Annotated in this window: 43 protein-coding genes, 1 pseudogene and 2 CRISPR repeat arrays (1 of these 46 running past the window's edge); of the genes and pseudogenes, 26 read left to right on the top strand and 18 right to left on the bottom strand. The window is 41.3% G+C overall.

Annotated elements, in window-relative coordinates:
* Positions 1–96: the end of a DevA family ABC transporter ATP-binding protein gene (locus tag HUN01_RS19990; protein WP_181927660.1), read on the top strand. The gene continues 597 nt to the left of window position 1, outside the view; the window shows 96 of its 693 coding nt (coding positions 598–693); the start codon falls outside the window, past its left edge; the stop codon is at positions 94–96.
* A gap of 450 nt (positions 97–546) precedes the next feature.
* On the opposite strand, the gene HUN01_RS19985 is transcribed toward HUN01_RS19990, so the two are convergent.
* Entirely contained in the window at positions 547–2,019 is a 1,473-nt protein-coding gene (locus HUN01_RS19985) for a sensor histidine kinase (protein ID WP_181927659.1), read from the bottom strand.
* Between the two features lie 535 nt (positions 2,020–2,554).
* Between HUN01_RS19985 and HUN01_RS19980 the strand changes: the two genes are divergently transcribed.
* The 3 genes from HUN01_RS19980 to HUN01_RS19970 all read left to right on the top strand — a co-directional run bounded on the left by HUN01_RS19980 (position 2,555) and on the right by HUN01_RS19970 (position 6,553).
* Positions 2,555–3,370, top strand: a complete 816-nt coding sequence (locus HUN01_RS19980; protein ID WP_181927658.1) for an SDR family oxidoreductase — start codon at positions 2,555–2,557, stop codon at positions 3,368–3,370.
* Between the two features lie 438 nt (positions 3,371–3,808).
* Entirely contained in the window at positions 3,809–5,713 is a 1,905-nt protein-coding gene (gene dnaK, locus HUN01_RS19975) for a molecular chaperone DnaK (RefSeq protein ID WP_069074449.1), read from the top strand.
* A 192-nt stretch (positions 5,714–5,905) separates the two neighbouring features.
* Positions 5,906–6,553, top strand: coding sequence for an acetoacetate decarboxylase family protein (locus HUN01_RS19970; RefSeq protein ID WP_181927657.1), 648 nt, complete (start codon positions 5,906–5,908; stop codon positions 6,551–6,553).
* A gap of 526 nt (positions 6,554–7,079) precedes the next feature.
* Here the strand turns inward: HUN01_RS19970 and HUN01_RS19965 are convergent.
* Positions 7,080–8,960 carry an ABC transporter ATP-binding protein gene (locus tag HUN01_RS19965; protein WP_181927656.1) on the bottom strand — a complete coding sequence of 627 codons (1,881 nt, stop codon included), beginning with the start codon at positions 8,958–8,960 and terminating at the stop codon, positions 7,080–7,082.
* Between the two features lie 84 nt (positions 8,961–9,044).
* Here HUN01_RS19965 and HUN01_RS36190 point away from each other — a divergent pair, with 84 nt between their 5' ends.
* The 4 genes from HUN01_RS36190 to HUN01_RS19945 all read left to right on the top strand — a co-directional run bounded on the left by HUN01_RS36190 (position 9,045) and on the right by HUN01_RS19945 (position 12,684).
* Positions 9,045–9,194: a GNAT family N-acetyltransferase gene (locus tag HUN01_RS36190; RefSeq protein ID WP_181932748.1), complete on the top strand. Its 150-nt coding sequence runs from the start codon at positions 9,045–9,047 to the stop codon at positions 9,192–9,194.
* Positions 9,195–9,442: 248 nt separating this feature from the next.
* The gene (locus HUN01_RS19955; RefSeq protein WP_181927655.1) at positions 9,443–10,465 is read left to right on the top strand and encodes a tetratricopeptide repeat protein; all 1,023 of its coding nucleotides are present in this window, start codon (positions 9,443–9,445) and stop codon (positions 10,463–10,465) included.
* Between the two features lie 133 nt (positions 10,466–10,598).
* Positions 10,599–11,540, top strand: coding sequence for a GNAT family N-acetyltransferase (locus tag HUN01_RS19950; RefSeq protein WP_181927654.1), 942 nt, complete (start codon positions 10,599–10,601; stop codon positions 11,538–11,540).
* Positions 11,541–11,664: 124 nt separating this feature from the next.
* Positions 11,665–12,684 (top strand): zinc-dependent alcohol dehydrogenase family protein, encoded by a 1,020-nt coding sequence (locus HUN01_RS19945; RefSeq protein ID WP_181927653.1) that lies wholly within the window; start codon positions 11,665–11,667, stop codon positions 12,682–12,684.
* A gap of 56 nt (positions 12,685–12,740) precedes the next feature.
* Here the strand turns inward: HUN01_RS19945 and HUN01_RS19940 are convergent, their stop codons facing one another.
* The gene (locus HUN01_RS19940) at positions 12,741–14,012 is read right to left on the bottom strand and encodes a type IV pilus twitching motility protein PilT (protein ID WP_181927652.1); all 1,272 of its coding nucleotides are present in this window, start codon (positions 14,010–14,012) and stop codon (positions 12,741–12,743) included.
* A 729-nt stretch (positions 14,013–14,741) separates the two neighbouring features.
* Between HUN01_RS19940 and HUN01_RS19935 the strand changes: the two genes are divergently transcribed.
* Together HUN01_RS19935 and wecB are read left to right on the top strand one after the other, a co-directional pair.
* A complete protein-coding gene (locus HUN01_RS19935; protein WP_181927651.1) occupies positions 14,742–15,113 on the top strand; it encodes a hypothetical protein in 372 nt (123 codons plus the stop codon).
* 275 nt (positions 15,114–15,388) lie between these two features.
* Positions 15,389–16,519, top strand: a complete 1,131-nt coding sequence (gene wecB, locus HUN01_RS19930; protein WP_069073786.1) for a non-hydrolyzing UDP-N-acetylglucosamine 2-epimerase — start codon at positions 15,389–15,391, stop codon at positions 16,517–16,519.
* Between the two features lie 192 nt (positions 16,520–16,711).
* Here wecB and HUN01_RS19925 read toward each other — a convergent pair whose 3' ends face one another.
* Positions 16,712–17,302, bottom strand: coding sequence for a peptidoglycan-binding domain-containing protein (locus HUN01_RS19925; protein WP_181927650.1), 591 nt, complete (start codon positions 17,300–17,302; stop codon positions 16,712–16,714).
* Positions 17,303–17,698: 396 nt separating this feature from the next.
* Here HUN01_RS19925 and HUN01_RS19920 point away from each other — a divergent pair, with 396 nt between their 5' ends.
* From HUN01_RS19920 to aroF, 4 genes are all read left to right on the top strand, one after another.
* Positions 17,699–18,466 (top strand): circadian clock KaiB family protein, encoded by a 768-nt coding sequence (locus HUN01_RS19920; protein WP_181927649.1) that lies wholly within the window; start codon positions 17,699–17,701, stop codon positions 18,464–18,466.
* A 252-nt stretch (positions 18,467–18,718) separates the two neighbouring features.
* A CRISPR array of direct repeats spans positions 18,719–21,048; the repeat unit is 37 nt; unit sequence ATCGCAATCAACTAAAATCCCTATTAGGGATTGAAAC.
* Positions 21,049–21,325: 277 nt separating this feature from the next.
* Complete coding sequence (rpsO, locus tag HUN01_RS19915; protein ID WP_041565894.1) at positions 21,326–21,595, top strand: 30S ribosomal protein S15; 270 nt, start codon at positions 21,326–21,328, stop codon at positions 21,593–21,595.
* Between the two features lie 11 nt (positions 21,596–21,606).
* The gene (locus tag HUN01_RS19910) at positions 21,607–22,077 is read left to right on the top strand and encodes a PAM68 family protein (protein WP_181927648.1); all 471 of its coding nucleotides are present in this window, start codon (positions 21,607–21,609) and stop codon (positions 22,075–22,077) included.
* A gap of 284 nt (positions 22,078–22,361) precedes the next feature.
* Positions 22,362–23,420, top strand: a complete 1,059-nt coding sequence (gene aroF, locus HUN01_RS19905) for a 3-deoxy-7-phosphoheptulonate synthase (RefSeq protein WP_181927647.1) — start codon at positions 22,362–22,364, stop codon at positions 23,418–23,420.
* A 539-nt stretch (positions 23,421–23,959) separates the two neighbouring features.
* Here aroF and HUN01_RS19900 read toward each other — a convergent pair.
* Complete coding sequence (locus HUN01_RS19900; protein ID WP_181927646.1) at positions 23,960–25,615, bottom strand: B12-binding domain-containing radical SAM protein; 1,656 nt, start codon at positions 25,613–25,615, stop codon at positions 23,960–23,962.
* A 375-nt stretch (positions 25,616–25,990) separates the two neighbouring features.
* Here HUN01_RS19900 and HUN01_RS19895 point away from each other — a divergent pair, with 375 nt between their 5' ends.
* The 3 genes from HUN01_RS19895 to HUN01_RS36385 all read left to right on the top strand — a co-directional run bounded on the left by HUN01_RS19895 (position 25,991) and on the right by HUN01_RS36385 (position 29,955).
* Entirely contained in the window at positions 25,991–27,610 is a 1,620-nt protein-coding gene (locus HUN01_RS19895; protein WP_181927645.1) for a cyclic peptide export ABC transporter, read from the top strand.
* A 59-nt stretch (positions 27,611–27,669) separates the two neighbouring features.
* Positions 27,670–27,900 carry a DUF6737 family protein gene (locus tag HUN01_RS19890; protein ID WP_181927644.1) on the top strand — a complete coding sequence of 77 codons (231 nt, stop codon included), beginning with the start codon at positions 27,670–27,672 and terminating at the stop codon, positions 27,898–27,900.
* Positions 27,901–28,764: 864 nt separating this feature from the next.
* The gene (locus HUN01_RS36385; protein WP_181927643.1) at positions 28,765–29,955 is read left to right on the top strand and encodes a sensor domain-containing diguanylate cyclase; all 1,191 of its coding nucleotides are present in this window, start codon (positions 28,765–28,767) and stop codon (positions 29,953–29,955) included.
* Positions 29,956–30,209: 254 nt separating this feature from the next.
* Here the strand turns inward: HUN01_RS36385 and HUN01_RS19880 are convergent, their stop codons facing one another.
* The 4 genes from HUN01_RS19880 to HUN01_RS19865 all read right to left on the bottom strand — a co-directional run bounded on the left by HUN01_RS19880 (position 30,210) and on the right by HUN01_RS19865 (position 32,258).
* Positions 30,210–30,800: a thioredoxin family protein gene (locus HUN01_RS19880; protein ID WP_181927642.1), complete on the bottom strand. Its 591-nt coding sequence runs from the start codon at positions 30,798–30,800 to the stop codon at positions 30,210–30,212.
* A 285-nt stretch (positions 30,801–31,085) separates the two neighbouring features.
* Entirely contained in the window at positions 31,086–31,283 is a 198-nt protein-coding gene (locus tag HUN01_RS19875; RefSeq protein ID WP_181927641.1) for a CopG family transcriptional regulator, read from the bottom strand.
* A gap of 56 nt (positions 31,284–31,339) precedes the next feature.
* The gene (locus HUN01_RS19870; RefSeq protein ID WP_069073362.1) at positions 31,340–32,014 is read right to left on the bottom strand and encodes a response regulator transcription factor; all 675 of its coding nucleotides are present in this window, start codon (positions 32,012–32,014) and stop codon (positions 31,340–31,342) included.
* Between the two features lie 91 nt (positions 32,015–32,105).
* Positions 32,106–32,258, bottom strand: coding sequence for a hypothetical protein (locus HUN01_RS19865; protein ID WP_181927640.1), 153 nt, complete (start codon positions 32,256–32,258; stop codon positions 32,106–32,108).
* Between the two features lie 306 nt (positions 32,259–32,564).
* On the opposite strand from HUN01_RS19865, the gene HUN01_RS19860 reads away from it, so the two are divergent.
* From HUN01_RS19860 to HUN01_RS19845, 4 genes are all read left to right on the top strand, one after another.
* A complete protein-coding gene (locus tag HUN01_RS19860) occupies positions 32,565–32,744 on the top strand; it encodes a chlorophyll a/b-binding protein (protein ID WP_012407782.1) in 180 nt (59 codons plus the stop codon).
* 517 nt (positions 32,745–33,261) lie between these two features.
* Positions 33,262–33,585: a hypothetical protein gene (locus HUN01_RS19855; RefSeq protein ID WP_069073361.1), complete on the top strand. Its 324-nt coding sequence runs from the start codon at positions 33,262–33,264 to the stop codon at positions 33,583–33,585.
* Between the two features lie 356 nt (positions 33,586–33,941).
* Positions 33,942–35,343: a CRISPR direct-repeat array (repeat unit 37 nt; unit sequence ATTGCAATTACTTAAAATCCCTATTAGGGATTGAAAT).
* Positions 35,344–35,825: 482 nt separating this feature from the next.
* A complete protein-coding gene (locus HUN01_RS36625) occupies positions 35,826–36,224 on the top strand; it encodes a DUF3011 domain-containing protein (RefSeq protein ID WP_203219490.1) in 399 nt (132 codons plus the stop codon).
* 425 nt (positions 36,225–36,649) lie between these two features.
* Positions 36,650–37,774 (top strand): LLM class flavin-dependent oxidoreductase, encoded by a 1,125-nt coding sequence (locus HUN01_RS19845; protein WP_181927639.1) that lies wholly within the window; start codon positions 36,650–36,652, stop codon positions 37,772–37,774.
* Between the two features lie 105 nt (positions 37,775–37,879).
* Here the strand turns inward: HUN01_RS19845 and HUN01_RS19840 are convergent, their stop codons facing one another.
* The gene (locus HUN01_RS19840) at positions 37,880–39,247 is read right to left on the bottom strand and encodes an amidase (RefSeq protein ID WP_181927638.1); all 1,368 of its coding nucleotides are present in this window, start codon (positions 39,245–39,247) and stop codon (positions 37,880–37,882) included.
* Between the two features lie 113 nt (positions 39,248–39,360).
* Here HUN01_RS19840 and HUN01_RS19835 point away from each other — a divergent pair, with 113 nt between their 5' ends.
* Both HUN01_RS19835 and HUN01_RS19830 read left to right on the top strand, forming a co-directional pair.
* Positions 39,361–41,115, top strand: a complete 1,755-nt coding sequence (locus HUN01_RS19835; protein WP_181927637.1) for an asparagine synthetase B family protein — start codon at positions 39,361–39,363, stop codon at positions 41,113–41,115.
* A gap of 828 nt (positions 41,116–41,943) precedes the next feature.
* Positions 41,944–42,600 (top strand): pentapeptide repeat-containing protein, encoded by a 657-nt coding sequence (locus HUN01_RS19830; protein ID WP_181927636.1) that lies wholly within the window; start codon positions 41,944–41,946, stop codon positions 42,598–42,600.
* A gap of 90 nt (positions 42,601–42,690) precedes the next feature.
* On the opposite strand, the gene HUN01_RS19825 is transcribed toward HUN01_RS19830, so the two are convergent.
* From HUN01_RS19825 to fraC, 3 genes are all read right to left on the bottom strand, one after another.
* The gene (locus HUN01_RS19825) at positions 42,691–43,470 is read right to left on the bottom strand and encodes an ABC transporter permease (protein WP_181927635.1); all 780 of its coding nucleotides are present in this window, start codon (positions 43,468–43,470) and stop codon (positions 42,691–42,693) included.
* A gap of 143 nt (positions 43,471–43,613) precedes the next feature.
* Entirely contained in the window at positions 43,614–44,621 is a 1,008-nt protein-coding gene (gene fraD, locus HUN01_RS19820; RefSeq protein WP_181927634.1) for a septal junction protein FraD, read from the bottom strand.
* Positions 44,622–44,684: 63 nt separating this feature from the next.
* Positions 44,685–45,227 carry a filament integrity protein FraC gene (gene fraC, locus HUN01_RS19815; protein ID WP_181927633.1) on the bottom strand — a complete coding sequence of 181 codons (543 nt, stop codon included), beginning with the start codon at positions 45,225–45,227 and terminating at the stop codon, positions 44,685–44,687.
* 236 nt (positions 45,228–45,463) lie between these two features.
* Between fraC and HUN01_RS19810 the strand changes: the two genes are divergently transcribed.
* Positions 45,464–46,600, top strand: coding sequence for a cob(I)yrinic acid a,c-diamide adenosyltransferase (locus HUN01_RS19810; RefSeq protein ID WP_069068662.1), 1,137 nt, complete (start codon positions 45,464–45,466; stop codon positions 46,598–46,600).
* A 41-nt stretch (positions 46,601–46,641) separates the two neighbouring features.
* On the opposite strand, the gene HUN01_RS19805 is transcribed toward HUN01_RS19810, so the two are convergent.
* The 3 genes from HUN01_RS19805 to HUN01_RS19790 all read right to left on the bottom strand — a co-directional run bounded on the left by HUN01_RS19805 (position 46,642) and on the right by HUN01_RS19790 (position 52,870).
* On the bottom strand, positions 46,642–47,610 hold the full coding sequence (locus tag HUN01_RS19805) for a GGDEF domain-containing protein (RefSeq protein ID WP_181927632.1): 969 nt from the start codon (positions 47,608–47,610) through the stop codon (positions 46,642–46,644).
* Positions 47,607–51,911 carry a PAS domain S-box protein gene (locus HUN01_RS19795; protein WP_238845488.1) on the bottom strand — a complete coding sequence of 1,435 codons (4,305 nt, stop codon included), beginning with the start codon at positions 51,909–51,911 and terminating at the stop codon, positions 47,607–47,609. Before HUN01_RS19795 ends, HUN01_RS19805 begins: the two co-directional genes overlap by 4 nt.
* A gap of 722 nt (positions 51,912–52,633) precedes the next feature.
* Entirely contained in the window at positions 52,634–52,870 is a 237-nt protein-coding gene (locus HUN01_RS19790) for a hypothetical protein (protein ID WP_181927631.1), read from the bottom strand.
* Positions 52,871–53,496: 626 nt separating this feature from the next.
* Here HUN01_RS19790 and HUN01_RS19785 point away from each other — a divergent pair.
* On the top strand, positions 53,497–54,498 hold the full coding sequence (locus HUN01_RS19785) for a cyanophycin synthetase (protein ID WP_181927630.1): 1,002 nt from the start codon (positions 53,497–53,499) through the stop codon (positions 54,496–54,498).
* Positions 54,499–54,768: 270 nt separating this feature from the next.
* On the opposite strand, the gene HUN01_RS19780 is transcribed toward HUN01_RS19785, so the two are convergent.
* Positions 54,769–55,119, bottom strand: a complete 351-nt coding sequence (locus HUN01_RS19780) for a hypothetical protein (RefSeq protein WP_181927629.1) — start codon at positions 55,117–55,119, stop codon at positions 54,769–54,771.
* 473 nt (positions 55,120–55,592) lie between these two features.
* On the opposite strand from HUN01_RS19780, the pseudogene HUN01_RS19775 reads away from it, so the two are divergent.
* Positions 55,593–56,628: pseudogene (locus HUN01_RS19775) on the top strand (IS630 family transposase); the annotation flags it as partial.
* 478 nt (positions 56,629–57,106) lie between these two features.
* Here the strand turns inward: HUN01_RS19775 and HUN01_RS19770 are convergent.
* Complete coding sequence (locus HUN01_RS19770; protein WP_181927628.1) at positions 57,107–57,586, bottom strand: YbjN domain-containing protein; 480 nt, start codon at positions 57,584–57,586, stop codon at positions 57,107–57,109.
* Positions 57,587–57,671 lie beyond the last annotated feature (85 nt).

Below are 57,671 nucleotides of genomic sequence, written 5' to 3'. Positions count from 1 at the left end.
GCTATCTTAATGGTCACTCACGACAATAGAATTTTAGATATTGCAGATCGGATAATTCATATGGAAGATGGTTATCTGGTCAAAGAAGTTTCGTGATTGTCCTTAAGGAAACGAAAATCTTAGAGCCTATTTATAAATCAAGACGGTTCAGTTAAGGGCTAATTGTACAAAATTGTGGGTTCTTGAGACGCGATAAATCGCCGACAGACGCGATAAATCGCCGTCTCTACAAGTGTTTTGGTCTTATCTGAACTGTATTGATCTATTAGAGTCACACAAATTAGGACGGTGTTGATTCCTCAAAGTCTTGAAATAACTGGGTTTTTACTTAGCACTGGCTCAACGCCCCGCTATCCATGTTATCCATGTACAGCACTCAGCACTTAGCTATATATTTAAGTATTTTGATGCAGATATGATATGCCTCCTAACTGTTGACCTTTTTTTTAATTGATTTCAGTGGGGGGTTCAAGCCCCGACTGATTGCAATTTTTAATTAATAATTTTTAATTTTTAATTGGAGCGAAGCGACTTTACTCCTGGTTTCTATTTATTGCTAACTTCTAAAGGCAAGAAAATCGTCAAAACTTCCCCATAGTGTGGACGCTGGCGTACAATCAATTTGCCACCGATCGCCTGGAATAAATGTTTGGTTGCGGCGATATTCAAACTAATCGTACCCGTTTCTGGTTGGAACATCAGCAGTTGACCAAGGGCTTTGCGAATTGGTGGTGTTGCAGGTGTGGCGGCTTTATTGGAATCTTTGCACCCAAATTGGGGCGATAATTGTAACTTCAGTTGATCTCCAGCCGGGATAACTTGTACTTGAATATGGCTACCAGAGGGTAAGCTGCGAGTGAAATTCTCTATTAGACCAGTGAGTACCTGATCTAGCATCATGGGATTGCTAACCACTGTTGGTAATTGCTGGGGTAAAACAACATTTAAAGTTAAGTTCCGCCGATGTGCTGCTTGTTCCCAACGGGGAATACTTTGCTGCAACACTTGATCTAAAGACATCGGCGTAAGTTGAGTTTTTGAGGATTTTGCTGAGGTAGTAGTTTCCAGTTCTGCTGCCTTAAACAGCAACTCCATGCGGTCAATTTGCTCGGTACACTCGTGATCGATAATTTTTAAGCGATTGATCACGCTAGCATCTAAGTCTCGCCGTTTCAGCAGCAGACGAGTCATAGTGCGAATCGTGGTTAAAGGTGTGCGGACTTCGTGAGCGAAGGCTTGGAGCAATTCTACATCAGGATTTGGGGATTGGGCAGTGGGGATTGGGCATTGGGGATTGGGGATTGGGCATGGGTTATTCTCCTTGTCTCCAGTTCCTAGTAAAGAGTCTCTAGTCTCTTCTGGTTCTGTTACTTCTTGAAGCAACAACTGGCTAAACTCAATCATCATGCGGTAGTCTGGTGCTACCGGGGAATACTGTTCTACCAATGCATCCAGGCGGGCAAAGAACTCTGGATTAGCTAGCATTACCCTTGCGCCTAGCGATCGCCAAGCTTGCTGTACTACATCTGGCTCAAAAGAAAATGAAAAGGTTTTTTTACCGTTTTTGTGGGTTGCTAAAACCAGCACTAATCTAAATTTATCCGTAAAAACTAAGCAAAACTGTTCAGCACCTAGTGGATCGGCAGGTAGTAAGGGAAGTACCGATTCATGAGGAGGAATTTCTTCATTTACAGATTCGTTGGCGTAGTCCAACCCAGGCATCGCACATGGCATCTGAAATGGCATCAGCGCCAAGGGGTTAAATGGTTTTGCCGTAAAAGTTACTGTTTCTAAGCTTTGAGTCAGTTTTGGCTGACTAAATAAGGGTGCAGGTGCAGCTAAAACTAATCCTTGGGTTGTGTTAACCGAGGCAGTTGCTAAAGTCTTTAATAGCAAATGTTCCGTCGCTGCTAGGCTGACACGCCACTGCCGCTCTGCTTTGGCAGGTGAACATTCAGCTATACTTGATTGATTTTCAGCCAAGATTTCGCTCAGGCTTGGCAATATCCATTTGTACACAGGCTTTTACCCCTTAATTCAAGAGCGACTAACAGCGTCTAGGGTAGACATTTCACTACTACCTAAGAGGTTATAGCCATTTGTGTACTGGTGACAGTGGTAGAACCGAACAATTCGGGCGCAATTTCCGCTATTTGGCGGATGTCTACGACGGGCTATTCGGCGTCGCAGCTATGGGCTGAAAAACGCTGAGGCTGATTTTGACCGATAAGAATTGCGATCGCAGCTATGGGAACTTCAAAAAATAAATTATCCAATAGACATCTCCAAAAATGATGTAGGGACAATTCATAAATTGTCCCTACCAAGGCTTTCGAGCAACGCAGAATTAATTTTCACCAGATGTCTAATTTCATTCGTTCAAAATGACTTTCCCTCCCCCTGCTCCCTGCTCCCTCCCCCTGCTCCCCTGCCCTCAAAGTAATTGGATATTTTTTTATTGGAAGTCCTATTTCGGCGATGTACGTAGGGGTAGCCGATCATCGACATTGCATTTTTTGAGTAGATTAACAATAGACTATCTTAAAAGCACTTTATGACTTCTTTTGATTCAGTTGAAGATTTGGTACTAGTTGCTGGTGCTACTGGTGGAGTAGGGCAACTGGTGGTAGGCAAGTTACTAGAAAAGGGCGTGAAAGTTCGTGTACTGACACGCAATGCCGCCAAAGCTGAAGAGATGTTTAACCAAAGAGTGGAAATTGCCGTTGGTGACATCCGCCAGCCAGCTACACTGCCAGCCGCAATGCCAGATGTCACCCACATCATAAATTGTACCGGAACCACTGCCTTTCCCTCTGAGCGATGGGAATTTGAGCAATCCCCGAACTTGCTTGAATGGGGCATCACTTTCCTTAACCCCAAATCTAGTCAAGCAAAAGCAAAGAATAGTCCAGAAAAGGTCGATGCTCAAGGTGTAAGCAACCTAGTAGCAGCAGCACCCCGAAATTTGCAGCGATTCGTTTTCGTCTCTTCTTGTGGAATTCTCCGTAAAAATCAGTTTCCTTTTAGTATTCTTAATGCTTTTGGTGTGTTAGATGCCAAACAAAAGGGTGAAGAGTCCATTATTAATTCAGGATTACCCTACACTATTATCCGCCCAGGACGCCTCATTGACGGCCCCTATACCTCATACGACCTCAACACCCTCCTCAAGGCAAAAACTGGGGGTAAATACGGAGTGGTCATAGGTACTGGGGATACACTTGCGGGTGATACCAGCCGGATTGATGTAGCAAATGCTTGTGTGGAATGCCTTTTTTACCCAACTAGTTCTAGGAAAATTTTTGAAATAGTCAACCAAGGACAAAGACCACCTGTAATTGATTGGGAAACTCTTTTTTCTTTACTCTGAGTAACTGCTAAGTGCTGAGTGTCATATTTTATTCAATGCCCCATGCCCCATGTTCCATGCCCAATCCTCAGTGTTTCTGTAGTTTGTTGCCTCTAAAGACGGCAAACACCACTCGGACGTTACGGTTCACCCTAATTGCTGAAAGTATTAATTCTCATACATTAGACAGAGTGAAGACAAATAAATCCATGAACCAACTAAAAACACAATTTAGTTAGTTTAACCGTCCTAAGCAAGGTTCGGGAAACCACCCTTCATGGACTGGCTACCACTAAGGTTCAGTATATATATCAGCATTAGTCTGGAGTTTTAACCCCAGGAAGGCCGAATCAAAGGTATTCATGCTGAACTGGCTGATTTCTTGACCCTGTTGGTTGAAAATTTAGTGCTTTATATTCTCATTCATTCATTTGTAGTTATACGGAGCCAGCACCTAAAATGGCAAAAGTAGTTGGAATTGACTTAGGAACAACGAACTCCTGCGTGGCAGTGATGGAAGGTGGTAAACCCACAGTAATTGCTAATGCTGAAGGTTTTCGGACAACACCCTCAGTAGTGGCATTTGCTAAAAATGGCGATAACTTGGTTGGTCAAATCGCCAAACGCCAAGCGGTGATGAACACAGAAAATACGTTTTACTCAGTCAAACGCTTCATCGGACGCCGCTACGACGAAGTGAGTAACGAAGCTACGGAAGTTTCTTACAAAGTCCTCAGCAATAACGGCAATGTCAAATTAGATTGTCCAATCGCTGGTAAAGCATTTGCTCCTGAAGAAATTTCTGCAAAAGTTCTTCGCAAACTAGTTGAAGATGCCAGCAAATACTTGGGCGAAACCGTAACCCAAGCTGTAATCACCGTTCCGGCATACTTCAACGACTCCCAACGGCAAGCGACAAAAGACGCTGGTAAAATTGCCGGGATTGAAGTTCTACGGATTATCAACGAGCCTACAGCTGCATCTTTGGCTTATGGGTTTGACAAGAAGAGTAACGAAACCATTCTCGTGTTTGACTTGGGTGGTGGTACCTTCGACGTATCCGTACTGGAAGTAGGAGATGGAGTTTTTGAAGTACTAGCCACATCTGGTGATACCCACCTTGGCGGTGATGACTTCGACAAGAAAATAGTTGACTTCTTAGCTGATAAGTTCAAGAAAGCCGAAGGTATTGACCTCCGGAAAGACAAACAAGCTTTACAACGTCTGACTGAAGCCGCAGAAAAAGCCAAAATTGAGCTTTCTAGCGTCACCCAAGCAGAAATTAACCTGCCATTTATCACCGCAACCCAGGATGGCCCCAAGCACCTGGATACAACCCTGACTCGCGCTCAGTTTGAAGAACTTTGCTCTGACTTAATCGACCGTTGTCGTGTTCCTGTGGAAAACGCCCTTCGGGATGCCAAGTTAAACAAAGGCGATATTGATGAAGTGGTATTAGTTGGTGGTTCTACCCGCATTCCTGCTGTACAGCAGATTGTGAAGCAGGTATTGGGTAAAGACCCCAACCAAAGCGTGAACCCTGATGAAGTCGTAGCAGTTGGTGCAGCTATTCAAGCCGGGGTACTGGCTGGTGATGTAACGGGCATCTTGCTGTTAGACGTGACACCGCTATCTTTGGGTGTGGAAACATTGGGCGGCGTGATGACCAAAATTATCCCTCGCAACACCACAATTCCCACCAAAAAATCCGAAGTTTTCTCCACCGCTGTAGATGGTCAAACCAACGTAGAAATTCACGTCCTTCAAGGTGAACGCGAATTCTCTAACGATAATAAGAGCTTGGGAACCTTCCGCCTTGATGGTATTCCTCCTGCACCACGTGGCGTCCCTCAAATTGAAGTGGTCTTCGATATTGACGCTAATGGTATCCTTAACGTCACTGCTAAGGACAAAGGCACTGGTAAAGAACAGTCCATCAGCATAACTGGCGCTTCCACCCTGGATAAAAATGACGTTGACCGGATGGTGAGAGAAGCTGAACAGAACGCTTCATCTGACAAAGAACGGCGTGAAAAGATTGAACGCAAGAACCAAGCCGATTCTTTGGCATACCAAGCTGAAAAGCAGTTACAAGAATTGGGCGATAAAGTTCCCGATGCTGACAAGACCAAAGTCGAAGGTTTAGTGAAAGAACTGCGGGAAGCAGTTGCGAAAGAAGACGATGAGCAAATCAAGAAGCTGACTCCAGAATTGCAACAAGCGCTATTCGCTGTTGGTAGCAACATCTATCAACAAGCTGGTGGCGGTGCTGCACCTGGTGCTGAACCTCAAGATAGCGGTTCTACATCTAGCTCTGGTAGCGGCGATGATGTGATTGACGCTGATTTTACAGAGAGCAAATAATTCCCTTACTTCTTTTGGGAAGATGATCTTGTTCCACCTCATATTACCCACTCAGGCAAATCCCTGAGTGGGGATTTTTTTTAAAGGATGTTAGGAGAGACGCGATAAATCGCGTCTGTACAAGAATGGAGAGACGCGATAAATCGCGTCTGTACAAGAATTAGGAGTTATATAAAGTCTGGTTAATCCCTTATGCCATATCCACAAGCACCTTGGACACTTCATGGTTATGCTATCCAAACTCTGCATTTGGTAAATATTGACCAAGTGCGCCCTTTGATTCCCTTAGAGTTAGAAATTATTTCTGTATGGCCTGGTAAAACCCTTGCTAGCGTGTATTTATCTAATTACGGGTCAGGCTCGGTACTGGAGTATAGTGAGTTAATTGTTGTCCCAGCTTTGGTTAATTACCAGAGAAAAATCGGCGCTTGGATTTCTCACATTTATGTAGATAATGCTGATTCGGTGGCTGGTGGTCGAGAAATTTGGGGACTACCAAAGGAACTAGCTGAGTTTACCTGGGAACAAGGAAAGTATGTTAATGTGCATCAGGAAAACCGGAAGCTGTGTAGTCTTAAGTACAATCAACAAAGCTTGGCATGGAGACAGAGGTTAAGTGTCTCTAGTTTCAGCGCCAAGGATGCTGATTTGCTGATATTCCCTGCTGAATTTGAGTCTGTGTTGGGCTTAATTGGTTCTAAGTTAGAAATCCCCGCCGAAAGTTCTTTTTCTGGAATGGGTTTAGGTCAGCCTTGGTTAACTGTGCGTTGTGAGCAGATGAGTTTGCAGGTTGATGCGCCAAAAGTGGTAGGTCAATCAATTTTGGATTTTAGATTTTAGATTTTAGATTAACCCATACCTAAAGGTAGTTGCTCTGTAACCAGCGTTAAATTTGACAGGAAGGCAATGTCTGATTTCAAGTTGCTTTTAATATATTCAGGGCATAATCCGGAATGCGGCACTTTTATTTTGTAGCTATATCTATACCTAAAAAAGCAAACATAAAGTGATCGCTTGAAACTATAAGAGATAGATTAGATGGTTTATCTCGTGCAATATTTAGTAATTTTTTAAATTTAAATGTTGACTTAATTAGCAAGCTTGAGAAAACGACACAATTAACAAATTTCCCCTACTGTTAATCAACAGTAGGGTTTTTTATTGGAAATAACAAGATTTCTGAATTTTCTAATAAATTGATAATCTCATCTCAAACTTGGGATGATTCTGAAAATGTAAGAATTCAGCACCCAGAAGTCAGAAGTCAGAATTTAAATGGAATGCAGCATGATCATTACATTTATGTATCAAATTTTCTCCTAATTATTTAACTATTCTGACTCCTAAATTCTTACCTGAAAATATACTAACTTCCCAACATCTGCAAGTTATGCAAAGTGGCATAAAGCCCTCCTTCTTGCAGTAATTGATCATGACTTCCCTGTTCGATTAATTCGCCACGCTTCAGAACAAAAATCCGGTCTACATTCCGAATCGTAGACAAGCGGTGAGCGATAATAATGGCGGTACGTCTAAGCAAAAGCTGGTTTAATGCCTCTTGAACTAAAGCTTCTGTGCCAACATCCAAGCTAGCGGTAGCCTCATCTAGTACCAAAATTTGGGGATTGCGAATGGCAGCCCGTGCGAAGGCTAAAAGTTGCTTTTGACCACTAGAAATATTTGTACCCCGTTCTCGAAGTTGAGTATCATAGCCTTGGGGTAGTTCTTCTATAAACTGGGCGATGTTGGTTTCTTCTGCTGCTTGTTGAATCTGTTCAATGGTATAGCCATCTCCTAAAGAAATGTTGCTTTTAACATCGCCGGCAAATAAAAAGCCTTCTTGTAAAATTACTGCCATGTAGCGCCGCAGTTCTGCTTGTGGCACTTCCCGAATATCGACGCCATCAATGAGAATGCGTCCTTGGGTGGGTTCGTAGAGGCGGCACAAAAGTCGGATAATAGAAGTTTTACCCGCACCTGTAGGGCCGACTAATGCCACTCTTTCACCAGGATTAATGGTGAAATCTAAGTCTTTAATTACGTAATCATCATTTTTGTAAGCAAACCAGACGTGATCGAAGCGAATTTCTCCCAGTTCTGGGGGGGAAGTGAGGTCTGGGGATTCGAGATTGGCAACGATTTCGTCTATGTAGCCAAATTTTGCATCAAATATTGAGAAGCGGACATTGGCGCGATCGCGGATTTCTATCGGTTCATCTAATATATCTCCTACGCGTTCAATGGCAGTAAAACCAGCTTGAATTACTGTAAATTTTTCCGCAAAATCCCTTAAAGGGTCAAATAATCGCTGGGCATACAAGATAAATGCAGATAAAATCCCAAAAGTCAACCTTTCTCCCAAGAGTAACCAACCACCCATCAACAAAACACCTGCGATCGCAATCAGTCCAATCCATTCCAAGGTTGCTGAAATAAATGAATCATAAAAGATGGTTTGATCCATTTGCTGAGTGTAGCGGCTGTTTGTGGCGCGAAACAATTCGGCATTAAATTTTTCCCTGCGAAACAGCTGCACTACGTTAATGCCAACCACATTTTCTTGTAACTGTGAGTTCAATATAGAAAGTTCTTCCCGCCCTTTGTAATTGGCTTTGCGGTACTGTTGCTGAATGTAAACAATCACCCAGGTAACTGGTAACAGCATCAATAGCAGCAAGCAGGTAAGTTGCCATTGGATGGAAAACATTAAACCCAAAATCACCAGCATGGAAAACAAATTGGATACAATGCCAATTGCCCCAGTAGAAAAGACATCGCCTAACACTTCCACGTCGCTGGTGATTCTGGTGATTAATTTACCTACGGGCGTGCGGTCAAAAAAGCGTACTGCTAGAGATGTGACGTGCTGGAATAAGTCTTGGCGAATTGCTGCGGTGATTTGTTGCCCTAGCTTCTGTACTATGTAACCCTGATAGCCTGTCAAAATCAATCGGATTGCGATCGCAATTACCAATAATCCCTCCAGGATATTTAGACCTTGAGATAAGGGGCGATTCCTGAGAAATTCGTAAGTGCTAGGTTCATTGCGAATCAGAGAGATTACTTGGCCAATCAACAGCGGTTGTATGGCATTAGCTAGCGCGATCGGTACGAGTAAGCACATCGACAGCGCCAATAGTCGTCCACTACGACGGGCATAGGGCACTAAACGCAAAAACAACCGCCAGTCATTCTCACGCCGTCGGTCTTGGGTATAAGATTTTTTGAGAGATTGGTAGATGCTCATAGTAAGAGCATTATATTTAATGTTTGGAAAAAAACACGCTTGTTTAAAGTAGTGTTTGTCTTCCTACCCTGATACCATGCTGAGATAAAAACCGCAAGACTGCTACTAAGACCCTATACTCCTCAAGATTTAGATGAACTAGCTTCCATTTTGAGTAACCCAGCAGTTATGAGGTATTCACTTAGAGGGCCTATACCTAAAGATCAGGTCAAAGAAGCCCTGTACAAGTATTAAACCGGAAAGCCTACCATTCACAATTAGAATCTAAATATTTTGTAGGAACGTATAGTTGCACGCTCTTACTAGATTATTTGTATTAATTGCTTCATATATATCTTTGTAAGTATGGAATAATACCATATTTCTCTGTTTACGTCTTATATCTAAAGGTAGAAGATAAAGGTTAAAATTTGGGAAACCTAAGAGAGGTTCATTCCTAAAAGATATCCTGCCTATTTATCGCAGAGTGCAACTGAGGTCAGATGACGCAACCTTTAAATCAAGTCAAAGAGTGGGAACAACGTCGTGATGAAGCAAACCGCTACTATCAGCGGGGGAAATTTCAAGAGTATCTCGACCTGGCAACCAAGAATTTACACTTGGCTAGAGCAATTCCAGACAGGGCCAGAGAAGGTTATACATTAAACGACCTTGGTTTAGCCCACCTCAGTTGCTGGCAACCTCAAAGAGCATTAGAGCGCTTTCATCAGGCGCTTTCGGTTGCTAATGAAATTGGCAACGCGCCAGCACAAGCAACTGCACTTAGCAATTTGGGTTCTACCTACAGCCGTCTTGGACGCTTTTCGCAAGCGTTGGAACATTTTGACAAATCACTACCAATCTTTAGGCGATTGCAAGATGCTCAAGGAGAAATTTCTACTCTCAATGATGTGGCGCTAATTTATACGCGGTTGGGAGAACCGAAAGGGGCACTGTTGCTACAACATCAAATTTTGAGGATGCGGCGATTGTTAGGTGACTTTTCTGGTGAGGCAACAACCCTAAATGGCATTGGGTTTGCTTACAATGTCTTAGGCAAGTTTGAGCAAGCACTAGAATTTTTTGAAGCAGCACTTCCAATTCAACGAGCTGTCAAGAATTTGCTTGGAGAAGCAACCACCTTAAACAACATTGCTTCTATTTATCATGATTTAGGAAAACCCAAACAAGCGCTGTTGCTTTATTATCAAGTTCTTTTGACACGTCAGGCAATTAGCGATCGCGCAGGCGAGGCAACAACCCTGCACAACATTGGTTTTACCTACAGTTCCCTGGCACAGCACCGGCAAGCCATGAAGTTCTACAAACAAGCCATGACAATTTATCAACAACTGGGTGATTCTCTTGGGGAAATTTCAACCTTGCTGAATATGGGAACCCTCTACGCCACAACCAAACGCAAAAAGTTGGCGCGATCGTGCTACCAAAATGCCCAGGAGTTAGCAGAGCAAATCGAACATCAGCCACTCCTGGAAAAAGTGCAGCAGTTCATAGATTCTCTTTAGCTTTACAAGGGCGGTTAAAAACCGCCCTTTTAACTTCAAATTAACCTGCGTGTCCCCGCGTCCTAAAAAGTTTGCAACTTGGCATAACTCTAAGTAATAGGATAGAACCTAGCGCTCTCAACACAACAAAGAGATGAACGTTTCTATCCGATTACTCCAAGAGAATGAGTTAGCTGCGGCTGACCATATTTTTCGGCTGGCCTTTGGCACTTTGTTAGGACTACCTGAACCAACCGAGTTTTATGGGGATGCTGCTTACATCCACCATCGCTGGAAAACTGATCCGAATAGGGCATTTGCTGCTGAGGTAGACGGAAAATTAATCGGGTCTAACTTGGTGGTGAATTGGGGGAGCTTTGGCTATTTTGGGCCGTTAAGCGTTCATCCTGACTTTTGGAACCAAGGAGTCGGTCAACGTCTGGTTGAAGCTGCCACAAATTGCTTTGACCAGTGGAATACTCCAATGACAGGACTGTTTACTTTTGCTCAAAGTCCTAAGCATCACGTACTATATCAAAAATTTGGCTTCCGTCTGCGTTTTCTCACTGCGATTTTGGCAAAGCAAGTACAGCAATTACAGCCAATACCTCAAGGAACTAGATACTCACAGATGAGTGAGGATGAACGTATCCAAAGTCTGAAAGCAATTGATCAACTCACTAATTCTATTTATGAAGGACTAGATTTATCACAGGAAGTTCTCACCGTTCAGGCTCAAGAACTGGGTGATACGGTGTTGTTATGGGATGATGCAAGCTTGGCAGGATTTGCAGTTTGTCACTATGGGGCGGGTACTGAGGCAGGTAGTAATACTTGCTTTGTCCGATTTGGGGCAGTATATTCTGGCAACGATGCAGGGCAACGTTTTGAGCAGTTATTAGATTTGTGTGAAGCATTGACTGCGGCTCAAAAAATGTCACGTTTAATAGCTGGGGTCAATACGAGTCGAGACGAAGCCTACCGCAGAATGCTTGCTCGTGGTTTTCGCAGTGAAATCATCGGAGTTGCAATGCATAGACCGAATGAAGCGGGATTCAATCGCCCAGATGTTTTTGCCTTGGATGATTGGCGATAGCTTAGGAGGCAGGAGGCAGGGGGCAGGGGGCAGAGGGGCAGAAGTGTAATTCCTCGCACTGCCAATGCGAATACAGATATGTTAGGGGACTCCTTACTGTTTGAGCTATTGACAAATAAATTCTATGAAAGCTTACGAAATTCAAAGCAACGCCGGGATTGATGCCCTTGCATTAGTCGATCGCCCTGAACTAAAACCCGCAGCGGGAAAAGTTTTCATTCAAGTCAAAGCAATATCCTTAAATTACCGCGATTTACTTGTCATTGAAGGAGCTTACGGTGCTGGACAGAAATATCCGTTAATTCCCGTATCTGACGGTGCAGGAGAAGTTGTGGCGGTAGGGGAAGGTGTGACACGGGTCAAAATAGGCGATCGCGTAGCGGGTACTTTCTTCCAAGACTGGATTTATGGCTCTTTAACCAAAGAGAAAATGAAATCTGATCTCGGAGGCGGTATTGATGGAATGCTGGCTGAGTATGTCGTATTACACCAAGATGGTTTGGTGATATTACCAGACTATTTATCCTACATTGAAGGTGCAACTTTGCCCTGTGCAGCAGTCACAGCTTGGCATGGAATGGTGACAAAAGGCAATATTCGCGCGGGTGATAGTATTTTATTACTCGGTACTGGAGGAGTTTCAATTTTTGCTCTCCAGTTTGCCAAGATACATGGTGCTAGAGCGATTATTACTTCCAGCAGTGATGAAAAATTGGCGCGAGCGAAACAGCTTGGTGCTGATGAGACAATCAACTATAAAACAACACCCGATTGGGAAAAGCAAGTTTACCAATTGACTAATCGCACGGGTGTAGATCATGTAGTTGAGGTAGGCGGTGCAGGTACTCTGCCAAAATCGCTACAAGCAGTCCGCATCGGAGGACGTATTAGCTTGATTGGCGTATTGTCAGACAGAGGAAGTGAGATTGACCCCATGCCAATACTTTTTAAGAGTTTAACCGTTCAGGGAATTTATGTTGGCAGCCGGGAAATGTTTGAGGCGATGAATCAGGTGATGCAACAGCATCAAATCAAACCGATTATTGATCGAGTTTTCCCCTTCACTGAAGCACGAGAGGCTTATCATTACCTCAAAAGTGCAGCTCACTTCGGTAAAGTGGTGATCAGCCTAATTCATAACTAACTCGTTCCCAGCTGATGACTGAGAACGAGACAATCCCTAATCTCCAATGCCCAATCTTAAACCCGACCTCGGAGAAACTGCGCCATTTCGTTAGGAGTTGGCGACATTTCTAAAGCAGTTTCTTCAGTAATGCGACCATCTTGATAGAGATTGAGCAACGACTGATTCATCGTAATCATGCCGTCAAAACTAGCTTGTTTCATCAACTCGCCAATTTCATCATATTTACCATCTTTGATCCATTCTTTAATCGCCTCAGTATTGATCAGCACATCGTGGAAAGCAGCCCGCTTACCGTCAGTTGTGCGACACAAGCCTTGAGCAATTACTGCCACTAAAGACTCCGAAACTGCCACCCGCATTGCATCCTGTTCGTCACCAGAGTAGAGATTGAGAATCCGCTCAATGGTTTTGACAGCGCTATTAGTGTGCAGAGTTCCCATGACTAAGTGACCTGTCTGAGCGGCTTTTAGGGCGGTGTTAACTGTTTCTTTATCCCGCATTTCCCCCACCAGAATCAAATCTGGGTCTTCCCGCAAAGCTGCTTTCAAAGCATTGTCAAATTTGCGGGTATGCATTCCCACTTCCCGCTGTTTGACTAAAGACTTGCGGCTTTGATGGACAAATTCTATCGGGTCTTCAATGGTGATAATATGCTTGGCCATCTCCTTATTGATGTAGTCAACCATCGCTGCCATTGTGGTGGATTTACCAGAACCAGTGGGCCCAGTCACCAAAATTAAACCTTTGTGGTGATGACAAATATCCCGAAAAACTGGCGGTAAATTCAACTGTTCCATAGTTAAAATTTTCAGTGGAATCAACCGCAACACCATTGCAGCCCCTTTGAGGGAGCCAAAAACATTAATCCGCACACGAGCAAAATCATATTGAGTTGCTCCGTCAAATTCTAAATGTTCTTCAAAGCGCTGAATTTCCCCTTCACTCATCACCTCCCGCAACCAATTCATAAAAGCTTCTTTATCTGTTTCTGGATAATCCGTTGATTGAATTTCTCCTCGGCTGCGGAAGCGGGGTACTTCACCTACACCCAAGTGCAAGTCAGAATATCCCTGATCGTAAGCTTCTCTGATTAACTTCGCTAAAGTGAGTTGTGGAACGCTATTTTGAGGACGGGCTGAAGTCGGTATTGGCGGTGGACTACCCGGACGATGACCTGCGACAGGAGGAATGGTTGACATATCCAATGTTTGTGTCATCTGCCGCTGTGTACTAAAGGTTGGCGTTGGGGGTGGTGGCGGCGGCATTGGTGGCACGTTACGTCCGGCAGCAGAGTTAGAATTTAATGGAGACTGTGATTCTGTCATATATCTTCACATTTGGCAGTTAAAAAGTTGAATTAATGAAAAGTCAAGTCACTTACTTCGATGACTTTTGGAGAATGCTTGTCTGTCAGCACTAGCTGCGATGGGAGGCGATTGAAAGTCTAGAACGACGATTAATGCATTTCATCCACCTCAACTGGTATCTTTTTTTTCTGAGATTTCACTATTCAGAAGATTTAGATAAATTATTTAACCTATCTAACCTGGTTTAACACACGTAGGGACTCAAAACACCCTGATAAATATACATAGATATTTAAGTATTCCTTGATACATGCAAAGACGAAGTAAATATTCTAAGTCCTTAGATGAGAAATTTATCCCAGGTATGGATAGGAATTACCAGCAAATAACAGCACAAATACTAGCAGATCATTTATTCAGCCCATCTATGAATTATGAGAACCACTACTAATTTTTATAAGAAATGTTAAGTTGAATAGGAGTAATGTCCTGGGGATCAAGGTTAAAAGCTCATACCTTTTAGGTTATATGCCTGAAGATAGATGCAGAAAAGAAGTTTTTTTAATAGATAGAAACTTGACTTTATATCCATAATTACAAAAAATTAACTGTAAACTTTAGTAAACAAATGCTCATTTTTCCGATTAGTTTTTATATACTGAATTTCACTGAAACAATTCAGTTTACTCGCAAAAAGTGAGATAAGACTGAAATTAAAATATGCTCTGTATTTTAGGAGGAAAAGTCATGGTTTCTGCTCAAAGCTCTAATCTAGGAAAGACCTACTCCTTGTTGATGATTAAAAGCTTTTTAATATGGACTTTTACATTAGCAGTATGCTTGTTGGTTGTGGGTTTTCCACTAGTTGTCTTGATGGCTACGGTCGGATGTCTGTTGTCGATTATCTTGCAATCTGTGATGCCTGTTAGTGCGGTTTTGCTTGTAGCAGGCGCTCTAATAATGTTTAATGTCATGGCAGTTGTATTGGCTGCGGGTGTGCTAACTGTTAAGGGAGTTCATCCTAGTGAAGTTAAATGGTTAAGCTGGCTGCATGGAGAGGCAGACCAAATGCAGACTACTGTTTACGCTGCTTGCCCTCTAACTTGTGAGATTAAGTAGTCATTACAGTTGAATTCGACAAACAGTGCGTCTGCCCGGTTAAGCCGGGTTTTTTCATGCTCTTTAGACATAATATTGAACTTGTGAGATTCAGTAGTCATTACAGTTGAATTTGACAAACAGTGCGTCTGCCCGGTTAAGCCGGGTTTTTTTATATTTTGTGTGATTTATCCATTTATATTTATGGTTTATGTGATGATTGACCGCCAACTATTGACTATTGATCACAGACCATTGACTATAACCATTGGCAAATTACAGATGATTAATGACTAATGACTAATCAAAAACGCGTTTGCATTATCTTAGGTACTCGCCCGGAAGCCATTAAACTAGCTCCAGTCATTCAAGTTTTCCAGAAATCTTCAGGTTTTGAGTTGCAAGTAATTCTAACTGGACAGCATCGGGAGATGGTTGAGCAAGTTATGCAACTCTTTAATATCAAGTCAGATTATAACTTGGAAATTATGCAGGTTCAGCAATCTTTAAATGATATTACCTGCCGTAGTTTACAAGGGTTAGAAGCGTTATTCAAGGTGGAAAAGCCAGATTTAGTAATCGTGCAGGGAGACACTACCACGGCTTTTGCCGCAGCTTTGGCAGCTTTTTATCAAAAAATTCCTGTTGGCCATGTAGAAGCAGGATTAAGAACTGATGATATATTCAATCCTTACCCAGAAGAAGCTAATCGGCGGTTGATTTCTCAAATTACTCAGTTGCATTTTGCGCCGACTCCTTGGGCTGTGGAAAATTTGCATCGTTCTGGTGTTTTGGGTGAAATTCACATGACGGGTAACACGGTAATTGATGCGTTGTTAAGTGTCGCTGCAACTCAAGTAGTTTGCAATGTCCCAGGCTTAGACTGGGAATCATATCGAGTTCTGTTAGCAACTGTTCATCGTCGGGAGAATTGGGGAGAACCCCTACAAGCGATCGCTCAGAGCTTTTTACAAATTCTAGACAAGTTTCCTGATACAGCTTTGCTGCTACCATTGCACCGCAATCCGACAGTGCGAGTCCCGTTGCAGGAACTTTTAGGGAATCATCCCCGGATTTTCTTGACAGAACCTCTAGATTATGGCGAATTGGTGGGAGCAATTGAGCGATCGCATCTTTTGCTTACGGACTCTGGTGGTTTGCAAGAAGAAGCCCCCAGTTTGGGAAAACCAGTACTGGTTTTGAGAGATACCACTGAAAGACCAGAAGCGGTTGCAGCCGGTACAGCCAAACTTGTAGGCACCAAAAGTGAGGACATTTTTGCAGCTACAGCGGAGTTACTCAGCAATCCAGATGCTTATGAAGCAATGGCAAATGCAATCAATCCTTTTGGAGATGGTCATGCAGCAGAGCGAATTTTGCAGATTGTGCAAAATTACTTGGGTATTTCATCAGAAACATCAACTTAGAAACTTAGGTTAAACAAAATGCAAAATTTCTGTTTTTCAAGGTGCATAAAATCGGCTTTTATCCCGGTTTTTAATTTTTACCAAGAAAGGCAGTTCTTGCAGAGGGCAGTTCTAGCGGAAAATCACCCTCTGCTTCCCCTAGGGCAGAAAAATACGCGCTTAGAACAAGAGTTTAAGACCTCTCACTTCTGGTTAAATACCCAGAGCAGCTCGAGTTTCGGGGCCCACAACACCATCTACAAGTAGACCTTTACTTTGCTGAAAGCTGCGGACTCGGCTAACAGTTTGTTGACCGTAAATTCCATCAACTCTAAGATTACCTAAAGCTGTTTGAAGGTCTCTAACAAGCTGACCTCTAGAACCAGGGGTAAGAATCACCGAACCACCAACGCCACCAGGTCTAGTCACAGGAGGATTGCTAGGTCTATCACCAACCCATCGGGAAAAAACGTATCTACCCGTAGAAAGCCTAGCAAAACCGTTTTCATATCTTTCAATAGCTGGAAGTGTAGTGCCATTTGGTACACAATCTACATAGGAATAGTTAGTGCTTGGGCCTGTACGGATACGTAAACAACTGCCGTTAGTTTTTACATAAGCAGCTGAACTCATTTGAATTTGGGTAACAGCCGCAAGTAACACACCAACACCTGCTAAAGCTAACCAAGCCGAAGATTTAAGTAGTTTTTTCCAATTGAATTGAGGTTTAGGGAGATGATATTTAGTGTTACCAGATGCCTCTTCTTGAGCAATAAACATGTGAGAATAAGCAAGATATTCCATAATGCTCCTTTATATGCAAAGATGAGTATTTGCAGAGAATCACTTAATTGCTCTCTGTATTTATTCTTAGTATATTTTATATCACCACCTTTCAAAAGGTTTTTACTGGTAGCGAAATTAAGAAAAAATAAAATTAGTCAGAAGATTTCTGAGAAAATTCGATGTTTACAACCGTCTACACCAACGCGCTGATTTAGTATAAAAATCACCAGGCATTGGCATAATCTGCGGTAGACAGAGTAATTTATTTCTTGGAAGTCCCTTAGAGACTGAAAACTAGATTTACACGATTTTTAATTTTTAATGGGTTTCCAATTTTCTAGCTGATCCTGGTTGCGGTTATAGCTAAGGTAAAGGTAAAAGAGAGAATTTTTTACCTTTAGCTCCTTAGCCTCTGTGAATAACTTGACGACAAATAAACTATCTACACCCCAGTTGTTTAAAGGCATTGCGCTATTTACACCTGGAGGAGATTTAATTTACTGCATCGACCCTAGCAAACAAGGTCGATGGCACTTGCATTTATGCTCGGCTTTGCAGGAAATCCTAGATTTACCAGAGCCGCCGCACTTTTTAGTGCCTTGTTATACTGCGACTATTGACAATTGGTTAGATCCGCGTACTCAACAAGTGCGAACTTTTGCTGAAGCTTATCCGGCTGTAATTAGACATCAAACTTTGCTGAATGCTATTTTTGGTACTGGAGAGTTAGTATGGCAACCAGCTCCTTGGCAGGATGGGTTATGCGATCGCATGGTGTTAACAACTTATCGTTCCTCATTTTCGCAGCTTTGGGAGGATCACGATTTAATTGTCCGTCTAGACCTTTCTGAACCTGTGCCAAAATACCACCAGCCAGTTATAGTACAAAAAAAAGAAGCAATTACACAAGGTTATGTTCTCCGCTTGTTTGTTGCTGGACACAGCAGCACTACCGAACGCATCCTTCAAAATTTACACGAATTATTAGAGCGATCGCTCGGACATCCTTATACTCTGAAGGTAATTGATGTTTTAAGCCATCCAGAACAAGCAGAACTCAATCAGGTTTCTGCAACTCCTACCCTTGTCAAGGTTTGGCCTCACCCAATTCGCCGAATCGTTGGAGAGTTGGATCATGTAGAAAAGATTTTACAGATGTTAGCTGCTAAGGAAAATTTTTAAATAATCAAGCTAGTTTTTTGCGAAGTGCGCGAATGGGTAGGTGTTGGTGAAGGGGTGACTACAAAAATGGCTAGATTGCCGTATATCAAAGGGTTTGAGGGATTCAGCATCTTTAAACCATCCGCGCACCTTATGTAGACTGACTTTCAGCTATTTACAGTTAGCACAATTGCCACTCCTTATGTTATGATTTCTGCATCCGCGCTATTGAACCTTGAAAACCAAATAACACAAGCTTTTCAGACGCCTGCGATCGCAATCAACTAAAATCCCTATTAGGGATTGAAACACTGGCGTTAGTGGCGATGGCATAGTTGCCTATAGCATCGCAATCAACTAAAATCCCTATTAGGGATTGAAACTAAGAGTTTGGCATTCTTACTCAGGTTACAGCGATCAATCGCAATCAACTAAAATCCCTATTAGGGATTGAAACCCAAATTTGATTGATAATAGTAAGCAATTTAAAGATCGCAATCAACTAAAATCCCTATTAGGGATTGAAACAAAACAGTGCTTACAAACACCTTAAACAAGCCAATCGCAATCAACTAAAATCCCTATTAGGGATTGAAACTCCGCGCTGCATGTGGCGCGGGTGCTTGCTCCGGTATCGCAATCAACTAAAATCCCTATTAGGGATTGAAACTATCAATCTCGCCTTTAGAATCATTAAATCTTCTATCGCAATCAACTAAAATCCCTATTAGGGATTGAAACAGAAAGACTCTCAGGAGTAGGGTAATCAATCTCATATCGCAATCAACTAAAATCCCTATTAGGGATTGAAACATCTTGATGAGTATGACTCTGTAGGCTATAACGTATCGCAATCAACTAAAATCCCTATTAGGGATTGAAACCTCTTAGTCTGTGGTAACAATCTATATCTATCTGATCGCAATCAACTAAAATCCCTATTAGGGATTGAAACATAGGAAAACATGACTCTTTCAGATATTCTAAAAATCGCAATCAACTAAAATCCCTATTAGGGATTGAAACTGACAGTAATAGCCCTGGAAGCATCAGCATCTTTAATCGCAATCAACTAAAATCCCTATTAGGGATTGAAACTTTACGTGTAGTAGGTTTGTCGTAGGTCTAAAAATATCGCAATCAACTAAAATCCCTATTAGGGATTGAAACATATTTGCTTAAATGCTAATATGTCAAATTGAGGAATCGCAATCAACTAAAATCCCTATTAGGGATTGAAACGGGGATGTTGGGGGGCAGTTTCATTTTCATCCCAGATCGCAATCAACTAAAATCCCTATTAGGGATTGAAACTTCTACAGACCCTCAGCTAGCGGCGCTGGCAAGAATCGCAATCAACTAAAATCCCTATTAGGGATTGAAACATAGAATTTGATCCATTTGAATGGTATATACAAAACATCGCAATCAACTAAAATCCCTATTAGGGATTGAAACGTTCTCTGTCCTGATGAAAAATTAGCTGCTGACCTTCCATCGCAATCAACTAAAATCCCTATTAGGGATTGAAACTCTTATCCGTTTATCGGTCTTGGTGTTATTATGCAATCGCAATCAACTAAAATCCCTATTAGGGATTGAAACTGTTGCTGCTATGCCTTGTAGTATCGTTATTCCGCATCGCAATCAACTAAAATCCCTATTAGGGATTGAAACGATCGTTATTCATATTGGGATAATTCAAAAATATATCGCAATCAACTAAAATCCCTATTAGGGATTGAAACAAATCGTTTTGACACGAGCAAAGCCAATGATTCATCGCAATCAACTAAAATCCCTATTAGGGATTGAAACTGAACATCGGTGGGGACTTCCCCAACCTGAGCGAATCGCAATCAACTAAAATCCCTATTAGGGATTGAAACTTTTACTGCCATCAACAGTATACAAAAAACCACCGATCGCAATCAACTAAAATCCCTATTAGGGATTGAAACAGATAACTCCAAATCCTTGATTAACCTAGTCTTTTATCGCAATCAACTAAAATCCCTATTAGGGATTGAAACATCCAAGGTTTACTGAGTCCGCGATCGCTAAACATCGCAATCAACTAAAATCCCTATTAGGGATTGAAACTAGCTTATGTTTATAGGAGGAATAAGCTAAAAACCATCGCAATCAACTAAAATCCCTATTAGGGATTGAAACCTATTGATGCTCTTTACCAAGGGTTTAAAAGCATCATCGCAATCAACTAAAATCCCTATTAGGGATTGAAACGGTTATGTTGAAATTCCCGCCAGGGGGACAATCAAATCGCAATCAACTAAAATCCCTATTAGGGATTGAAACGAATAGACCAATTCCTCTTATCAACCGTAGATATCGCAATCAACTAAAATCCCTATTAGGGATTGAAACACGCTTATGATTCCACAGCAAAGGACAAACACCCTATCGCAATCAACTAAAATCCCTATTAGGGATTGAAACATGATTAATTACAATAACGCCGACTGGTTAGATAAATCGCAATCAACTAAAGTCCCTATTAGGGATTGAAACGCAGCTTGAGCAAAAGTATCTGCGATCGCTTGTTATTGCAATCAACTAAAATCCCTATTAGAGGTTGTTTGAAAAGTGTTTCGCTGTGACTTTAGGCACTTTTAGATCCCCCCTAACCCCCCTTAAAAAGGGTGGAACCGGAATCAAAGTCCCCCTTTTTAAGGGGGATTTAGGGGGATCTAAAATTTTTGATACCAAGGAGTATGATAAAAGTTTTGCTTCTTGATTACTTTGTATCAAAAAGTACAGTCTTTAGGCTATATAAGGTCATTCCACATCCAGCTTGAGGGCTGTGATATTATGGGAGACTGCTGCATACATTTAGAAAAACTAGAAACTGAATCGATCATGGCCCTGACGCAACTGCGGAAACAAGAAATAATTTCCAATTACCAAGTTCACGAAACCGACACTGGCTCGGCCGATGTCCAAGTAGCCATGCTCACTGAGCGGATTAACCGCCTCAGCGAACATCTCCAGGCAAATAAAAAAGACCATTCTTCCCGGCGGGGACTGTTAAAGCTAATTGGTCAGCGCAAGCGTCTTCTAGCTTATATATCGCAGGAAAGCCGCGAAAAATATCAAGCTTTGATTGCTCGCCTTGGTATTCGTGGATAGGACTACCGCTTATGTCTGCTGAAGAATCTGAACGCAGTCGCTTGCCCTTTGAACCAAACAAAAAGCGCCAAAAACCCGCAAAAGGTCAAAGTAAACCAGCAGCACAGCCACAAGAATCCGTCAAACAGGCTGAGAGAAAGGTGCCTTACACCAAACAAGAGATGGCAATTCCCCAAGTAGTCAGCGAACGCATGATCAGACGCGTAGCTGGGTTCTGTGGTGTACCAACAGCTTTGGGCATTAGCGCCTTGGTTGTTAGCTATCTGCTTGCTATCTACTCCGACATCCGACTACCTCCCATCGCCGTGCTACTGGTGAATATGGGATTATTTGGTTTGGGGGTCTTAGGGATAACTTATGGCGTTCTCTCTGCCTCTTGGGATGAAGAAAAAGATGGAAGTTTGCTGGGTTTGGGTGAGTTCAACACCAATTGGGGACGAATGGTGGCAGCTTGGCGCGAAACTCGGCAAAAAAACTCATAATAAACGGCGCTCAGGTATTACATAACTGCGGTATTGGGTAAATAAAGAAGTGAATGTTGAAGTTGAAATTTTATAACTTCAACATTGCTAATTAAATTTTATATAATACTTTTTATACCCGTACATGCAGTTATTTAGTAGTAAAACTACTGACTGAGCGCTATATTTTGTCTATTTATTTTGTAAATAAGTTTTATTTTTAACTACTCGTAATTAGGCTGATAAGCAACAATAAAGTTAGCCCATTTACAGAAAATTTTACTCAATTAATCAGGAACTTTCACATGATTATAGTAATGAAAAGTGGTTCCCCAGAGGCGGAAATAAACCGCATTGATGAGGAACTAACTAGCTGGGGACTAACTCCAGAAAAAATCGTTGGTCAACACAAAGTAGTTATTGGTCTAGTAGGTGAAACCGCCAACTTAGATCCATTACAAGTTCAGGAAGTTAGCCCCTGGATTGAGCAGGTGTTACGGGTAGAGCAGCCTTACAAACGAGCCAGCCGCCAGTATCGCCACGGTGAAGCTTCAGAAGTGGTGGTTAATACTCCCAATGGAGCAGTGGTATTTGGTGAACACCACCCCTTAGTAGTCGTTGCTGGCCCGTGTTCGGTAGAAAATGAAGAAATGATTGTGGAAACAGCACGGCGCGTCAAGACGGCTGGAGCCAAGTTTTTGCGCGGCGGGGCATACAAACCCCGGACTTCACCTTACGCCTTCCAAGGACACGGCGAGAGTGCTTTGGATTTGTTGGCGAAGGCGCGGGAAGTGAGCGGACTAGGTATTATTACAGAAGTTATGGATGCCGCCGACCTGGATAAAATAGCAGAAGTTGCTGACGTAATCCAGGTGGGGGCAAGGAATATGCAGAATTTCTCCTTGCTCAAAAAAGTGGGAGCGCAGCCGAAACCAGTTCTGTTGAAGCGAGGAATGGCCGCTACTATTGAAGATTGGTTGATGGCAGCCGAGTATATTTTGGCATCTGGCAATCCCAATGTGATTTTGTGTGAAAGGGGAATACGCACCTTTGACCGCCAGTATACGCGAAATACGCTGGATATATCAGTAGTACCAGTGTTGCGAAAGCTGACTCACCTGCCAATCATGATTGACCCCAGTCACGGCGTGGGTTGGTCTGAGTTTGTGCCTTCAATGGCAATGGCTGCGATCGCAGCTGGTACAGATTCCCTGATGATAGAGGTTCACCCCAATCCTGCCAAAGCTTTATCCGACGGGCCCCAATCTCTCACACCAGACCGTTTTGACAACTTGATGCAAGAATTAGCAGTGATTGGTAAGGCGGTGGGACGCTGGCAACAACCAGCAGTTGCTTTGGCTTAAAATTCAGTTGCAACTTCTTCTAATCCCCACTCTGCTCCGCCTCTAATTTTATGTAGACCTACGGTGTATACACAAGTACTTATGACCCCCTCTAACTCCCCCTTGCAAAGGGGGAGAACCGGATATTTCCCCCCTTTGCAAGGCTACGGTGTATACACAAGTCCTAAAAACCTAGCTTGATAAGACTTTCCTCGTTCCCAGTCTCCGACTGGGAATGCATTCATTGAGTCTCTGACTCAATGCCAGATTGGAGACAGAGCCTCAACGAGGAGCATTCTCATGCAGAGCATGGGAACAAGATAAACGAGAGAACAATGAAAAATCAAACTTTTTTGACTTGTGTATACACCGTAGCCTTTGCAAGGGGGGACTAAGGGGGGTAAATCTAGATTCATTATTGTGTGTACACCGTAGCTAAAAAAGGGGGGAACCGGAATCAAAGTCCCCTTTTTTAAGGGGGATTTAGGGGGATCTAAAATTTTTGATTCCGACAAGAAGACTTTTCAAACAACCTCTGAGACTAGACTAATCAATGACAGTTAGCTACGAACTTTAGTGAGAATTTTTTGGGAATAAAACGAAGCCGATTCTTGATTCTTGGCACAATCTTGGGCAAACTTAATCAAATGGTGTCCGACAAGTCCAACATGAATCAAGTTTTCAATATTACCTGCTTTTAGTGCTGGCTTTGCCATTTTCCAGAAAGTCTGACGATAATTACTAAATATGCCTATCCGCAACAAAATATTAGCTAAATAAGTTAAACCTTTGCGAATATTAGCCCCAGAAGTTCGAGACGGGCTGTTAGGAACTTCGATACGGTTTGGATAGGTGTGTTCCATATTGTAGGCAAACCGCTGATATAAAAATTCTGGCTCATAAGCAGTTGTGATGCAGCGCCGCCACATCTCAACAACTTGCTCATAAGGCATTAAAAACTCCACATTTGATTCACGGCTTTCATCAAAGACAAGTCGTCCTTCTGCTTCTAATCTCCGCCATAAAGGAGTTCTTGGTAAAGCATGAAGTAAGTTAATTGTCAACATGGGAATTTGGGATGCCCGAATAAATTCGATAATTCGATCTGCTGTTTCTGGTGTATCTGTATCTAACCCGATAATGATTCCTGATACTACTTCCATGCCATAGCTATTTAAAACCTGAATTGCTTTTAAGATTGGCATACTCAGATTTTGGTCTTTGGAAATAGCATGGAGAGCATTTGCTTCAGGTGTTTCAATGCCGCAAAAGATTGTGCAGAAATAAGCTTCGCGCATCATCTCCAGCAGCTTTGGACTTTGAGCTAGGTTGAGAGTTGCTTCACAGGCAAACTGGATAGGGTAGCCATTGCGTTTTTGCCAGTCAATCAGGTGAGGAAGCAACTTCATGGCAGCGCGGCGATCGCCAACAAAGTTATCATCGACAAAATACACTGCTCCCAAATTGCCAGATTGTCGCATTGCGTCTAGCTCCGCGACTACTTGCTCTGGTGTTTTCATCCGGGGACTGTTGCCATAGAGTTCGGGAATATCACAAAACTCACAACGATAAGGGCAACCACTAGAAAACTGGACATTTGCTAGAAAATAATCATTGATATTCAGCAAATGATAAGCTGGGGTGGGAAACTCTGTTAAGGGTAAACGTTCCTTGGTTTCAAAGCGAATTTGCGTTTGGGGACGTTCCAGATTTTGGTCTAGATATTCGATCATGCGATCGCTTGCATCTCCCAATTCACCCAAGTGTAAAATGTCAAATTCAGGATAATATTCTGGACACCCAGATACCGAAGGGCCACCCACAACTGTAATTTTCCCGGCTCGATGGGCAAGTTCATTAATTTGATTAATCTGTGGTTTTTGGATATGCATTCCACTTACAATCACCACATCACACCATTGGTAATCAGCCCTTGTTGCTGATTTGACATTCTCATCAATAAACCGCACTTCCCATTCTTGAGGTAAGTAGGCAGCCACAATTAAAATACCTTGGGGTGGCATAAAAGCCCGGACATTGCCCATGAGTGGGTAGGCATGATGAAAAGTACCAAAGGAGCGGCTGTATTTCGGAAATATACACAGAATTCGTCGATGTTGCGAAGGAACGTAGCGGGTTCTTTGAGTGATCGGAGCGGTTTTGGAATCGGCCGCGACATGAATTTGGTTCTCTAAAGACTTTAGATTCACAGTCATTGCAAATTTCACCCTGGAAAACTGAGCAGCTAATTTGACAGTTTATTGACACAATCAGCTATGAGAAGGAGTCAGAAGACAGAATTCAGAATTCAGAATACCCCATGCCTGAAGTCAGGGGTAACAATCGGAAAGAATTTTTTCTTCTCCACGATAGCGTAGCGGTAGCGAATCCTTGAGCGTCTTAAAATCGGGGGCTTTAAACCTCGATTTTCCATCCAGTCGCACAGAATCCATTCTGGATTCTGGCTCCTGAATTCTGAATTCTTCTTTGGTAATGCAAACTAGCTTACCGTGATCTTTCAGAGGTTTTTAACTGTAAAATATAAAATTTCCCATAGAAGGGCGAACTGAGTTTGTTGGCAAGCCAATATCATGAATTTGATTTATTTTCTTTTGCGTTCTTCGTGGGGAATGGTAGCGATCGCGATCGCTACTGGATTCTTGAGTGGCGGTAGTAGTGCTGGTTTGATTGCCTTAATTAGCCGTGCTGCTAGTAGCGGTAATGCTTCCCGCCTCACATCGATAATTTGGGGTTTTGCGGGACTGGCAATAGTTGCACTGATTACCAGTATCATTTCTCAAGTGATGCTGATTCGCCTTTCTCAGAGTGCAGTTTTGCAATTACGGATGCGTTTGAGTCGCCAGATTCTCGCTTCCGAGTTGAGTCATCTGGAACGCTTGGGGAATCCTCGATTATTGGCAACTCTCACAGAAGATATTCAGGCGGTTGCCAATGCTGTTTATCAGATGCCTTTCATCTTTATTAATTTAGCGATCGTCTTGGGTTGTATTGCGTATATAACTTGGCTCTCTTGGTTAGTATTGTTAATGGTTTGTGGGATTTCAGTAGTTGCGATCGCTAGTTGTCAGTGGCTACTCAACAGAGGCGGTAAATTGCTGGCCCTAGCTCGTGAAGATGAAGATCAGCTATTTAAACATTTTCGCACCATTACCGAAGGAGTCAAGGAACTCAAGCTGAATTATAAGCGGCGTCAAGACTTTTTAGAAGAAAAACTAAAATCAACTGCTACCGAGTTCCGTCATCACAACGTGAACGGTCTAACTCTTTTTGCCATGACTTCAAGCTGGGGTCAACTCATATTCTTTTTTGCCCTCGGTTTTGTATTGTTTGCGCTGCCGAATCTGCTTACCATCAATGCCGAAACTCTCTCTGGTTACATTTTGACCTTCACTTACTTGGTGTTACCAATGGATAACATCATCAGCAAACTTCCTTTATTAAGTAAAGCCAGCATTGCCTTTCAAAAAATCGAATCTCTGGGTTTATCTCTAGCGAGTCGAACTGAAATATCCACTGTTCCACCTGCCCTGAAATCTGACTGGCACAGCTTAAAATTTAAAAGTGTTACCCACACTTACTACACAGATCAAGAAGATAATAGCTTTATCTTTGGCCCCATCAATCTAACACTATATCCTCAAGAATTGGTCTTCATTGTCGGCGGGAATGGTAGCGGAAAATCTACCCTAGCAAAGCTAATTACTGGACTTTACATCCCTGAGAACGGCGAGATTATCTTCGATGAGGAGCTAATTAGAGAAAAGAATCGAGAATGGTATCGCCAGCATTTCTCTGTGGTATTTTCCGACTTTTATTTATTTGAAGAACTTTTAGGATTAAAAAATTCCCTCTTGGATGCTCAAGCGACAAAATATTTACAACAACTGCAACTAGACCATAAAGTGAAAGTTGAAAATGGACAACTTTCTACCACGGCACTTTCTCAAGGACAACGAAAACGACTAGCTTTACTCACAGCTTACTTGGAAGATCGACCAATTTATCTATTTGATGAATGGGCAGCCGATCAAGATCCAGTATTCAAGGAAATATTCTACACTCAACTTTTGCCAGAACTGCGATCGCGGGGCAAAACAGTGCTAGTGATTAGCCATGACGATCACTATTTTCATTTAGCAGACCGAATTATCAAACTTGACTATGGAAAAATAGAGTACGACAAAACTTAATCTGTCAAAGTAACTCATAATTGTTAAAGGAATATTTGGAGTTTTACTAAATAAAACTAATGACTGAACAAAAACCCATAAGTCCTTGGAACTACAAACCTTGGTGGTGTCAGCCCTGGTCTATAGTTCTCACAGGTATAACACTGATTGGTGGTAGCTGGTTACTATTTAAAACTATCTGGCTAACAGTTCTCGTCTCTATCCCTGTAGTAACATGGATGGGATTTTTTGTGTTGTTTTGGCCACAACTAATGATTCGTAGTGGGATTTTGGAGTCGTATAAAGAGTAATTCAAGCCTGATGTGATACTGGAAATTGCTCTAGGGAGAAGAAAATTATTCCACTGTGTTTAGAGATTTAGCAGCAAAGTTTATTTAGAGGATGTTTAAAAAGTTTTGGGCGAATATAATTCAATACAGTTCAGATAAGATCAAAACACTTGTAGAGACGGCGATTTATCGCGTCTCGAAAACCCACAATTTTGTACAATTAGCTCTTAACCCAAGCGTATTGGAATATAATTCGCTACTACACACGCTAAGAGAATGTTTGAAAAGTATTTTTGGTAACATCTAAATCTCGGAAACCTAACCCCCCTAGCCCCCCTTCCCTACAAGGGAATGGGGGTTTCAAAGCCTCTCGATTTTTCGGGGAGAGGAATGGAAGCGGGGTTTCTAGTATACTTTGCGACTTTTCAAACAACCTCTAAGTCCACCTGCGTAGACTAGCAGAAAATCAAGTTTTATAACCCGCGTAGGCGGGTTTTGTATGTGTAGCCGCGACTTCTAGCAGAGGCAACTTGGTTTGGTCATAGAGAAAAATTCTGCATAACTTAGAACTCCTGCTGTAACTACTCTTGAGCCTATCTCTGCGCGTCTACGCAGAGATGATCGAGAGGGATTACAAAGTTAAGCGATCGCCTCCGTAGACCAGAAAGAGAAGTTGCAGGAGTTGGAAGCTGACCCTTGCAACTTACGTGTACATAGACAAATTAGCGGTATCAAAATTATCAAGTTTTGACGAAGGAAGCCTGACGATATAATAAGTTTTGATAATTTTTAGCTATAATTAATTATTTTCAAGCTGGCTTTGGGCAAAAGACCTTGTAAGCATCTACATATTCAGGGATTTTGCACAGTGAAAGCTAGGGTGACATGAACAACAGAGCAAACCAAAGGCATGAAGAACATCATGTAATACAATATTTCTGTATATTCAACCGAATGTTGATTGTCGTTGCAGAGATGTTTATGTCATGCAGCCTTGCTGCTGGAGAGGTAATCTTACAGTTGTTGCAAAATTTCCAGCGTCCCAGACTTTTCTGGCTAAGGCTCAGACACTCATCTGTGAAAACCCAAGCTGTTCCTCTACCTGAAAATGAAGCAGAAAGACTCAAAGCATTGGCGGAATACAATATTTTAGATACCCTGCCTGAAGAAGCATTTGATGATATAACTGCTCTTGCTGCCTACATTTGTAAGACTCCAATTGCTTTAATTAGCTTAGTTGATAGCGATCGCCAATGGTTTAAATCTAAGGTTGGACTAAAAGTTAGGGAAACACCTAGACAGTTGGCTTTTTGTGCCCATGCTATTCTTCAACCAGAGGATATATTAGTGGTTCCCAACGCCATCAATGACGATCGCTTTAATAATAATCCCCTAGTCAAAGGTAATCTCAAAATTCGTTTTTATGCTGGTGCTCCTCTAATTACACCCGATGGTCTTCCTATTGGGACGTTGTGTGTTTTGGATACCATTCCTCATCATCTAAGTTACCAGCAGTTAGATGCACTGCGCCGCCTAAGTCGTCAGGCGATCGCTCAGATGGAACTTATTCAGGAAGTCCGCAACCGCAAACAAGCATCGCTGACTGATGAATTAACCGGTTTGCATAACCGACGTGGTTTCTTTCTGATGGCTGAACAAGAGTTAAAAATTGCTCACCGCATGAAAGCGTTGTGCTGGGTGATCTTCATTGATTTAGATGGGCTAAAACAGATTAACGACACCCTTGGTCATGATATAGGAGATGCCTTAATTATTGATGCTGGTCAATTACTCAAGCAAAGTTTTCGGAACTCGGATATTGTTGCCCGCTTGGGTGGAGATGAGTTTATTGTTTTCATCTCCAGCTACTTTAAGGACGCTGATAGCATCCAAGAGTATCTGCAAGCAAATATCGCCAACTTTAATCAACAGCAAAACCGTAGCTATGAACTTTCAATGAGTATGGGGATAGAGCGTTACTCACCAGAAAGCAATATGTCACTAGAACAGCTAATCGCCAGTTCTGACAAATTAATGTACGCTCATAAGCGTCTCAAGCGCCAATCTCTTACATAAAGGGGACAGGGAAGTGGGGATTAGGTAGGTAATGCACTACGAAAACGACAGACTCAGGAACCATCAGAGTCTAAATCCCTTACATAATAATCTTTGATTGCGAATTACGTATTACATTACGTCCGGCTAATCAAGCTGAATAAAAAATGTTCGTAGTAAAGACTTTAGTCCTGACTTTGGGGACTGAAGTCCCCACTACAAACTGTTTATTATGGGTAATTTGACGGACATCATATTACGACTTACGAATTATCTTAATTTACTACTTGGCTGCCATGACTGCGGGGGTCATCTTGATTCGTCGTTGGTGCTACTGGGGCTGAAAACTTGGAAACTTTGCCGCTAGCTTGAGCATAAGGCAGAGACGAACCAGTAACCAAAGCTTCTAAATTGCTTGCCATAATCGTCCGGGGTTGATCGCCGATGGCTTGGGCGATGGTTTCTCCTTGCTGACTCAAAAATACAAAATGGGGAATCCCATCCACCCGATATCTCAGCATTTCTGGCAGCCACTTGGTATTATCCACATTCAGCATGACAAAATTCATCTTGTCAGCATACTCTGTTTCTAGTTGAGTGATATCTGGGGCCATTTTTTGGCAGACAGTACACCAATCAGCATAAAACTCTACTAGAGATGGTTTGCCGTTGCTGATTGCTACTTCTAACGGTGTGGAAGTCTCACTTAACTTAGCTAGAGTTGCCGAGGTTGTTTCAGTTCGCAATCCTAAGACGAGGGAAACGCTAAGTGCGATCGCTACCATTACAATTAAGAAATTTCTCAGACGTTTCCCAAATGTGGATTCAGGTTTTTCGGGAGAATTAAGAGGTGAATCAGTACTCATAACAGAATTATTAAAACTTATTAAGCAATTCTTCTTTAGTTTAGCTGACTCCACGCGCTCTTTTATCTCTCCACTTTGAAAGCTTTAATAGGGAATTGGGGATTGGATATCCTTAAAGATTTGAATCGGGAGTGCGTAGAGTCGATGGGGGCTATTATGCCCCGCACCACTAAGCTAGTAGTCTGTCAATAAATAATTGATGGAAAATCGAGATTGTGGCAAATCACAGTAGCAGATTTCTGAGATTTGGCGGGATATTCGAGTGAATAGTTACTGTGATTTTGATCAACTACCAACAGTTCTAGTTAAATCTGCTGCTTTCATCTCAGAGTTTTCAGCATTGTCAACCTCAAGAGTTCGGAGCAATTCTCGAATTACATCTGTTGCTGGTCTTCCCGTCAAAGCACAGTAGCATTCAAGTTTTTTCATTTCCTCGATTGTGAGATTTACTGTTAGTCGTTTAACAGCCCATTTTTTATTCATGATCCTCTTTTGTCTTGAATATGTTGCTTTTTATTGAAATTACCAAGTCATTATGATTACTCCCGTAGTGCATAGCCTACACCACGGACTGTATGAATCAAACGCTTTTCATTATTTTCTTCTAACTTGAGTCGCAAATAACGAATATAGACTTCAATAATATTAGAATCGCCCATAAAGTCGTAACCCCAAACTTTCTCTAAAATTTGGTCTCTAGTAAATACTTGACGAGGATGTGAAAGGAGATATTCTAATAAGTCAAACTCTTTTGCTGTTAACTCAATGCTTCGTTTTGTCCGAAAAACTTCACGGGTGCGGCGATTTAAGCTTAAGTCTTCAAATTGCAGCACATCTTCGTCTGTTTCTTGTGTGCGGCGGAGATGAGCGCGAATTCTAGCTAGTAGTTCCTCAATGCTGAAGGGCTTAACTACATAATCATCGGCTCCTGCATCTAATCCTGCCACGCGATCGCTCACTTCATCCTTTGCTGTCAACAAAATTACTGGTACTGTACTGCCTGTTGCTCGCAAACGCCGACAAATTTCCAAACCCGTTAAACCTGGTAGCATCCAATCCAGAATCGCTAAATCTGGTGATGAGTCTCGCGCCAAGGTTAGACCAGCAATGCCATCATGGGCTACACTTACTTTGTATCCTTCGCTACTAAGCTCTAATTCGACAAATCGCGCCAGTTTGACTTCATCTTCCACCAAAAGGATATGTGCTGTCATATTTTTGCTCCTAAAGCAGGTAATGTGAGATAAAAGTGCTACCATAACCTGGCTTTGAAAGTACGGCAACTTTGCCTTCAATACCTGATGTTCAAATTTCTCTATCATCTATAACTATGTCTGCAACCAAATAATTGAGTAGCAATAATTCAGGTTGTAATGGCATCATACTGTGACTTACTCGTGCTAGATCCAATAAGTTTTGCAAAATCTGAGTCATGTGATCTGCTTTTAAGACAGCCATCTCTAAAGCTTCTTGTTGGCTATCTGTGAGCGAATCGAACTCTATCGGTTTCTTGCTTTAGTTTGGGAATTTTCAATCTAATAAGCTATGGAAACCGCAGAATGAAGAAGCAAAGGAGCAGGATATTGGGGCAGGAAGCAGGGGGAAAAGGAGAAAACTCTCCCGCTTGCCCTAATTCCTCTTCATTGAGCGGATTTTTCTTCAGATTTTCTTTATTCACTCAATGTTGCATTTTATTCAACATCTGTTACATTACTTTACAGACAGTTACAACTGCTACAACACTTGAAATTTGGAGTTTTACTGATGACAGGTTTTAAGAATCCTGCGCCTATTGTTTCAGAAGATCCTAATGCTGTGCGTTTTGGTTTCACCCCTCAGAGTGAAAATTGGAACGGTCGTCTTGCAATGATTGGTTTTCTATCTGCGATTTTAATTGAAGCTTTTTCTGGTCAAGGTTTACTCCATTTCTGGGGCATTCTCTAAATTGATGATGGTATGGGGGCAAGTCTGTGCGCACTGGTGTCAACTTAACGCGAAACCGCACGTCCGCCAGGGATTGTAAATCCCTGTCTCATAGTTAAAGTCCTCTGAAGAGGACTAAAGAGGCGCAAAAATTTTCAGTCTACTTCAGTAGACTTGAGCAATTAGTCAGGGATTTACAATCCCTGGCGGGTGAACAACACCCAATCAGTACGCTATTTTTGGCTTAAGTTGACACCAATGGTCTGTGCGTCCCCAATACTTTTCGGATAAACCCAACAATCTTTCTTTTGGTCTGGGGGAAAGTTAATGGGCTTGCGGGTAAAGGTAAATTCAAACCCTTTCCCTTTACCCTTTGCCCTTTCCCCGAAAAGTATTGTGTGCCTCCCTGTCAGTCCACCAAGTAATTCGTTTCTAACCTATGGCGCTGTTGGGATTAGTGCAAAATATCAGATTTTTCCGGTTGAGCCAAAATATAAGTGAATAATTACTTTACATTGAATATGTATAGCTAAAACTCATGGAAATACCCCAACGCGTATCAGTCCGCTACAAAGACGCGTCCTTCAACACCAATGAAATCCGTTTGAGAACTTTTCGACTTGGGTTACAAATATGGGAAGAACAAACCAAACCTCGAAAAACAGAGCTTTATCAGTTTATATCGTCTTGCTTGAAACAAGTTGACCGCCAAGATCGTTTTATGTTTTCTCTGTTGTTCATAGAATTAACAGACCTCATACGCAATTCTTCGCTGGAAAGGGGAACGAAAGAGGTTCTGATTAAAACAGCTTTTAGAGAATTTGCTTGTGCGATAACAGACTTTGAAGACGTTGCCAAATAAAGAGTTGGTTAGGGGTGTTGCTATTGCGTAGGCGTAGCCCAAATCAGTTACAGCACTGAACTCAGCTAACCTAATCGAGTAGGATATCTAGTAAGTAGCTTTCCAATCGGATTAGTTTTTTTCGCCAAATGCGCGGATGGGTAGGTGTTGGGGAAGAGGTAACTACAAAAATGGCTGAATTGGCTTATCTGCAAGAACTTGAGAGCGATCGCATTTCTAAACTATCCGCGCACCTTATGGGGAATAGTTTTCAGCCATTTGCCTCTAGCCAAATCACAATTCCTCGTGTTATGATTTTCGCATCCGCGCAACCGAACCTTGAAAACCAAATAAGACAAGGCTTTCAGACGCCAGCCATTGCAATTACTTAAAATCCCTATTAGGGATTGAAATTTTTTTTATAAATGCCGAAGATGCCGAAGATTTAGATTGCAATTACTTAAAATCCCTATTAGGGATTGAAATACAGCAATAACAGCCTTTGACTTCCCAGAGCAGTAAGATTGCAATTACTTAAAATCCCTATTAGGGATTGAAATGTACTACTCGTTACTCTGCACGGGTGCAAACATCAATTGCAATTACTTAAAATCCCTATTAGGGATTGAAATGTAGCTGTGGATACTGCTCAGGATGACGGCGATATATTGCAATTACTTAAAATCCCTATTAGGGATTGAAATCAGAATAAAGTTCGAGCGCAAGATTGCCAGCTAATTGCAATTACTTAAAATCCCTATTAGGGATTGAAATAGACTCAATCATCGACCAGATCCCCTGGATAAAGATTGCAATTACTTAAAATCCCTATTAGGGATTGAAATAGTTAGAAGCTCAACCACAGTTACTATTAGAATGATTGCAATTACTTAAAATCCCTATTAGGGATTGAAATATTTAGTCGCTGCTTCCAAGTGGAGGCAGTTTTATTGCAATTACTTAAAATCCCTATTAGGGATTGAAATAGCCATGTTGGAAGCGATCGCATCCCATGCATCATTATTGCAATTACTTAAAATCCCTATTAGGGATTGAAATTATATGCTCTATTCACAAATCGATTAGTTGGTAATCTATTGCAATTACTTAAAATCCCTATTAGGGATTGAAATTTGCCATTGCAGGTTTCACTATGGCTTCCATCAATATTGCAATTACTTAAAATCCCTATTAGGGATTGAAATGCTGCTATTCCTTGGCAGATGAAAGGTATGTCGGATTGCAATTACTTAAAATCCCTATTAGGGATTGAAATCTTCTTCAATAAAATTTGACAATCCCTGCTTGCGAATTGCAATTACTTAAAATCCCTATTAGGGATTGAAATGTAGATATCCCGACTCAACCCACAGGGAAAACTCATTGCAATTACTTAAAATCCCTATTAGGGATTGAAATTTGACGCTTCTTTTGCGCTGATTAACTCACTGTTATTGCAATTACTTAAAATCCCTATTAGGGATTGAAATTCTGATATTTTTACGCCACCTTCTACAGAAACACATTGCAATTACTTAAAATCCCTATTAGGGATTGAAATAATTTTCTTTCTGCCTCAAATCCCAATCCAATTGGAATTGCAATTACTTAAAATCCCTATTAGGGATTGAAATATTGAATATCGTGCTGATAATGGTTTACGACTCCTATTGCAATTACTTAAAATCCCTATTAGGGATTGAAATCCCATAGCAGACTCAGCCGCTAAATTTTCGAGTGCTATTGCAATTACTTAAAATCCCTATTAGGGATTGAAACAAGATTAGATAGAGTTTTAAACGTCCTAATTTGGGATTGCAATTACTTAAAATCCCTTTCACAAAGAAGTAGTATCAGAGGATGTTTTAAAAGTCCTTTTGTCAGGATCAAAAGTTTTTGATCCCCCTAAATCCCCCTTCAAAAGGGGGACTTTGATTCCGGTTCCCCCCTTTTGAAGGGGGGTTAGGGGGGATCTAAAAGTGTCTAAAGTCAAAGCAAAATACTTTTCAGATAACCTTTCAAATCAATGCCATTTTTACACTTTAAATAAAACTTTGAAAATCTGGCAGCAGCCAGATTAAATATTTTAAAGTTCTAACTTAAAACTCCAATACAGGCTATCCGTTTCATGAAAACCTTTGTATATAATGCTGTTGAGAATGCAAATATTCTTTACATTTAATCTGATTTAAAATTGTCTCTTAATACGGTTTGCTACAATTATTGTAGTTTTTATTTTTTAATTTTTGAAGAGGTCTAACATGGTTATGCGTCTTCCGATAGTTGCTGCCGCCTTCATGGCTGCCACCGTTAGTATCGGTACACTTTTGGGCGTTGTCGCTCCCGCTTCCGCTCAGGAGATAATCACTTGTTCAAGCCAGAATAATAAGAGGAATACTTGTTCAATACCTACTAGAGGCAGAGTGAGACTGGTTAGGCAATTGTCTAACACCAGTTGTAGAGGAAATTGGGGCTATAGGAGAAATCGTATTTGGGTGAAAAATGGTTGCCGAGCCGAGTTCTCAGTTGGCGATCGCAGAAACGACAGATATAACAGAAACGACAGATATAACAGAAACGACAGATATAACAGAAACGACAGATATAACAGAAACGACAGATATAACAGAAACGACAGATATAACAGAAACGACAGATAGACATTGGAGCTACATCTTGCTGGGAAGCGATCGCTTGTTGGGAAATCAGCAACACTTGCGATCGCCTTTGTTTTAAACCCTCCTTAGCATCTTTGAGGACAAAGGTTTCATCAACTCCAATTGCTTTTGCATTTTTTGACCACGCTTCTATATGCGATGCTTGTTAATCTTGCGATTTCTGGATGCGGCAAAGGAAATCTGCGATCGCAGATTTTACACAGTCTAAGTCCACCTGCGTGGACTAGCAGAAAATCGAGTTTTATAACCCGCATAGGCGGGTTTTGTATGTGTAGCCGCGACTTCTAGTCGCAGAGGCAAGTAATAGAGTGAAGTACCCTAATTTTTGCTCCTGCTGTATCAATTATCAATATTATGTTTGATGACAATATGCTTCATAATTGAATCGCAATCTAAAACTTGCATCAATGTTTGCAAAACAAAGACTGGAATTTAACTGGTGTGCTCCGGTATCTGGTGATGGATTCTATTTGGGTTTGCCTGTTTGGGAACGTCCTCCCAGTCTTGAGTATACTGTTGAGATTTTTAAAACAGCAGAACGATTTGGGTTCCAGCAGATTCTAATTGGTATGGGCTTCAACCACCACATAATGGAAGCTTGGACTTTAGCAACAGCAGTTTTAGCGCTTACCATTAGTGCTGGGGCGATGGTAGCTGTGCGTCCAGGTTTCTATTCGGCCCCAATCTTGGCAAAAATGGCTGTTACCTTAGATCACATCAGTAAAGGCCGCCTTTCACTTAACATTGTCACAGGTGGACGACCAACCGAACAGGCGATGTATGGTGATTATTTAGATCATGATAGCCGCTATCGTCGGACTCGTGAATTTATGCAAATTTGTCGGCAGTTATGGTCAACCACTAATCCCTTTAACTATGAGGGAGAATTTTATCAACTCCATCAAACTCGGTTAGAAACTTTACCTCTGCAAACATCTGGGCCGCTATTTTATTTCGGTGGTGCGAGTGAAATGGCTCAACAAGTGGGTGCAGAATTTGCAGATGTTTATCTGATGTGGGGAGAAGCACAGCAACAACTTGCTGATAGAATCAACCAGATGCAACAATTAGTTACTAATTGCGGACGAAGAAATGAGGTGCGTTATGGATTGAGGATTAATATTATCGCTCGACCAACTGAAATTCAAGCCAGAGAAACAGCAAAGGAAATGCTAACAAAAGTTTCTCCAAAAGTATTAGCTAAAGCCCGAACCACCGAATTTCCCAATACCAAACGGGAAAGTGTCGGTCAAAGCCGACAATGGGAATTACGGGGAAATGCTGATGAAGATTGGTATGTTGAACCACTGCTTTGGGCTGGAATTTCTGTGGTGCGGAGTGGTGCGGGAATGGCAATTGTTGGTAGTTATCAACAAGTGGCGGAGCGTCTTTTACAATACATAGACTTGGGAATCACAGTTTTTATCCTGTCTGGGTATCCCCATTTAGAAGAGTGCGAAAATGTGGGGCGAAATGTTTTACCGTTAGTTAGAGAAGGCTATCTTCATAGAAACTATAGGAATCCGCTTTGATTTCTGAACTAATTTGCGTACACAGGCAATAGGTAATAGGTAATAGGCAATAGGCAATAGGCAATAGGCAACAAGAAAGAAGGCTTCTTAGTTATACTGAGTTTTTCAGAAATCAAATATGAGTCCTGTAGTAGCAAGCTGGAAGGCAAAGGCAACTCTCAAAATCAAAGCTTCAGTATAAGAATTACCAACAAGTTGCATTCCTATAGGTAAACCTTGATTGCTTCGGCCACAAGGCAGAGATATTGCAGGTAAACCTAGAAAACTGAAAGGTAACATAAATCGCCGATTTAATTGATAAATTTTAGTATCGGCGTCAATGAAAGGTGCAACCATCGGTGTTGTAGGTGTTACCAGAATATCCACTTGCTGAAACAGTTTTTGCCGTTGCAGAAAGCATCTTTCCCATTTATCCTTTGCTTTTTTGTAACTGTCACGAGAAATTTTTACTCCTTTGGATAAGTCACTTTGTACTTTAACTCCAAATATGTTGGGGTTTGTAGCGTATTCTGATTGCAAAACTTGATGGAATTCATAAAGAGCAATGGTGGAGTAAGTCGCCTCATCAAATTCTTCTACTAAAAATGGAGAATTTAGAGTGACAATTTCCGCTCCTAGTTGTTTCAAAATGGATATGGCGTTATAAATTGCCTTGGCAACTTCTCCTTCAATTCCACGAAATGTGTAGTTACTAATTATGCCCAATTTTAAATCTTTGATATTGGTTGGTAGAGGGTATAATTGTTTTAAATTTGTAGATATCGGGAAGAGTACAGCATCAAGTAAAATAGCAATATCTTCTACACAATTTGTCAAAAACCCAACTGTATCAAAACTAAGAGTACGGGGAAAAATACCTTCATTGCTAAGTAGTCCCTGAGTTGGGCGTATTCCCACCACTCCTGAAAAACTGGCGGGAACTCGAATTGAACCACCAGTATCAGTACCAATTCCAGCTAAACAAAGATGAGCAGCAATAGCGGCTGCGCTTCCGCTAGAAGAACCTCCCGATGAATGGTTGTGGTTCCAGACGTTGCAGGTATTTCCATAAAAAAGATTGTTTCCAGAAAGGTCAGCCGCAAACTCGCTTAAATTTGTCTTACCTAAAATTACCGCCCCTGCTGCCTTTAACTTTTGAACAATTACACTATCAGATAATGGTATGCGTGTCAGTTCGCAAAAAAGTTGTGAGCCAACTGTAGTTTTGACTTCTGCTGTATCAATATTGTCTTTTATCGCAACAGGAATTCCGTGTAGTAATCCGTGTTTTTGACCGTTGCTTCGCTCAAAATCTAGTTTAGTAGAAGTTTCTAGGGCTTGTTGCTCTATAACTGTAATAAAAGCATTGAGTATAGGATTTGACTTTTGGATACCTTCGAGATAATGTTTGACTAATTTCCTGGAAGTCAGCGAACCACTTTGCATTTGCTGACTTGCTTGTGCGATCGTTTTAGGGATAGAATCTGCTTCCATGTTGTAAAAGTTGGAAAAAGTATGAATCAATCTCATACTGCAATTACAGCTATTTTCAGGAAAGAGGTTTGTGCAATACCTTAAAATTACTGATTATGCGTTGAAAATTTCCCATGCTATTTGATGCGTTTAAACACCGTAAATCTCCTAAAATCGAATTCATCAAGACTGACCCAACCTGGCGCGTAGCGTGGGGAAAAGTTGATGAAAATTATGAAAATATAGCTTGGCGAGATGAAAAAATTTCTGTAATTTTACCACACACGGTTTCTGGATTTCTGACGGAAAAATTAGCAATCAGTTCTGGAGGACGATTTGTTGTTGTTGGTGATGTTTGGTTAACTAACCAAGTGCAGTTGCTACAAAAGTTGGGAATTGAACCGGATAGCTTTCAAGGAAGTTCGCTGCAACTGGTGGCTAATCTTTGGGAACGATGGGGTTTTGAGTGTCTTAGGCAACTTGTGGGGATGTTTGCCCTAGTGATTTGGGATAGAGAAAAACAGGTTTTGAGGTTGGTTCGCGATCGCATCGGTGTTCGTACCCTCTATTACACTACCACTGGTTCAGTTCGTTGGATTGCGCCTCAACTAAGAACTTTATCACCCCATCGTTCATCTGATTTAGATTTGGTGGCGTTACGAGATTATCTTTGTTGTGCATTTATTCCAGGAGAACGAACCCTTTGGGAAGAGGTGCAGGAATTGCGACCTGGAACCGTTTTAGAACTTCCCGACTACAAAGTTCAAGCTTATTGGCAGCTTCAAGAACAGATTACAGCAATAGATCAACCCTTAGTATGGCATGGCGATCGCTTGCGAGAATTGCTAAACCAAGTTGTTCAAGAATATTTACCACCAGCAAATGAACCCGTCGGCGTTTTTCTTTCTGGTGGTTTGGACTCTAGCGGTATCACTGCTTTAGTGTCAAAATTCCACAAAGCACCAGTCCACACCTTCTCGATTCATTTTGGTTCTGAATGTCCCAATGAATTAGAATTTTCCAGTCTCGTTGCATCCCATTGTCAGACACAGCACCACATTTTGGAAATTACTTTTAAGGATATGTGGGAACGTCTACCAGAAACAATGGCCTATTTAGATGACCCCATTGGCGACCCACTGACTGTTCCCAACCTTTTGCTGGGAAGATTAGCGAGAGAAAGCGTAGAAGTAGTTTTAAATGGTGAAGGTGGCGACCCCTGTTTTGGTGGGCCAAAAAATCAGCCAATGTTAATTAATAGTTTATATGGCTCTGTCACCAATCAGGATACATTACAAGCTTATTTAATTTCCTTCCAAAAGTGCGCTGTTGATTTACCGCAACTTTTAAAACCAGAAGTTTGGCAAGCAGTACAAACCGCACCTTGGGTTTTTGAAAAAGATTTATATTCCCAAGCTAGTTATCTCAATCGTTTGATGGCTATGAATATCAAATTTAAAGGCGCTGACCAAATTCTGACGAAAGTGAGTAACTTGACTCAAGCAGCCCTTTTGCAAGGTCGTTCGCCCTTGTTTGACCAACGAGTAGTAGACTTAAGCATGGAAATACCTCCAGAGTATAAGCTTTCTGGAGTGGAAGAGAAAGCGGTTTTAAAACACGCGATCATAGATATTTTACCAGACACAATTATTCATCGTCCCAAAAGTGGCATGATGGTGCCAGTGCAGTTAGGATTTCGGAAATATTGGCAACAAGAAGCCAGAGATTTATTGCTCAATCGGAATGCAGCTATCACTCCTTATTTGAACCAGTTACCAATTCGCAATTGGTTAAACTATCAAGGAGATACTTGGAGTCGTTATGGTGTGAAGTTGTGGTTGCTTGCTAGTTTAGAAATTTGGTTACAAGTAAATAAAAAAGCACAATAGTAATCTGTCAAGTTGAAATTAATGGGTAATACCGTTTTTTTTGTGAAGCTGCATATAATTCACCCCCCGGCTATCGCCATCCCACCGATGCCTTGCTACGGTGTACACACAAGTCTGAAATAGCTAATTAATCAAGGTTTTAGCCACCCTAACCCTCCCCTTGCAAAGGGGCTACGGTGTACACACAAGTTATCGAATTACTACCAGTCCTCGAATTACCCCACCCTAACCCTCCCGATGCATTGGGGAGGGAACAAGATTTTCCGGTTTCCCCCCTTTGCAAGGGGGGATTAAGGGGGGTAATTCTACTTGTGTGTACACCGTAGCCCTTAACAAGGGGGAGTTAGAGGGGGTGAGAAGGACTTATGTATACACCGTAGCGATGCCTTGGGGGGACTACAGGGGAGTATTATTATGTGCATCTTCATACGAAATTGGTATAAGTAACAAAAAAATACGCGATGATTAAATCGGGCTACGCCTACATAATGGGTGATGAGTGAGGAGAAGTACTCAGTACTGATGGAAATTTTGAATCTTAAACCCCATATAAGATGAAACCCGTAGGTAAATCGAAGTCATTAGTACTAATGACCAAGGACAAATAACTAATGACAAATGACTATTGTTGTATGAATATTTCATGACTTATGTCAGCATTTTTTGTTTTAAAAACCACTAAAAACGCGTATTTTCAATCGATTGGCAGTTTTTTGCCAATTTATTTTTGATTATTTACTAAGCGGATCTCCATTTCAGGTGTACTCTCAATATACGGTAACTATCACACTCGACCTTTGAGATAAATTACACCCAGAGGTGAATACCATGAAAAATTATGCCCAACAGCAGGAATTTATATTAAGTCAAATCACAAATAAATATTTTCAGCGCCGGGATTTCAGTAGATGTGACTTGAGTGGAATCGACCTGAAAGGAATTGATTTAAGTGGTATTAATTTCATCGGAGCGGATTTGCGTGGTGCAAATTTATCTGGCTGTGTTCTCACTCGTGCTAATTTAAGTGGCGCAAATTTGATGCAAGCTAGTTTACGTGAAGCTAATCTGTATGAAGCATCTTTGTGTGAAGCCAATTTGATTAATGCTGATTTAACACAAGCAAATTTGTGCGGAACTTTCTTATGGCGGGTGAAATTCACAGGTAGTAATCTTTGGGGTGCTTCTCTGTGTGATGTGGATTTGAGAGAAGCAGACCTAAGTGAAGCCACATTAATTGAAGCATCACTGATTGAAGCTAACTTAAGTTTTGCAAATCTCACAGGAGCAAAGCTATGTGGAGCAAAATTACTAGAAACTAATTTGACTGAAGCCAACTTAACTGGCGCAGATTTGACATGGGCCAATTTAACCAATGCAAACTTGAGTAAGGCAAACCTTTGGAAGGCAAATCTGACTTATGCGAAGTTGCGCGACACTATAATGCCTGATGGCACAATTGAGCAACCTCAAATAGTGATTTATTAGTTATTTGTCATTTGTCATTGGTCATTTGTCATTTGTCATTTGTTAAGAGGGAAGAACTTTCTGTTTGCTCTAATGCCCAATGCCCAATGGCTAAAATTCTCGTTGTGAAAAGATAAAAATAGCGATCGCTAATAACATGGCACTATAAAGTAAGCCATAGCCAGCATTTGTAATGAGTGCAGTTGTGTCAGGTAGTGCTTGCAAACCATAAACGGCATCATTTTTCAAATCTAACCGAGATAAATCTGGCAAGATGAGAAACAAACCTTGAGTTAGACGTTCCATACCAGGGTTACGGCTAAGACGACCAAGTTGTACTAAATCTTGAGTAATATTTCCGATTAGATATACCGCAAAGGTTAAAACAGTCGCTAGCAGAGAAGCAGTAAAAACACCGAAGGTAATCGCCACAGCGGTGATTAATGACAACTGCAAAAATAAGAAAATTGCTGCAATTAGAATACTCGCCGTTGGATGAGGAATATTACCAAATTGCAGAAATACTAGATAAATTGCTGTCATCATGGCGACAAGTACAGCTAGGACTGCGGATAAACCCAAGTATTTGCCGACAATAATTTCGCTGCGACTAACAGGTTTAGCAATTAACACCAAGATAGTGCGTTTTTCAATTTCTTTATTAACTAGTCCTGTACCAATAAATATCGTGATAATTAACCCGATGGCATTCATCGCCGCCATCCCAAAGTCTAAAAACATTTTGTCTTCAGTCGTAGCTGCAAATTCAGGAAGGACGCGGAAGGCAGTGGCGAGTATTAGCGCATAAAAACCAATAATATATAGGATGCGATCGCGTACCACTTCCTGAAATACATTCTTTGCCAATACAAAAATTCTGTTGTTTGTCATTTGTCATTGGTCATTTGTCATTGGTCATTGGTCATTTGTCATTGGTCATTGGTCATTGGTCATTGGTCATTGGGAAGAGACAGAGGGTAAAAAAGTAATTTTATTATTCTTCTCCCTACTCCCCTGCTCCTCTGCCCCATTCTTCACTGCTGCGGAGGTGGTGTTCCAGCAATAAGCTTACTGGCGCGATCGCATTCAATTTCTGCAACTGTAATCTTATTCTCTGAATTATTGCCTACTGCAACTGGTTCAATGCGACAAGATTTCTTCAAGTAATATCCCCGTGGGTTAGAACTTGGGCCTATCCAAATACTTAGTAAATCTAATATATATCCAGACTTAGTATTAGCTACACGCGGTTCAACACGCCATAGTTCCTTCTCTTCATATTTAGCTAGGTTTTTTTGAATTACTCCCCTACCCAGAGTTCCTACGCGCTGTCTCGCATCTAGCAACCATTTCTCTACTTCCGACCAAGGTGTTTCAGCTATCTGTTCTACTACTATTGGTTGAAGTTCCTCTAGAATTACAACGCCATTTCTAGGGATTTTTGCTTGTTCTTCTGTTCTGACAACAAAGGTACTACGTTGAAAAGTATCTGCTTGCAAACTGGGATATTGTTGTAACCAATTATTCATCACAAAATAAAACTGAATCCAGCAACTTAGTAGCATACTACTAGCAACTAAAACTATGATTTTTTGGCGGTCTTCTGGCTTAGGAATGCGAGCTTTAGCGTCGGTGTCAGTTCCTTCAATAAATTCTGGTATTGCCGTAATTAGTGCTGAAATTGTCGGCCAAAAAATGATTGTTCTGGGTGTAATTACATCCTCTTGACTTCCAAAAGCAAAAACACTCACTAAGAATCCAGTGATTACCGCCCCAACTGGCATAAAAGTACCAGGAACTCTCAAAGGATCTTCAGTTGTATACCAAGCTGTGCCGGCAATTAAAAATAACCAACCAAAAAAGGCAATTATATCTTTGATATAACCTGTAGCAAAATATGAAAGTACCCAAGAAAAAACACTCATATAAATAAATGTCTGCCAAGAATAAGCTTTGGGTGGAACTAATACCTTTCTAATTCCCGCATAAAGCCCCTCAGCAAATTTAAAAATCCCAAATACATCTTTAAGTAGCGTATTCATTTTCTCCCCACACCTGATTAATAAATCACTAATATTCCTCTGAATTAAACAAGTAAGTTCTTGCTATTTTGAGCGAAATAATAAAATAATGGTTATCGCTGTATAGCTCAGAGAATTGGCTATCAATATGGTAGTAACTAAATTAGTATTTTGTAATTTAATGCTGCTAAATCGACGCCATCGCTGCCGCTGAGATGTTTTCGGTTCCTCTTCTTTTTTAGCTAGTGGTTCATTTAATAATGATAGTAGCAAAACCTTGAGAATAAAAAACTTCATCAGAAAAGTAGTAAAGAAAATTATACAGGCCGTTAAGATAATTAAAGGTTGTGTATCAGGCGATTTAAAATTATTAAAAAACATATAATTAATTAATTCTGATTTTACCTGAATTGGCAACATTGGTTCTGATACAAAAAATATGAACCAACCAATTACACTAGAAAATAGATTGATAGAAATCGCATAAAAAGTACTGGACTTTTTGTCAAATTTTAATCGAAAGTGCAAAACATACGCTTCGATGGGGATGGCAATCAGTACAAATAAAAAGTCAAACAGAATTCCACCAATGGGAAAAATCCTGGGAAGCATCCAATTTTCAGGCATAAATGGTCAAAGGTAAGGGTTAACTGTTGAGAGTATAACTGGGATAGTGAGGGTGATGGGGGAAATTATCGCATTGTTCTTGTCCTTTACTATGCTGGTGTGTCAGTAGTCATTTATTGATATTTTTAATACATCAAGCTGATTATGTACGAATGTGCGAGACGGGCAGTTTCTAAGATGAGAGTACAAGAGGTTAGGTAAGATTAAAGACTGCCATAGTTATAGCTTTTCGAGAGATGACAAGGAACGGTATCGGTATTCGCACGGCGCAAGTGCGTCAGGAACGGCTCATTGGTCAAATTCACGTCTATGATGGCTTGGGTAAAGGTAAGTCCCAAGCGGCTTTAGGGGTGGTTTTGCGCTCCATTGGCTTGGGGATAAATACGCCTAGCAATTCTAACCGCGTTTTACTACTGCGGTTTTTAAAAGGGCCCGAACGTGATTATGACGAAGATGGGGCGATCGCAGCTTTGCAACGCGGGTTTCCCCATTTAATTGACCAGGTTCGCACTGGGAGAGCCGAATTTTTTGGCCCAGAAGAAATTACCACATTTGACCGAGATGAAGCGATGCGGGGTTGGGATGTCGCCAAAGGTGCGATCGCCAGCGGTTTATATTCAGTTGTCGTCTTGGATGAAATTAACCCGGTTCTGGATTTAGGTTTGCTACCAGTGGATGAAGTGGTAAAGACATTAAAATCCAAACCCCAAGAGTTGGAAATCATCGCCACCGGACGCGCTGCACCGCAAAAGTTGCTGGATATTGCAGATTTGCACTCAGAAATGAAACCTCATCACCACCCAACAGCTAAAGCCCTCTTCCTGGAAGGGATTGAAATTTATACTGGTGCTGGTAAAGGCAAGTCTACTAGTGCTTTAGGCAAAGCCTTACAGGCTATTGGTAGGGGCATTAATCATCCAGGGTCTACCCGTGTGTTAATTATGCAGTGGCTTAAAGGTGGTAGTGGCTACACAGAAGACGCTGCGATCGCCGCCTTACAGCAGTCATATCCAGAAGTGGTGGATCATCAGCGCTGCGGTGGAGATGCCATCGTCTGGCGAAATTCCCGGCAAGAATTAGACTATGTAGAAGCCGAACGAGGTTGGGAAATTGCAAAAGTTGCGATCGCCTCTGGGTTGTATAAAACTATTATTCTCGATGAACTCAATCCCACCGTTGATTTAGAACTACTCCCCGTTGAACCCATTGTTCAAGCTTTACTCCGCAAACCCCGCGATACCGAAATCATTATCACTGGTCGCTGCCAAAATCCACCCGCATACTTCGACTTGGCTAGTGTCCACTCAGAGGTTTATTGCCACAAACACTATGCTAATCAAGGTGTAGAACTGAAACGAGGGGTAGATTTTTAAATGGGAATAGGGCATTGGGCTGATAACTAAATTTTGGGGCATTAGCGGGAATTTTTACTTGTGGGTAGTAGAATATCTTGCACAAAGCGATCGCGTCCTGCGGCCTTTGCTTGATACAACGCCCGATCCGCTACAGCAATCATTTCTTCCAAGTCAGAATCAGACTGAGGAATTTCTGTCGTAAACCCGACACTAATAGTTACATGAGGACTAACTTGGGAATTTTGATGAGGAATTGCTAGTGTTCGGATAGCATGGCAAATTTTATCAGCAACATAAGTCGCCCCCTCCGTATCTGTGTTAGGTAAGATCACAGCAAATTCTTCCCCACCATAACGGGCAAGGAGGTCTCCAGGACGTTTAATAATATCTTTGATGGCTTGAGCAATTTTCTGAAGACAGCGATCGCCTACCCGATGCCCGTATGTATCGTTATATGATTTAAAGAAATCAACATCGCAAAGAATCAGGGAAAGCGGCCGTTGCTCCCGTTTCATCCGCTGCCACTCTTGGTTAAAATACTCTTCAAACCGCCGGCGGTTAGCTACTTGAGTTAATCCATCGATAGTAACTAATCGCTGCAATTCCAGATTGACGGCTTCCAGTTTTTGCTGTAACTGAGATTGCTGAATCAAACGTTTTACCCGTTGTCGCAAAACTGGCCAGTGAATCGGTTTGGTAACATAATCCATCGCCCCCACTTCAAAGGCACGGTCAACTGACTCTTGATCTTCAAGTCCTGTAATCATTAAAACCGGAGTGTGCTTGCTACGATCAAGAAGCTCCAATTGAGTACAACACTCGAACCCATCCATATCCGGCATTATGGCATCAAGGAGTACTATATCGGGGTGCAGTTGCTTAAAAGCGGTTAAAGCTTCTATGCCATTTTGAGCTTCTGCTATTTTATACCCTTCCCGCTCTAAGAAATGCCGCAATATCAAGCGAATAAAAGGTTCATCATCAACAATTAGAACTAAAGATTGACTTTCTTGAGCATTGGCTTTCATGGTACTTCCTTCGCAAGTTCTTTTTGTAAGGCAGTTTTAACTTGTTCATATTCCTGGTATAGTTGTGAGAGCAATTCTCGACTGTTTTCTAAGTTACTGCTGCGTCCCTGTACTTCTAACACCTTGCAAAGCTGCGCTAAGTCCATCGCTCCAACAGAAGCACTGCTGGACTTGAGTTTGTGGGCTGTTTTCCATATAGTCTTCGTATCCTGAGTTGTGATAGATGTGCTAATATCTTGCACCAGTCTCGGTGTTTCTGTAAGATAACACTCAATTAGTTCAACAAATGCCACATGATCTCCTCTGACGATATTCCGCAACGATTGGAGAATTTTGGCATCAATTTTGGCGATTTTTAATGTCTGGTTTTGACCTTCCTGTAGAACATTTGGCGAAGGTTGCAATTCTAAAGACATCACTTTCCCTTGTGTTCCTATGGAAGTGAATTCAGAACTTCTTTGGGATCGGCATTTGCTGAGTGCCTCAGCCAATTCTTGCAGCTGAATAGGTTTGCTAAGGTAGTCATCCATACCAGCAGCAAGACAAACTTCGCGATCGCCCCGCATTGCATTGGCAGTTATAGCAATGATATGAGGACGAAAACCTACTTCCCATTCTTGACAAATTCTCCGAGTTGCTTCTAACCCATCCATTTCAGGCATGTGGACATCCATCAACACTAAGTCATAGGACTGTTTTTGCAAAGCCTTGAGCACTTCTAGTCCATTGGTGACGACATCTGCCCCATAACCCATTTTCTGTAGCATCAGTAGAGCGACTTTCTGATTGACAACCGTATCTTCTGCCAGAAGAATTCGCAGTGGCAGTCGATGGGCCAAATGCTGATCAACCAAGGGAGAATGAGAAATACTGGCTTGGATCGGCTGATTACCCAAAATACGGGTAATCACATCGTAGAGTTGAGACTGCTTGATGGGTTTGCTCAAAGAGGCAGCAAACTGGACATCATGAAAGTCAGAAAAAGTTTCTACTCTACCCAAAGAGGTCAGAATCACCAAAGGTAGATTTTGACAACCAGATTGCTTGCGGATTTGACGAGCTAGGGTGATGCCATCCATTTCCGGCATCTGCATATCTAAAATGCCAATATCAAACTGCGTTCCCTTGGCAAGTTCAGCTAAAGCTTCTTTACCAGATTTGGCAGTATAAGTTTCCATTTTCCAAGACTCAGCTTGCAATCTGAGAATTTGGCGATTGGTGAAATTGTCATCCACAATCAACGCCCGCTTGGATGCAAGCTGTACTGGCGAGGTGCTTAATTCAACTTGTTCTGACTGAGCAGCTACTTTGGTAGTAATGGTGAAGTAAAATGTTGAACCTTGAAAAGAAGCAACAGATGTTGAAGAAGGCAGGAAGCAGGATAGCGCAGTGTTAGCGAGTCCACGTTCGCGTAGCGTCTCGTCGAGAGCATCAGACATTCCTTCTGTCTCCAGCTCTGTGCTTTCTACCTTTCTTGATAATTGTCCATTTTCCCATCTAGGGCTAGGATTACCACCGACAAACCCCTGACTTTCTACCCAAAGAGTGCCACCCATCATCTTACTGAGCCGCTTGCTGATGACTAGTCCTAGCCCCGTGCCCCCATATCGTCGAGTCATGGAGACATCAGCCTGAGCGAAGGGTTGAAATAACCGCTCTATCTTTTCTGGTGCGATGCCAATACCTGTATCTTTGATGGCAAATTGAATTTGGACTGGGGACTGGGTACTGGGGACTGGGGACTGGGTACTAGGGATTGGGGACTGGGAAGAAGTTTCCTCCTCATTACCCCCAATCCCCAATCCCCGATCCCCAGTCCCTAATCCCCGATCTCCAGTCGCTAATTCAACAGAGAGTACCACTTCTCCGTTTTCAGTGAACTTAATGGCATTGTTGAGAAGATTCATCAAGACTTGGCGCAGACGTGTCATATCGCCAATGATTTGAGTCGGAACTTGCGGTGGGATCAGGTAAGCTAACTCGATATCCTTTTGGGCAGCTTTAGGGGCTAATAGAGAAATAGCCTGCTCGACACAAGCTCTCAAATCAAAAGGCTGTTCTTCTAATTCCAGTTTGCCAGATTCAATTTTCGAGAAATCTAGAATGTCGTTGATGATGGTGAGTAAAGCATCTCCGCTACTGCGAACTGTTTCTACAAAGTCTTGCTGTTGAAGCGTGAGGTCAGTATCCAGCAATAGACCTGTCATGGCAATCACAGCATTCATTGGAGTCCGAATTTCGTGGCTCATCATCGCCAAAAACTCGCTTTTTGCCCGATTCGCAGCTTCTGCTTGACGTTTTGCCCGCTCCAAGGCAAAGTTTTTCAAAGTAAGTTCTTCACGTCGGCGCGTTTCTTGTTCCAGTAAATGAGCTTGTGCTAGAGCAATACCCAGTTGAGCTGCCACGGCTTCTAGTAATTCGATTTCCTCTTGTGTCCACTGGCGAAAATAACTGCACTGGTGTAAGCCGATCGCACCATTGGGTTTTCCTTGATAGGAGGTGCGGATTGATAGCATAGACTTCAACCCAACTTCTCGGCAGATCGGTTCAGCTGCCTGGAGTAAAGGATCAACGTACACATTTGGAGAAGCGATCGCTATTTCTTGTGCCATCATCTGCTCTGCATGAGGATTGTTGGTCATGGGAATTTCCAATTTCAACATGGAGCAGTAGCCAGGAAGTATATTATACTCTGCTACTAAGGGAATTCTGGGTGTGGGGTCGCTAATATAAGAGTGGATCAAACAGCGTTCAGCCCCAAATGCTTGTCCAATTTGGGTAGCAGCCGTCTCAAAGATTTTGCTGGCATCAAGACTTTGACGAATTTCCTGAGTAATTTGTTCAAGTAGTAGGGTGCGATGCAATTGCCGTTGCAGTGCCTCTTTAGCTCGTTTGTTTTCGGTGATATCGTGATTGACGCCAACAGTGGCAACAGTTTCTCCCTGTTCATCCTGTAAAGAAACTACGGTTGTTTCGCAAATTCCCTCACTGCCATCTTTGCGAATAAAGTGTATTTCCCCTGACCAGCGTCCTTGCTGGTTGACTTTTTCCAAGATTTTGGTGCTTAAGGTTGCAGCGACTTCCGGCTGATGCAAAAAACTAGGATGTTTAGCCAAAACCTCGGCTTTAGTATAGCCAAACATACTTTCAGCAGCAGCATTCCAGTCAACAATATTTCCAGTTAAATCTGTGATAATAACGCCATCATGCATGTTTTCAAAGGTGAGGGCTTGCCGACGCAGGATGGCTTCAGCTTGCTTGCGTAAGCTAATATCTGTCTGAATGCCAATGAAGTGGCTTAACTTGCCATTTTCGTCATGGATAGGAGAAATACTCAATTCATTCCAGAATAAAGTACCATCTTTGCGATAATTGCGGAGAACAACTTTGCAACTTGTTCCAGCTTGAATAGATGATCGCAATTCATTAAGTGCTGGTTGCTGGTTATCTGTGCGTTGCAAAAATCGACAGTTTTGCCCAATCACATCACTAGCCTTGTAACCTGTTATTTGCTCAAAGGCGTGGTTGACGTAAATAACCGGAGTATAAGCGAGTCTGGCATCGGCAATAATAATTCCATTACTGTTAGTAGCAAGTGCCCTCTCCTTCAGTCTTAAAGTTTCTTCAAGCAACTTTAAATCAGTAATGTCAAACATAAACCCTCTCAGCATAGTAGGAGTTCCTGCTTCCTCAACTACGCTAACAACGTCTCGCAACCAAATAACTTGCCCGTCGGCTGCTAACATCCGGTATTCTAATTCGTGATTCTGGCACTTAGCAGTTGCTTCTTGACAAAAATGAACAGACTTTTCCTTATCATCTGGATGCAGATGATTAACCCAAAATTTTTCCTCATACCACTCTGCGATCGGATATTTTAGCAAGTCTACCGCTTGCGGCCCAACATAAATAAATCGCCAAGTCTTCAAGTCTAATTCCCAAGGGATGACTTTGACAGTTTCCAACAACTGCCGCAGACGATTTTCACTGGTTAGGAGCGCAATTTCTACCTGTTTTTGTTCAAAAATCCTATGAGTTAATTCCTGATTTATTGCCGTTATTTTTTGGTTACTTGCTTTCATTGCCAGGACACAATAGATTGATAATATCAATGTGATAACAGCCAATAAGCACGCAATCAATACTACTTGTATTAATAACCACGGAATTTGGATTAAAAGTCTCTGCCAGAGTAGGACTACAGAGATTGAGAAGAAAATTCCTAGCAACAGCGCTAGTAATTCTCGTTTGCGGAAAAATTTCACAGCTTTGAACCAGTCATATCGCTGCTGTTTGATCACTTATTAACCCTCCAGCACTTTCAGGGCTTATCAGAGAAGATAGGAGGCAGAGAGTAGGAGAAAAGAATTATGAATGAAAACTTTAGTTCTGGGTTATTACCCAGGTTAAAAAGAAGAATTGTATCTCGCGCTATGCGTCTTGATACAAAGCGCCCAGGCGAGGCATTTCGCCTCCAGTCTTGCTTCAATCCCACGCTTTTAAACGTAAGTTACTTCTGCCTCCTGCCTTCTCCCTCCTGAATGCACTAACTTTTACTTTTAAGTAATCTAAAATATCAATAGCAAGGGGATAATTACCGAATTTATTTTTAAGTAGAATATTTATATCTAATATTGTCAGAAAAACTTAATAATTTCTGGTTATGATTAGCATTTTTTTGAGAGCCGCAAATTGTCCGCACTTGGTTTCTCTATGAGACGCACTCGCATTCCCTAATGTGCCACTGACACGAATAAAGGCTTACTAGTTTGCTGAATTGGCAAGGGTAGCTTGGAAACTCGGATTTTCAAAGCTGCAATACGAAAGTAGCTATGCTCCTTGGCAACATCCAGAATTTTTAAGTGAAGCGTGAATTGAAATCTGGAGTTGTAAGCGATGTCTAAGGGCGGGCTATGGCTCAATACGCTTCGGTTAAAGGGCAAAGGGGAAAGGTTTGAAATACATCTTTACCCCTTAACCTTTTCCCTATTTTCAAGATAGGTTTATTGCCTATACTTGCACTCTAAATTACAGCTTCTTGGCGTTGGCAATCAAAAACAACCATGTAGGAAGCGTTTGGTATTTCCTGAGGGAGATGCCGCATATAGCCATCGGCATCAGAACGGCTGCGGAAGCGGGCAACAATCTCCCGTTGCGTATTAGGAAGTAGACGAGCGATCGCCCAAGAATTGAGGCGTTCTTTATAAGCAACAGGCTGATTGTCTGATTTGGAAACTTTGTTATCCGTATTTTCTGGCATAATTATGTTATCCGTATGAAGTTTAATGAAGGGCGTTAATTAGTTTCTAGGTAGGAATGCACTAACGCTTTTTTTTTATGCTGCTGCCACCTTGTTATTCGATTATTTATAAATTGTCAACACTGAGCGCTATATTTTAGACCAACTAAGTTAGAAATTTCAGGTGGTTATGAATCTCAAAGCCTTAATTAGCAATTGTTTTCAGGACACAATAATGCTCAAGCAGAAAGTTTGGCAATTATTGGGTTTGCATAATTTGTATGCATACAGATAAGTAAATTCCGCATCAGTGGCAAGATGAATATAAAGGTCTAAAAGCATACTATTAAAAACTCAATAGAAAATGAATAATAACGTGCCTAGAATTAATGGTCGCTGACACACTCTTAACTTTTTTTATAGTGCGATGCCTAAAGTAAAGCGACATTGCAGGCATTTACATTTTTTATAGTTAGTTTAGAATAGTTAAATTTTCATAGTCTCTTTAGATATTAAAAAATGAATTTTTTCTCAGGCTTTCACTAGAGTTTTAGGCAAAATATATTGTGCGATCGTTTAATTTCAAATATCTTGACTAACTGCCATAGAATAGTTAATATTTCGTCGGTATATTTATATTCATGATAATGGAAACACCCTTTGTAACATCAATCATTCAAAAAGTAGCAGAGAAAATAGGAGCAGTAGTTTTAGTAGACCCAGAATGCACCTTTGTGGGACTGATTACGTTTAGAAATGGTAATAAAACCTTTTTTCGTAGTAGCAGATTTAGTATTAATTCTTCTGGTTCAGTAGCAATAGCTAAAGATAAAGGGGTTTCGAGTTTTTTCCTGAATAAGTTTGGCTATAAAGTTACTGAAGGACAAACATTTTTTAGTGAAGAATTATGCGAAGAGTTAGCCAATACTAGAAATATAGATACAGGATTATATTATGCTAAAGAGTTGGGATTTCCCGTAATTGTCAAGCCGATTAATCTCAGTAAAGGAGTATTTGTTACAAAGGTTCACAACAAACAAGAATATTATCAAGCAGCTAAGAAAATATTGCAAAAAACATCAGTATTTATTGTTGAGCGATTCTATAGTGGCAATGACTATAGAATTGTAGTCCTTGATGATGAAGTAATTTCGGCGTATCAAAGAATTCCTTTATTTATAATGGGAGATGGTCAATCTAATGTTTTGGAACTTATGCAAGAAAAACAGGAGACTTTTATCAAAAATGGTAGAAAAGAAATTATAGATTTTGAAGATTACAGAATCAAAAAAAATTTGCGGAGACGAAAGCTAAATTTTAATACTGTTATACCCAAGAATAATATAGTTTACCTTTTAGACAATGCAAATTTATCAACTGGTGGCGAAGCAGTGGACTTCACTGAAAATATACATCCTGATTTTCAAAAGTTAGCAATAAGTATTGCAAAAGATATGGAATTGAGATTAGCAGGTGTGGATATTCTTACTAGTGACATAACATCACCAATTGTAGATTATACGATCATTGAAATAAATGGCGCTCCTAGCTTAACTCACTATGCTTCATTTGGTGAAGTTCAGACGAAAAGAGTAGAGAATTTATATCTCAAAGTTCTCAAAGCACTTGAAAACGAAAATTTTGACTAGAGGTAAAGCAGGAGTTGTTCCAATCTCGAATTATTTTGAAATAGGACTTATGCAAAACTATATGCGCTCTAGGGCAATTCATATAGATGCATACTCCTAGGTCAAAGCAAGCTACGCGGAGCGTCTGTCTACGACACGCTACGCGAACGTAGAGAAGCGGCTACTCTTATAAGAACGCTTTCAGCGAACCGACAGGGTATTACCTCTATCTGAAAATCATTTTTTTTTGGCTATTGTTTGTGTAAGTCCTGTTAAATTCTACCTATCTCTTCACCATTCCTTATCTAATAGGGATTCAAATTCAGCTTGTAAGGCGGTTATATCTGCCAATCTTGCAACTAGTAAATTATCCTTGCCAGCATCACTTAAACATGATTTCCAATAACCAATACTTTCTGAGTTGTTCAACCAAAACTGAATCACGGTATCTACCACTTGATCCAGATTCCAACCCCACTTTGCTGGAACTGATTCCACCGATTCTATAAACGTATCTAGTGTACACTTATGCATTCCCAAATATTCCACGCCTTGATGGAGTGATTTTTGCCCATTTTTCTGTTGGTGATTAAAAAACTGTAAAAGTGGAGATACTCCTACAATATCAAAAGTGTATTTCATGTCAGTACTCCCAGTTTTAAATTACTTGTGGTAAAGATTTAGTATTTTGTAAAAAAATCTAGGAAGAAACTAAAGTATCTATAAAAAGTATAGTTTTAGTCTATATCATAAGCATTAAACTCAGTTATAAATTAGCACTAACAAGCATTGAGTGCTAATATTTGTTTATTAGTTTGATTTATTATTATATCCCTCTTCTGTCACTTTCCGGGAAAGTGATCGCTAGAAGCCTCATGAGGCAATCAATACAAGCTATACTATTAGAAAAAAATAGGACTTGTATTTGTTATTAGAAAATAATCGCGCAATCGCTTGTTATACAAAAGCTCTAGATTTTAGAAAAGGCAAATGTTTTCGGAGAGTGACAGAAGAGGGATATAGGAATCATATTTGATTTCTGAAAAAAACTACGAGATAATACGGACAGAATATTTGTCTAATAGCTAACAATGATAAACCAGCATCTACAAGCCGCGATCGCAGAACTACAAGAATTTATAGATGATCGCCCAGATGCGCGTGAGGTGAGGAAAGCGTTGGCAGTCAAATTGGTTTATCAAGGCTACAAGTATGAGGAAATTCAAACAATTTTAGATGTGTCACTGGGTTCGATAACAAGCTGGAAGCAAGCTTATGAGGAAGATGGAATTTCGGGACTGCGCCTGAACCACAAGGGAAAAAAAAGTTACTTAACTGCTCAACAACGAGAAGAAGTTTTAAGTTGGTTGCAAACAAAAGAATGTTGGGAACTTGGTGAACTCGAATATAAATTGGCTTTTGAATATGATGTAACTTATGAGTCAAAGCGGAGCTATTATGACTTATTTGATGCGGCAGGAATTAGTTGGAAGAAAACTACTTCTTTAAATCCAAAAGCTGACGAGGACGCTGTTGCTGCAAAAAAAAAAGAGATTGAAACACTATTGGCAAGGCATCGGCAGGAAATTGAAGAAGGAAAGTTGAGAGTATTGCTGCTTGATGAGTGTCATTTAATGTGGGGGAGATTTAAGTGGGTATGTCTGGGGAAAAACTGACCAAGAAATAGCAGTGAGAGTTGTTAATATACGAGACAAACAGACATACTACGGGGCAGTTGACTATCTGGAGGGAAGCTTACTACTAAAAGCGTATAACGCAGGTAACTCAGAAAATACAATTGATTATCTACGTTATTTATTAGATCAGTCCCCCAATCAAAGATTACTTCTTTTTTGGGATGGTGCTTCTTACCATCGTTCACATCTGGTTCAAAACTTTTTAGGCGAGGTAAACCAAGATTTGTCTCAAGAGGAGTGGAAAATTCACTGCGTCCGCTTTGCTCCTAATTGCCCGTCACAAAATCCAATTGAGGATATTTGGTTACAAGCTAAAACCTGGGTGCGGCGTTTCTGTGCCTTGATTCCTTCGTTCTCACATCTCAAATGGATGTTTGAGTGGTTTATCCGGCACACTACCTTTGATTTTGCGACTCTTCAAATGTACGGAGCTTTTTCAGAAATCAAATATTAGTCCTATAGAGTTTCAGACATTAATTAAGGGACGTATAAAATATTAATAATTGTTTAATTCATTGCGTTACAGATTGTAATGACTTACGTCCAAGAAAACTGCCTTTCTGGAGCGATCGCAATCCAAAATTTAGCTAGGATCAAGTCAAGGGAATATAAGCCCAAATTCAATTGGTGGTGCAGTTTTGAAAGTGTCACTCACTATACTCGCCTTTTGATGGAAGCAGTGATACTATCTAGTTGTGTGAGGAGCAAGTTAAAAATAAAAAGCGTCTGGGGTGGAAACACGGCAACACTCCCAGGCGCTTTTTAATTGGTATAGAGGAAAAAGTCATTTCAATCGACTGACTTAACAAATTCAGTTCATCATCAAGATTGATCGACTAAAACAAGTCATGCAGCAAACCATACATACTTACTGATGGGTCGCACTGGGAAAATAGTGCAACTCATAACTCCTACTGAAGTGAAGCGATTAGTCAAGTCGCACCAAATTCAGTTTGTAAGGCTTCATCATTATTATCAGCGATCGTTGCCACAACGGTAATTAGCCGAGACACTTCGCCAGGAGATAACTCGGCTAAGGTGCGTGTCGATATTACAACCACCCGATTTTCAATAATACCGAAACGTGCTTCAAAAGTGCTTGAGCAGTTCAACTCCAAAAGATACCGCATCAACTTAGGTTCATTTTTAGCAGGTAAATTTAGCACCGCAGACCAAACCGTTATTGTGTCTTCATCGGTTGTCCCGTTGAGTTGGACAAATACTTCTACACTTCCGTACTTAAACTTCCAGAGATAACCAGCCTCTGGAGTGTGGCTAACCATTGCACTATCATCTTGTTCCAAAGAGTCGATGACATTTTCAATTACCTCAACATGGTTAATGCTTGTCGTCTCGCCAATTAAATCATTAACGGATTCGTTACTAATTACGGTTTCTGGGTAGCTTGCCATACAGATTTTTTCTCAACATACTCGCTCTACACATACTTTATAACTTGTGGACGTAGTTGTAAGGGCAATTCATGAATTGCTCCTA

Source organism: Nostoc edaphicum CCNP1411, from assembly GCF_014023275.1.
Classification (GTDB): Bacteria; Cyanobacteriota; Cyanobacteriia; order Cyanobacteriales; family Nostocaceae; genus Nostoc; species Nostoc edaphicum_A.
Note: the sequence above shows the minus strand (reverse complement) of the source record. Positions and strands in the feature narration are given on the sequence as shown.

Coding starts and splice junctions, on each gene's coding strand:
- HUN01_RS19980 (WP_181927658.1), top strand. CDS start 2,555: ATGACTTCTTTTGATTCAGTTGAAGATTTGGTACTAGTTGCTGGTGCT.
- dnaK (WP_069074449.1), top strand. CDS start 3,809: ATGGCAAAAGTAGTTGGAATTGACTTAGGAACAACGAACTCCTGCGTG.
- HUN01_RS19970 (WP_181927657.1), top strand. CDS start 5,906: ATGCCATATCCACAAGCACCTTGGACACTTCATGGTTATGCTATCCAA.
- HUN01_RS19965 (WP_181927656.1), bottom strand. CDS start 8,960: ATGAGCATCTACCAATCTCTCAAAAAATCTTATACCCAAGACCGACGG.
- HUN01_RS19955 (WP_181927655.1), top strand. CDS start 9,443: ATGACGCAACCTTTAAATCAAGTCAAAGAGTGGGAACAACGTCGTGAT.
- HUN01_RS19950 (WP_181927654.1), top strand. CDS start 10,599: ATGAACGTTTCTATCCGATTACTCCAAGAGAATGAGTTAGCTGCGGCT.
- HUN01_RS19945 (WP_181927653.1), top strand. CDS start 11,665: ATGAAAGCTTACGAAATTCAAAGCAACGCCGGGATTGATGCCCTTGCA.
- HUN01_RS19940 (WP_181927652.1), bottom strand. CDS start 14,012: ATGACAGAATCACAGTCTCCATTAAATTCTAACTCTGCTGCCGGACGT.
- HUN01_RS19935 (WP_181927651.1), top strand. CDS start 14,742: ATGGTTTCTGCTCAAAGCTCTAATCTAGGAAAGACCTACTCCTTGTTG.
- wecB (WP_069073786.1), top strand. CDS start 15,389: ATGACTAATCAAAAACGCGTTTGCATTATCTTAGGTACTCGCCCGGAA.
- HUN01_RS19925 (WP_181927650.1), bottom strand. CDS start 17,302: ATGGAATATCTTGCTTATTCTCACATGTTTATTGCTCAAGAAGAGGCA.
- rpsO (WP_041565894.1), top strand. CDS start 21,326: ATGGCCCTGACGCAACTGCGGAAACAAGAAATAATTTCCAATTACCAA.
- HUN01_RS19910 (WP_181927648.1), top strand. CDS start 21,607: ATGTCTGCTGAAGAATCTGAACGCAGTCGCTTGCCCTTTGAACCAAAC.
- aroF (WP_181927647.1), top strand. CDS start 22,362: ATGATTATAGTAATGAAAAGTGGTTCCCCAGAGGCGGAAATAAACCGC.
- HUN01_RS19900 (WP_181927646.1), bottom strand. CDS start 25,615: ATGACTGTGAATCTAAAGTCTTTAGAGAACCAAATTCATGTCGCGGCC.
- HUN01_RS19895 (WP_181927645.1), top strand. CDS start 25,991: ATGAATTTGATTTATTTTCTTTTGCGTTCTTCGTGGGGAATGGTAGCG.
- HUN01_RS19890 (WP_181927644.1), top strand. CDS start 27,670: ATGACTGAACAAAAACCCATAAGTCCTTGGAACTACAAACCTTGGTGG.
- HUN01_RS36385 (WP_181927643.1), top strand. CDS start 28,765: ATGAACAACAGAGCAAACCAAAGGCATGAAGAACATCATGTAATACAA.
- HUN01_RS19880 (WP_181927642.1), bottom strand. CDS start 30,800: ATGAGTACTGATTCACCTCTTAATTCTCCCGAAAAACCTGAATCCACA.
- HUN01_RS19875 (WP_181927641.1), bottom strand. CDS start 31,283: ATGAATAAAAAATGGGCTGTTAAACGACTAACAGTAAATCTCACAATC.
- HUN01_RS19870 (WP_069073362.1), bottom strand. CDS start 32,014: ATGACAGCACATATCCTTTTGGTGGAAGATGAAGTCAAACTGGCGCGA.
- HUN01_RS19865 (WP_181927640.1), bottom strand. CDS start 32,258: ATGGCTGTCTTAAAAGCAGATCACATGACTCAGATTTTGCAAAACTTA.
- HUN01_RS19860 (WP_012407782.1), top strand. CDS start 32,565: ATGACAGGTTTTAAGAATCCTGCGCCTATTGTTTCAGAAGATCCTAAT.
- HUN01_RS19855 (WP_069073361.1), top strand. CDS start 33,262: ATGGAAATACCCCAACGCGTATCAGTCCGCTACAAAGACGCGTCCTTC.
- HUN01_RS36625 (WP_203219490.1), top strand. CDS start 35,826: ATGGTTATGCGTCTTCCGATAGTTGCTGCCGCCTTCATGGCTGCCACC.
- HUN01_RS19845 (WP_181927639.1), top strand. CDS start 36,650: ATGTTTGCAAAACAAAGACTGGAATTTAACTGGTGTGCTCCGGTATCT.
- HUN01_RS19840 (WP_181927638.1), bottom strand. CDS start 39,247: ATGGAAGCAGATTCTATCCCTAAAACGATCGCACAAGCAAGTCAGCAA.
- HUN01_RS19835 (WP_181927637.1), top strand. CDS start 39,361: ATGCTATTTGATGCGTTTAAACACCGTAAATCTCCTAAAATCGAATTC.
- HUN01_RS19830 (WP_181927636.1), top strand. CDS start 41,944: ATGAAAAATTATGCCCAACAGCAGGAATTTATATTAAGTCAAATCACA.
- HUN01_RS19825 (WP_181927635.1), bottom strand. CDS start 43,470: ATGACAAACAACAGAATTTTTGTATTGGCAAAGAATGTATTTCAGGAA.
- fraD (WP_181927634.1), bottom strand. CDS start 44,621: ATGAATACGCTACTTAAAGATGTATTTGGGATTTTTAAATTTGCTGAG.
- fraC (WP_181927633.1), bottom strand. CDS start 45,227: ATGCCTGAAAATTGGATGCTTCCCAGGATTTTTCCCATTGGTGGAATT.
- HUN01_RS19810 (WP_069068662.1), top strand. CDS start 45,464: ATGACAAGGAACGGTATCGGTATTCGCACGGCGCAAGTGCGTCAGGAA.
- HUN01_RS19805 (WP_181927632.1), bottom strand. CDS start 47,610: ATGAAAGCCAATGCTCAAGAAAGTCAATCTTTAGTTCTAATTGTTGAT.
- HUN01_RS19790 (WP_181927631.1), bottom strand. CDS start 52,870: ATGCCAGAAAATACGGATAACAAAGTTTCCAAATCAGACAATCAGCCT.
- HUN01_RS19785 (WP_181927630.1), top strand. CDS start 53,497: ATGGAAACACCCTTTGTAACATCAATCATTCAAAAAGTAGCAGAGAAA.
- HUN01_RS19780 (WP_181927629.1), bottom strand. CDS start 55,119: ATGAAATACACTTTTGATATTGTAGGAGTATCTCCACTTTTACAGTTT.
- HUN01_RS19770 (WP_181927628.1), bottom strand. CDS start 57,586: ATGGCAAGCTACCCAGAAACCGTAATTAGTAACGAATCCGTTAATGAT.